Below are 56,287 nucleotides of genomic sequence, written 5' to 3' on the forward strand. Positions count from 1 at the left end.
CCACGCTGCCCTACGGCAAGTTCGCGCACGGCGTGTTCCGCAGCGCCGCGCTGCTGCGCCACAACACCGAAAAACGCCAGCCCAACCCCATAGGGCTGGGCGCGGACTGAGGCGCCCCTACAGCGCGCTCAAAGGCTGGGATCGTCGGGCAGCTGGTCGGCAGGCAGCAGACCCGCGGGGCGGCGGCCGCCCGAACGGGTATCGGGACCGCGACCGGACGGGCTGCGGCTCGTGGGGCCAGGCACTTCATAGACGCTGGCGTCGACGTGCAACATCGCCAGATCGAAGCGCTGGCCCGCGAGGTAGTCCTTCACCGACTGCAGCACGACCGGGCTGCGATGGCGCGCGGCGCTGGACTCCAGCTCGGCCAGCGTCATCCAGACCGTGCGCAGCACGCCATCATCGAGCGGGCGCTCGGGATGGTGGGTTCCCAGCTCGCCGGTGAACGCAAAGCGCACATAGGTGATGTCGGCTCCGGTGCGCGTGCGCGTGAAGCGGTTCATGTAGATGCCCACCAGCGCCTGGGGCGTGAAGCTGAAGGCGGTTTCTTCGAGCACTTCGCGCGCGCAGGCATCGATGGGGGATTCCGCGGGGTCGAGATGCCCGGCAGGCACGTTCAGCTTCAGCCCGTCGGCCGTCTCTTCTTCGACCAATAGGAATCGCCCATCTCTTTCGATGATGGCGGACACGGTGACATTGGGTTTCCAGCGATCAGGCATATCCGACATTATCGCCAGACTCGCCGTGTACGGACTATGTGTGATCCGGATCGAACACACTCTGCATATAGACCGCGTCTTCGCCATAGCTCGCAAGCCGCTGCAATTGCGCCGGATCCCGCAGTACCTGCGGCAGATAACCGTGGCGGCGCCAATAATCCTGCGTTCCCTGTACCGACACCAGCGCCGACTGCCGTATGCCGCGCTGTCGCGCGAGCGACCGCAGCGGCGCGAGCAGGCGGTCGGCCAGGCGCTGGCCCGCATGCGCGGGATGAACCGCCATATCGTGCAGATACAACACTTCGGGCGCGGCGCAGGCCTCGAAATCGCCGTGCAGGGGCGTGACCTTGCCCGCAACGGACCAGTAGGCGGCCAGATAGGCAAGCACGGCGCCGCCGCGTTCCACCACCAGCGAGCAATGGGCCGGGCTCGCGATGCGGCGCGCAAAGACGCTTTCGCTTTCGGCGTAGTCGTCGCCGTAGCAAGCCCGCTGTATCAGCATCAAGGCCGCGAGATCGGCGCGCTCCAGCGGCCGAACATGGCAGGACGGTTCGTCATTCAAAGGCGACATCGCTTCACAGGCCACAAAAGTGGTTTTCAAGGGAGGGACAAGACCGGCGATTATCCGCGTTGCGCTGCGCGCCCGCAGCCCCGGGCGCAGCGACCATACCGCGGGGCTATGACGGTATTTCAGTCAATCAATTGGACCAAGTTGTTGAGAATGAATATCATTTGAATCAATGTACCGCCAAGGAATCCGCATGACCCGTCTTCTCAAACTGTTCCACGCCAATCAACCCACGCTGTTGAAGACCGGCAGCTATTACCTGATACACATCGTGGTCGCGGCCTGCGTGGCCTATGCGGTGACGCGCAATTTCTGGGCTTCGCTGACCTTGAGCCTGCTCGAGCCCACGGTACAGGCCGTCGCCTACTTCTTCCACGAAAAGGCCTGGAACCGCGCGCAGGCGCGCAAGTCGCTGGCGCCCGCGTTAGGAGCGGCGCAATGAACGCGCGCCAGCAGACCACAGCGCGCTTGCCCGAACCGGGCTTTGCCGCCTGGGCCACGCAGCGCCTGGCGGCCTGGGCGCGCGTGAACTGACTTACTTCTTGCCGTCGAGTTCGTGCTTGCCGCCGTCGCCGCGGGCGTCGGTGATGCCGCTGGCATATCCCGCGGCCGGGCTGGAGCCGCCGTCGGGCTGGTTGTCCTCCTTGGCGCCCGCGGGCGTGATCACCGCGCGCGGCGGCACGGGCACGGCCGCCGGCAGCGACTGCGCTGCGGCAATCTGCACCGGGTAATGCGGCGTGGGCTGGGGATTGGAATCGGCGAGCAGCGGCGCGCGCGGCGCCGGCTGGTCGAACACCGGCAACTGCGCCATGGGGTGGCTGTCGGCGCCGGGCTGCGGACCGCAGCCGGCCAGGGCCGCCGCCGCCACACAGCCGGCGAAAGCAAAGGAATAAGAGCGCATCACGGGTTCCTCCATTGGACAGGGCCGGCGCGCAGCGTCATGCGCCGCGCGCCGGCCAAGTTCCCATCATGTCGCCAATCGACGGCGCGGTCTGCAGGACAAATCCGCTGCTCGCCGCGCGTGAACTCAGTCCAGCGTGATGTTGGCGTTCTTGATCACGTCGCGCCACTTGGCGACTTCCACCTTGAGGAAGTCGGCCGATGCGGCGGGCTTGAACGCCGAAGGCAGCACGCCCATGGCATCGAGCTTGGCCTTGACCACGGGGTCCGGCAGCGCCTTGGCGATCTCGGCATACAGGCGATCGACGATGGGCTGGGGCGTGCCCGCAGGCACGGCGGCCAGGAACCAGGCGTCGGCCTGGAAGCCCTTGAGGCCTTGTTCGTCCATGGTCGGCACGTCGGGCAACGACGCCAGGCGCTCGTTGTGCGCCACGGCCAGCGCGCGCAGCTTGCCGGCCTTGAGCTGGGAATCGATGGTCACGGCCGTCAGGAAGCCGAAGTCGGTTTCACCCGCGACCAGCGACACCACCGAAGGCGCGCTGCCCTTGTATGGGATATGGCTGATCTTCACCTTGGCCTGCATCGCATACAGCTCGCCGCCCAGATGGTTGGGGCCGCCCGTGCCCGACGACGGGTAGTTGAGCTTGCCCGGCTGGGCGCGCGCCGCGGCCGTGAGTTCGGCCATCGACTTGAACGGGCTTTGCGCGCCCACGGTCAGCACCAGCGGGCTGCGCGCCACCAGGCTCACGGCGGTGAAATCCTTCAACGGGTCGTAAGGCAGCTTGGTGTAGAGGCCTGGCGCCATGGCCATGCAGCCCACGTCGCCGAGCACGATGGTGTAACCGTCGGCCGGCGCCTTGGCCACCTGATCGCAGCCCAGCGTACCGTTGGCACCGGGCTTGTTCTCGACCACCACGGTGGCATTCATGTTCTCGCCCATCTTCTGCGCCAGCAGACGGCCCAGGATGTCCGTCGAGCCGCCTGCCGAATACGGCACGACCAGACGGATGGTCTTGGTCGGATAGGCCGCGGGGCTCGCTGCCTGTGCCCAGGTGCCGATCATCGCGGCGGCGGTCACGGCACCGCCCAGCACCATGCGCACGGTCGCGCGACGGGTTGCAGTGGAGGCGTAAGAAAAGCGGGAAGTGGGCAGCGACATGAATTCCTCTTAATGCGGGTTAGCGTTATTACCGGCGTGAAGCATAACGCTGTTTGATGCGTAGAAAAACGCATGAAATCGTGCGTGCCGACCCGCGTTTTGCCCCAGCTTGGTGCACCCCCTCTGTCGACTTTCTGACAGTCGCCATTTGACCTTGTCGCTGCGTCCGATCGTGTTCTGCTTTTGATAGCGCTGAGCCTACAATGAGGCCGATACGGAGTGACTCATACAACCGGGCAGGTCGGGCAACGGCATTGCCACGCAGCCAGTACAACAGGTACTGCAACCGCGGCTCGATGGTCTGGGCCACTCACATAAAAGCGATCCGCTGGCCTGCCATCGCCCGAGCTGCGGATTGGATTCACCCTCGAGCTGGAGACGCTTGATGTCCGACAATACGGTCCCCCCTACCCCCCTCGACAAACGTGCCTTGCTGCGCCGCGCAGCCCTGGAATACCACGAGTTCCCCAAGCCCGGCAAAGTGGCCATCGCGGCCACCAAGCCCATGGCCAATCAGCATGATCTGGCGCTGGCCTACTCGCCAGGCGTGGCCGCTCCCTGCGAGGAAATCGTCAAGGACCCGAACGCCGCGTTCAAGTACACCAGCCGTGGCAACCTGGTCGGCGTGATCTCCAACGGCACGGCCGTGCTGGGCCTGGGCGACATCGGTGCGCTGGCTTCCAAGCCGGTCATGGAAGGCAAGGGCGTGCTGTTCAAGAAGTTCGCCGGTGTCGACGTCTTTGACATCGAGATCGACGAAAAAGACCCGCAGAAGCTGGTCGAAGTGATCGCCGCGCTCGAACCCACGTTCGGCGCGATCAACCTTGAAGACATCAAGGCGCCCGAGTGCTTCTATGTCGAACGCGAACTGCGCAAGCGCCTGAAGATTCCGGTGTTCCATGACGACCAGCACGGCACGGCCATCACCGTGGCCGCGGCCATGATCAATGCGCTCAAGGTCGCCAACAAGAAGATCGATGAAGTGAAGCTCGTGGCTTCGGGCGCCGGCGCCGCGGCCCTGGCCTGCCTGAACCTGCTGCTCAAAGTCGGCCTGCGCCGCGAGAACGTGTTTGTGACCGATCTGGCCGGCGTGGTGTACACCGGCCGTGTCGAACTGATGGACGAAGACAAGGCTTTGTTCGCACGCGATACCGACATGCGCAAGCTGGCCGAAGTGATCGTCGGCGCCGATGTGTTCCTCGGCCTGTCGGCCGGCGGGGTGCTCAAGCCGGAGATGGTCGCAGGCATGGCCGCGCGTCCTGTCATTTTTGCGCTGGCCAACCCCAATCCGGAAATCACGCCAGAAGACGTCAAGTCCGTGCGTGATGACGTCATCATGGCGACCGGACGCACCGACTACCCGAACCAGGTCAACAACGTCCTGTGCTTCCCCTACATCTTCCGCGGCGCGCTCGATTGCGGTGCGACGACCATCACGCTGGAAATGGAAATCGCGGCCGTGCATGCGATTGCCGACCTGGCCCAGGCCGAGCAGAGCGAGGAAGTGGCCGCGGCCTATGCGGGCGAGCCGCTGGTCTTCGGCCCCGAGTACCTGATCCCCAAGCCGTTCGATCCGCGTCTGATGATGAAGATCGCGCCGGCCGTGGCCCAGGCCGCGGCCGACTCGGGCGTGGCCCAGCGTCCGATCCAGGACATGGATGCCTACCGCGAGCACCTGCAGACGTTTGTCTACGCTTCGGGCACGACCATGAAGCCGATCTTCACCGCGGCCAAGAATGCAACGCGCAAGCGCGTGGCCTATGCCGAAGGCGAGGAAGAGCGCGTGCTGCGCGCCGCGCAGATCGTGGTCGACGAGCGCGTCGCGCGTCCCACGCTGATCGGTCGCCCGGCAATCATCGCCCAGCGCATCGTGAAATTCGGCCTGCGCCTGGAGCAGGGCCGCGACTACGACGTGGTGAACGTCGAGGACGACCACCGCTACCGCGACTTCTGGCAGACCTACCACCGCATGACCGAGCGCAAGGGCATCACCGCGCCCATCGCCAAGATCGAAATGCGCCGCCGCCTGTCGCTGATCGGCGCGATGCTGCTGCACAAGGGCGAAGTCGACGGCATGATCTGCGGCACCTGGGGCCAGGTCACGCACCATCTGAACTACATCGATCAGGTGCTGGGCAAGCGTGCCGGCGTGCAGACTTTCGCCTGCATGAACGGCCTGCTGCTGCCCGACCGCCAGGTGTTCCTGGTCGACACCCATGTGAACTACGACCCCACGGCCGAGCAGCTGTGCGAGATCACCATCATGGCGGCCGAGGAAATGATGCGCTTCGGCATCAAGCCCAAGTGCGCGCTGCTGAGCCACTCGAACTTCGGCTCCAGCGACCAGCCCAGCGCGGTGAAGATGCGCGCCACGCTGGAACTGCTGCGCGTGCAGGCGCCCTGGCTTGAAGTCGATGGCGAAATGCACGGCGACGTGGCGCTCAACGGCAAGGCCCGCGCCAAGCTGATGCCGCACAGCACGCTGGTCGGCGATGCCAACCTGTTGGTGCTGCCCAACATCGACGCGGCCAACATTTCGTACAACCTGCTCAAGACCGCGGCGGGCGGCGGCATCGCCATCGGACCGGTTCTGCTCGGCGCAGCCCAGCCCGTGCATGTGCTCACGCCAAGCGCCACGGTGCGCCGTCTGGTCAACATGACGGCCCTCACGGTGGCCGACGCCAACGCGGCGCGTTAACCCGCTGCCCGGCCCGACACGGCCTGTCCCGCATGTAAGCGCCTGCCCAATTTTTGGGCAGGCGCTTGCTTTTTGGGGGGTGATGCGGCACACTAGCAGGTCGAAATTTCAGGCATAACCTGGGTTTCTGAAAGGTGTTTTTGATGCTGAAGGCTGTCGCCGCCCGTTGTTTGCAGACCGGTTTTGCGATCGTTTTAGGGACAGCCTGTGCCGTTGCGCCACTGATGGCTTCAGCGCGCGGTGCCGAGCCGTCCCCTGACCTGTCCACCATTGCGCTGTCCGATTTGCCTCCTCAGGGGCGAGCGACGCATGGGCTGATCCGCGCCGGCGGGCCTTTCCCCTATGCCAAGGACGGCAGCGTCTTTGGCAATCGCGAGCGCATCCTGCCCAGCCGCAAACGCGGCTATTACCGGGAATACACGGTCAGCACCCCGCGCTCGCAAGACCGCGGTGCACGGCGCATTGTCTGCGGCGGCGAGCCCCGGACGCCCGATGCCTGTTATTACACCCGCGACCATTACGCCAGTTTTTACTACATCATCGAATGAAGCCGCAACCGACACCCGCCGCCGTTGGCCGCGAAGGGTGCCTTGATGGCCCCTTCGTCCAGTCCTATTTTTCGCAATCGGGCGAGAGCCTGTTTGCCACCCCTGTGGACAGCCTAGTCAAAGAAAGAACCACGGAGATGGAAACGCCACTTCGTAAGAACCCCGACCTCCCATTGCGCAATGTGCGCCAGAACATCGTGCAGTCGATCCGCGCCTATCGCGTGCAAGACCTGCAGGATGCCGCGAGGGTTCTGGGCAACCATTTCCTGTACGCCAACCTGGCCCACGCCCAGACCAAACAGGACATACTGGACCTGATCGCCACCCAGTTCATCTTTCCGGCCCACTTCGGCAAGAATTTCGATGCACTCTATGACTGCCTGACCGACCCGCTGCACAAGGCCGGGCCGCAACCGGGCTTCATTCTGGTGCTCGACCAGATTCCGACCACGACCAAGTTCGACAAGGAAGTGCGCGAGCAACTGCTCGACAGCTTCCGCGATGCCGCCGACTACTGGGGCGAGCGCAAGATTGCGTTCCGCTGCTTCTACTCGTTCCTCTGATCGCGCATGGCGGCGCATAACGCGCTGCAGAATTGAAAAAGCCCCTCGCGGGGCTTTTGTGCGTTATCGGCTGCCGTCGCCTTCAGCCGGCAACGCGGCGCCCACCTCGGCCGCCAGGGCCACATACTCGTCCACCGACACTTCCTCGGCGCGGCGCTTGACGTCGAAATCGCCCGCATAGGCCTTCTCTTCGAGCCAGCGGCCCAGCGTATGGCGCAGCAGCTTGCGGCGCTGACTGAACGCCACCTGCACCATCTGCTCGAGCAGGCGTTTATCGACAGGCGCCGGCACCGCACGCGGCACCATGCGCACCACGGCGCTATTGACCTTGGGCGGCGGGTCGAAACTCTCGGGCGGCACGAACAGCACTTCCTGCATTTCATAGCGCCATTGCAGCAGCACCGACAAACGGCCATAGGCGGCCGTCGAAGGCTTGCCCACCATGCGGTCTATGACTTCCTTTTGCAGCATGAAATGCTGGTCCTGGATCAGGTCCACATACTCCAGCAGATGGAACAGGATGGGCGTGGAGATGTTGTAGGGCAGGTTGCCCACCACGCGCAGCTTCTGCGTCTGCAGCTGCTGCGCCACGGCGGCGAAATCGACCTTGAGCACATCGGACTCGATCACATCGAGATGCTGGTGCAGGCGCAGGCGAAACGCCAGGTCGCGGTCCAGTTCGATCACGGTGATGCGGCCCAGGCGCTCGACCAGCGGCTGGGTCAGGGCCATCAGGCCGGGACCGATCTCGACCATAGGGTCGCCGGCTTTGGGGTCGATCGCGTCGACAATGGCATCGATAATGCCGCCATCGGTCAGAAAGTTCTGACCGAAGCGTTTGCGGGGAATGTGTTTCAAACCTAAACCTTATTGCGGGGGATCGCGGTATTCCACGTAGGCGCGACCGCGGACTTCCTGAATCCAGGTGGCATAGGCCTTGTCCAGCTTCTGTTCGCGCACGACATTGCGCAGCGCGTCGCGCTGCTCGCGCGCGGACAGCGTCGCCTGGCGGCGCTCGATCAGCTGGATCAGGTGCACGCCGAACCGCGACACCACCGGAGCGCTGACTTCGCCCGGCTGGAGCTGGTTCAGGACTTCCTCGAATTCAGGCACATAGGCGCCAGGACCGGCCCAACCGAGGTCGCCGCCTTCCTTGGCGCTGCCGTCCTGGGAATATTCGCGCGCCAGATCTTCGAAACGCGCCTGGCCCGCCTGCACGCGGCGGCGGTAATCTGCCAGACGTTCGGCCGCCTGGCCTTCATTGAGCTGCTCCGTAGGGCGCAGCAGGATGTGGCGCGCATGGTTCTGTGTGACCACGGTGGCCATGCCCTGCTGCGAACGGTCGATCACCTTGAGCAGGTGAAAGCCCGCGCCGGAGCGCACGGGGCCGACCACGGTGTTCTTGGGCGACGACGCGACGGCGCGCGTGAACAGCTCGGGGTAGCGGTCCGCGGGACGCAGGCCCAGCACGCCGCCTTCCTTGGCCTCGGGTGCATCCGAGTATTCGCGCACCACGGCCGCGAAATCCTGGCCGGCGCTGAGCTTCTCGAGCGCTTCGCGCGCGCGCGCTTCGCGCTGGGCGACAACCGCGGGCGACGCGTTTTCGGGCACGGAGATGAACACGTGGCCCAGGTTCAGCGTCATGTTGGAGGTGTCTCCGCTGGTGCGCTGTTCCTTGAGGTACTGGTCGATATCGAGTTCGCTCACGCGCACCCGGCCGTCGACTTCGCGCTCGCGCAGGCGCTGCAGCAGCAACTGGTTGCGCAATTCGTCGCGAAAACGCTTGGCACTGATGCCATCGGCCGCGAGCCGCGACATCATCTGTTCGAGCGACAGGCTGTTCTGGCGGGCGACGTTCTGCGCGGCCTGGTCGACCGCATAGTCGTCGACCTTGATGCCGCCCTCGCGCGCGCTTTGCAGCTGCGCCTTCTCGAGGATCAGCCGCTCGAGCACTTCGCGCGCCAGCACGTTCTCGGGAGGCAGCTGCCCGCCCTGGCCCGCAATGGACTGGGCCACGCGCGCCATGCGGTCGCGCACTTCGGTATTGGTCACCGGCTCGGAATTGACCACGGCCACGATGTAATCTGCCGAGCGCACGCCGGTGTTGCCCGGCACGGCGCGGGCACTGCCGTCCAGCGCCTTTGACAGGGAGGCGGCCGGCCCGCCGGACAGGCGCAGGCCCTGGGCCTGCACGCCCACGGCGGCAAAAGTGGCCAGGCACACGAGGCCCATGGCAAAGGTGCGAGGGGTCAGGGAGGAAAGACGCATGGAGCTGTGCTTTGTTTAATCGTAATTGCTGAAGCGGCTGGGCGTGGTGCTGGTTTGACGCAAGGCCTGGTAGCGAGGGATATTGTCCTTCAAGCTCTGCAAGGGGTTGGAGCCCAGGCTCAGACGCGAGAAGCCGACGAACTCGACCTGGAACAGCAGCCGGGTATTCGAGGTGGTCACGCTGCTTTGCAGACGCTCGAGAACGACCCGACCGACCCAGCAACAGCTGTCATATTCGAAGCCGACGACAGTATCGACGAGCTTGCGATCCTGCAGACTGTAATTCAACCGGCCCACAGAGTACCAGCGCCCGCCGTTGCGACCTTTGTCCTCGGAGGCCCAAGGGTTACGGATAGGCCATTGCCAGCCCACGTCGACCTGCTCGCTGGTGCCGCGCTGCAGACGGTAGGCCGCGCTGATGGTACGGTAATTGCCCGGGCTGTAGCGCGCGCCCACGGTCGTGCGCTCGGAGTGGCCGGTTTCGCGGTTGTATTGCATGGCCGCGTCGAGCGCCCACTGCTGCGTCCAGTTGATCGAGGCGCCGAACAGGATGTCGGACAGGCGGTCGGTCGCGGGCACTTCGCCGGGCAGCGTCACGCGCTGGTCGGAAAAACGCACGCGCTGGGCCACGCCGAAGCGCGCGGACTCGGCGCCGGTGTCGGCATCGATGAAACGCGTGGTCAGGCCCAGGGTCAGCAGATTGTTGTCCGCGAGGCGGTCATGTCCGCTGTAGCTGTTGTCGCTGTAGATGGTCGCCAGGTTGAAATCGTTGAGCGCGGTGTCGTACACCGGCAGCATGTTCTGGGCGCGGTACGGCGTATAGGTGTAGAAGGCGCGCGGCTCCAGCGTCTGCAACAGGCTGCGGCCGAAAAGCTGCGTTTCGCGCTCGAACACCAGGCCGCTGTCGAGGCTCACCGTGGGCAGCGTGCGCCCGGCCGATGTCATGCCGTTGCTCAGCGGGTCTTCGAACTGGTATTGCGTCGCGTGCAGCTTGAGCTTGGGCGTGAAGAACGCGCCGGGCCACAAAACCGGGCGGCTGATTTCTGCCATCAGATAGCTGCGCTGGGCATTGGTCTGGCGGGTCAGCAGCGGATCGGCTTCGAAACGCGTGGTGTCGGCTTCGACCGTCAGGTCCAGGCCGCCGCCCAGGTTCAGCGGCGTATAGCGCCATTGCAGCTGCGGCATGCGGTCATAGGGCGGCATGATCGGCGAGGCCACGTCCTGCAGCGTCTGCCACTTGAGCGTGCGCAGCATCAGCGTCGTATCCTGGCCGCCCCAGTACAGGCTGGCATCGCTGGACAGCAGGCGCGAGTTGAGCGTCCGGTCGACGTCGCGCCGCGTGAAGTCACGCCAGTAATTGTTGTCGCTCACGCGGTTGAGGTTCATGTTCAGCCCCAGCCCGCCCCAGGGCGAGGCAATCTGGCCCTGGTGCTGCAGGCCGTAGGCCCAGCGATCACGGTCGCGCAGGCGGTCCCCGGGCATGTAATCGAGCCGCACTTTGCCTTGGTAGGTGGGCTCGAGGTAGCGAAATTCCGCGCCGACGTTCACGCCGCGCTTGGTCATCAGCGTGCTCGACAGCGTCGCGTCGCGGTTGGGCGCGAGGTTCCAGTAGTAAGGCTGGGTGTATTCGAAGCCGCTGACGTTGTCCAGGCCTATGGTCAGCGGCAGCAGGCCCGACTTGCGCTGGTCCGACAGCGGAAAGCTCACCACGGGAATCGGCAGTACCGTGACCCCCTTGAACTGCAGCTTGGCGCCACGCGCATAGCCGACCTGCTCGCCCTGATCCAGATGGATGGAGTCGGCCTTGAGCATCCAGTCGGGCTCCCAGCTGGCCTCGTTGTCGCGCTGGCAGGTGGTGTAGGTGGCGTTGCGCACGATGGAGCGTTCGCGGTCCAGGAACTCGACTTCGGACGCATCGCCATGCGCCTGCGTGGCCAGGAAGCGGTAGTTGGCATCCGTGAAGTTGCCGCGAAAGGCTTCGACTTCCAGGTCGAGGCGGCTGCCGTCGAACACATTGCCAGCGCGGTTGATGTGCACCTGGCCTTCGGCCTGCAGCCGGTCGTCGGCCACGGTGTATTCCATGCGGTTGGCACGGACAATGGTGTCGCTGCGGCGCAGTTCGGCATGGCCGTCGATCACGGCACGCACATCGGCCTGGCCCGCAATCGAGTCGCCGCGCACATAGACCGGCTGCAGCGGCCGCGCGGCCTCGGTGATTCTTTCCTGCAGCATGGGCGTGGCGCGCAGCACCGGCGCGGGCAGCGGCTCTGCGGATTCGGACTGCGCCTGGGCCTGGGCCAACGCAGGCAGACCGGCCCAGGCCAGTGCCATCCACCAGACCAGGGGACGAACGGCCGGCAGGCCAGACGACAGCTGCCGCCGGGGCAGCGGACAGGATGTGGGCACGGCGATGGATTGCTGGCGAGGAGGCACGGTGGGCGAAAAGGTGGAAAGCTGAGGGGCCAATGCCTGCACGCGGGCAAGCAGGCGAGTTTGTAGAATCCGATTATCCATGAGCCATCCCATCTCCCCCATTGCCAGCGTTGAATGGCCCAATGCCGAACGCCAAGCCGCTTTCGCCGCCTGGCTCGCGCCCCTCGTCAGTTTGCATCAGCTCCAACCCGAGAGTCTGCGCCCGGCTTCGGCCGATGCGAGCTTCCGCCGTTACCTGCGGCTGGACTGCGCCAGCGGCGCCAGCCTGATCGTGATGGACGCGCCGCCCGACAAGGAAGACTGCGCGCCTTTCGTCAAAGTCCAGGCGCTGCTCGCGGCCGCGGGCCTGACGGTGCCCGACATTCTCGCCTGGGATCAGGCCCAGGGCTTCATGCTGTTGAGCGACCTGGGTTCGCAGACGCTGATCGAACGCCTGGACCCCGCCGCGCCGCGCGACGCCGAGCCCTGGTACCGCCAGGCCACCGACCTGCTGCTGACCTGGCAGCTGGCCTCGCGCCCCGGCGTGCTGCCGGTCTATGACGAAGCCCTGCTGCGCCGCGAGCTGGCGCTGTTCCCCGACTGGTACCTGGCCAAGCACAAGGGCGTGACGCTGGTCGGCAAGCAGCAGGAAACGCTGTCGAAGGCCTTCGACGCCATCGTCGCGAACAACCTCGCCGTGCCCAGCGTCTACGTGCACCGCGACTTCATGACACGCAACCTGATGCTGCCGCAAAGCGCGGGCGGCCCGCTGGGCGTGCTCGACTTCCAGGACGCGGTCTACGGCCCCATCACCTATGACCTCGCGAGCCTGCTGCGCGACGCGTTCATCAGCTGGGACGAAGATTTCATCATCGACATCTGCGTGCGCTACTGGGAAAAGGCGCGCAAGGCCGGCCTCGTGGGCGCGACCAGCACCTCGGGCTGGGGCGACGACTTCGGCGAGTTCTACCGCGCCGTCGAGTGGATGGGCCTGCAGCGCCACTTCAAGGTGGCCGGCATCTTCGCGCGCCTGACGCTGCGCGACGGCAAGCCCAAGTACCTGGCCGACGCGCCGCGCTTCATCCATTACATCCGCTCCACGGCCGACCGTTATCGCCAGCTGGGGCCGCTGCTGAAGGTCATCGACGAGATCGAGAACATCCAGGCCGTAGAGGGCTATGCCTACGGAAGGATGTAAGCCAGTGGCAGCATTTGCTTGCTGCTATTGCCGTTCCACACATTAAAAGCGGGCGTTGGCGCCCGCTTTTCACCTGCTTCCTCATTTTTTCCCGCCCATGCCCCGTTTCCACTGCCCCATTCCGCTGCGTACCGGCGACACGCTTGAGCTGCCCGCCGGCGCCGCGCGCCATGTGCAGGTGCTGCGCCTGCAGCCCGGCGACAGCATCACCTTGTTCGAAGGCCAGGCCGGCGACGGGTTCACGGGCGGCGAATTCGACGCCACGGTGCTGCGCATGGGCCGCAGCGACGTGCAGGTGCAGGTCGGCGTGCACCGCGCGCTGGAACGCGAAACCGCGCGCGAAGTGCATCTGCTCGCCGGCATCACGGCCAACGAGCGCATGGACTGGCTGGTCGAAAAAGCCACCGAACTCGGCGCCACCAGCATCACGCCGCTGCTCGCCGAGCGCAGCGTGCTCAAGCTCAAGGGCGAGCGCGGCGACAAGAAGCGCGCGCACTGGCAGGCCGTCGCGGTCGCCGCCAGCGAGCAAAGCGGGCGCAACCGCGTTCCCGTGATCCACCCCGCGACCGACCTTGCAGGCTGGCTCGCGAGCGCGCCCGCAGCGGATGCGCCGGCCCGGTTGCTGCTGTCGCTGGGCGAAGGCACGCAGCCATTGCGTGCGGCCGCAGCCCAGCATGCACCCGAACAGAAATCCGTGGTCTTCCTGTCAGGCCCCGAAGGCGGTCTGAGCCCCCAGGAAGAAGCGCTGGCCCGCGCCAACGGCTTTGCCCCCGTCACCCTGGGCGCACGCGTGCTGCGCGCCGAGACCGCGCCGTTGGCGGCGCTGGCGACGTTGACTTTGGATTGAGGGCGCAGCCTTTGGAACTGGCGCAGCCCAGCAAGGGGGCAGCGAGCAAGGGCCGCCCCGCAGCGAGGCTGCCGTCCCCCTCCACCGAAGGTTGAGAGGGGGAAGCGACGAAGTCGCTCAGGGGGTGATTGGTAAACTCGCAATCACCTGCGCCACCGCGGCAGTGATCTTCTTCGCATACGGCACATGCAGGAACTCGTTGGGGCCGTGCGCATTGCTCTTGGGGCCCAGCACGCCGCAGACCATCATCTGCGCCTTGGGAAAGCCCTGGCTCAGCATGTTCATCAGCGGAATCGTGCCGCCCTGGCCGATATAGCCGCAGGCCGCGCCGAAATGCGCCTGGCTCGCGCTCTGCAGCGCCTGTTCGAACCAGGGGTCCATGGCCGGCGCGTTCCAGCCGCTGGCCGAGCTCAGGCCTTCCCAGGTGACCTTGGCCTTGTAGGGCGCGTTGTCTTCGAGCAAGGCCTTCATTTCCTGCACGCAGGACGCTGAGTCGACCAGCGGCGGCAGGCGCAGGCTCAGCTTGAACGCCGTATAGGGGCGCAACACATTGCCCGCGTTCTGCAGCGTGGGGAAACCTTCGGCGCCGGTCACGCTGAGCGTGGGCTCCCAGGTGCGCTTGAGCAGCGACTCGACCGGGTCGGACGTGGTCGGCAGCGCAAACGTCGTCGCGCCGCCGCAGTCGTAATGCGCCCAGGGAAAGCGCTTGGTGACTTCTTCACCCAGGATGGCCGCCGTGGCGCGCGCCTGGGCCAGCCGGTCGGCGGGCACTTCGCAGTGGAAGCTCGCGGGCAGCAGACGGCCCGTGGCGCTGTCTTCAAGACGGTCGAGCACCTGGCGCATGATGCGAAACGATGAGGGCACGGCGCCCGAGGCATCGCCCGAGTGGATGCCTTCGGTCAGGATCTCGACCTTGAGCGTGCCCGTGGCCATGCCGCGCAGGCTGGTCGTGAGCCACAGCTGGTCGTAGTTGCCCGCGCCGCTGTCGAGGCAGATCACCAGCGCGACTTCGCCCAGGCGCGGGCGCAGTGCGTCCACATAGGGCAGCAGGTCGCGCGAGCCGCTTTCCTCGCAGGTTTCGATCAGCCCGCAGATGCGCGGATGCGCCACGTTCTGGCGCTTGAGTTCCTGCACCGCGGCAATGCTCGCGTAGACCGCATAGCCGTCATCGGCGCCGCCGCGGCCGTAGAGCTTGCCGTCTTCGTACTTGGGCGTCCATGGGCCCAGATCCTTGCGCCAGCCTTCGAACTCGGGTTGCTTGTCGAGGTGGCCGTACATCAGCACCGTGCCCTGGCTCTGCGCCTGCGACTGGGTCGCGGCGACTTCGAAGAACAGCACCGGCGTGCGGCCCGGCAGGCGCACGATTTCGAGCGTCAGGCCCGCGACTTTCTGCGCCTCGACCCAGGTGGCGGCGTTGCGCAGCACGGTGTCGAGGTAGCCCTGCTGCTCCCAGTCGGGCGCGAACATCGGCGACTTGGCGGGAATCGCTATGTATTCAGTGAGCTGCCCGACGATGTCGCTGTCCCACTGGGCGCTGACACGCTCCAGTGCGAGAGCCGGATCGAGGGCGGTGGCGGGGATGCGTGCATTCATGGCTAAAGCTCCTTCGTCGGTGCCACGGAGGGCCGCGGCGATGTTCTATTGTCCTGCAGACTGCGGTTCAGGGCTTGCGTTGCATGGCGTCGATGGCGGCGCGGCCGATTGCCGGGTCATCGGTGAACACGCCATCGATGCCGGCGCGCAGGAAAGCGTCCATATCGGCGCGCGCATTGCCGCGCAGCGCGCCGTTGCCGGCCGGCGCGCTCTTGAGCTGGGCCGGCAGGAAAGCGTTTTCGGGACGCAGCGTCCAGACATGCACCAGCAGGCCCGCGGCATGCGCGTCGTGCACGAACGAGGTGGGCCGGCCATGGCCGCCATCGGTCACGGGAATCACCATGGTCTTGCTCGGCCCCACGCCCTGGGCGTAGGTGGCGATCTCGGCCAGGCCCGCGGGCGTGGCCATCTTCGCGTAGGTGGTGCGCGGCACGCCCTCGCGCGCCTGGTCGAACGGGCTGCCGTTGGGCGTCATCAACTGCACCAGCCGCACCGGCGTCTGCGCATGCAGCGCGCGCAGGTTGTCGACTTCGAACGACTGGATGAACACTGGCGCATCCGCGCGGTTGAGCCCATGTTTCGTGAGCACGTCGAGCAGCGGCTTTTCGAGCGGATGGCCGATGGACTGGAAGTAGCTCGGGTGCTTGGTCTCGATGTACAGGCCTATGGTGCGCCCCGTATGTGCGCTCTGCGTGCGCGCCAGCGCGATCATTTCCTCGAGCGTGGGCACTTCGAACTGGCCGTCGTAAGCGGCGCTCGCCGGGCGCAGCAGCGGAATGCGCTCGCGCGCGCGCAGCGTCTTGAGTTCGGCGAGCGTGAAGTCTTCGACAAACCAGCCCGTGAAGGCCTTGCCGTCAATCGTCTTGGTCGTGCGGCGCGCGGCGAATTCCGGGCGAGCAGAGACGTCGGTGGTCGCTTCCTGCAGCGTGCCGTCGGCCTTGAGAATGGCGATCGCGTTCTCGTGGCGCGACACCAGCACGCCGTCGCGCGTGATGACCAGATCGGCCTCGATCAGGTCGGCGCCGTCATCGATGGCTTTCTGATACGCCGCGAGCGTGTGCTCGGGGCGCAGCGCCGACGCGCCGCGGTGGGCGATCAGCGCGGGCTGGGGCGGCCAGCTCGCGGCGGGCGCGGGTGACGCCGGCTGGGCCTGAGCGCTGGCCGCAAGCGCCGTCCACGCCAGCGCGCTGGCCATCACCGTTTTCTTGCACGACCGCAGCAAATCCATGGTTCACCTTTCGTCAGCGCGCGCGGACACCATGCCTGCGCCTGCCGCCAGCGCCCATGCTACCGGTTAACTGTGTTCCAGGCAGAACACGGCCGTGCCGGCGCGCAGATTCGGCAGAAAGCGCACGGTGTTGCCGTCCTGCAGACCAAAAGCGTCGCGCACCTGCAGCCGGTTCTTGTGCGCCAGCACTTCGAAGTCCTTGAACGTGCCGACGCGGATATTGGGCGTGTCGTACCACTGGTAGGGCAGGCGGCGCGTGACCGGCATGCGCCCGCGCAGCACCGACAGGCGGTTGGGCCAGTGTGCGAAGTTGGGGAAGGCGACGATGCCCAGGCGGCCTATGCGCGCGGTTTCGCGCAGCATGATTTCGGCATTGCGCAGATGCTGCAGCGTGTCGATCTGCAGCACCACATCGAAGCTGTTGTCGCCGAACATCGCCAGGCCGTCTTCGAGATTGAGCTGCAGCACGTCGACGCCGCGGCGCACGCAGGCCAGCACGTTGGCGTCATCGAGCTCCACGCCGTAGCCGCTGCAGCCGCGCTCGCGCTGCAGATACGACAGCAGTCCGCCATCGCCGCAACCCAGATCCAGCACGCGTGCGCCTTCGGGCACGAGGCGGGCAATCGCCTCCATGGTCGATTTTTCGGTCATGCGATCTCCTTTGCGATGCTTTCGAAATAAGAGCGCATGACGCCCAGGTAGCGCGGGTCATCGAGCAGGAAGGCATCGTGACCATGGGGTGCGTCGATCTCTGCGTAGCTCACGCGGCGCTGGTTCTCGAGCAGCGACTTGACGATTTCGCGGCTGCGCGCGGGCGCGAAGCGCCAGTCGGTGGTGAAGCTCACCAGCAGATACTTGGCCTGGCTCGCGGCCAGCGCCTGCGTCAGGTTGCCCGCATGGGCGCGCGCCGGGTCGAAGTAGTCGAGCGCGCGCGTGATCAGCAGATAGGTGTTGGCGTCGAAATAGTCGCTGAACTTGTCGCCCTGGTAGCGCAGATAGCTTTCGATCTCGAACTCGATGTCCTGGGTGCTGTATTTCAGCTCCAGGCCGTCGCGCAGCTGGCGACCGAACTTCTGGTTCATCACGTCGTCGCTGAGATAGGTGATGTGGCCGATCATGCGCGCGATGCGCAGGCCGCGGCGCGGCACGACACCGTGGTCGTAGAAGTTGCCGCCGTGGAAGTCGGGGTCGGTGACGATGGCGCGGCGCGCGACTTCGTTGAACGCAATGTTCTCGGCGTTCAGGTTGGGCGCGCTGGCCACGACCACCGCGTGCGCCAGGCGCTCGGGGTGGCGCAGCGACCAGCACAGCGCCTGCATGCCGCCCAGGCTGCCGCCGAGCACCGCCGCGAGCCGCGTGATGCCCAGCCGGTCGAGCAGCCTTGCCTGGGCATCGACCCAGTCCTCGACCGTGACCACGGGGAAATCGGCGCCGTAGACGCGGCCGGTGTCCGGGTTCTCGTGCATGGGCCCGGTCGAGCCGAAGCACGAGCCGAGGTTGTTGACGCCGATCACGAAGAAGCGGTTGGTGTCGACCGGCTTGCCCGGGCCGATCATGTTGTCCCACCAGCCCTCGCTCTTGGGCTGGTCGGCGTAGACGCCGGCCACATGGTGCGAGGCATTGAGGGCATGGCACACCAGCACCGCGTTCGAACGCTCGGCGTTGAGCTCGCCGTAGGTTTCGTAGGCGAGGTCGTAGTGATGTATCGAGGCGCCGCCCTGCAGGGGCAGGGCATCCTCGAAATGCATGGACAAAGGAGTGGCGATGAAGGACATGAAAAAACCCGGCATCGCTAAAAACGAGGCCGGGTCGAGATGTCGTCGGACGGGTCTTTAGCTGGATTTATAAAGCGCCCGCAAGCATTGGCAAATCGGCGCGTGAAAGAACCATTATGCCAAAACGTCGACGCCTGGGGCCCACAATGCGAGCAGGCCCAGCACCAGGAAAATGCCGGCCGACACCAGATGCACGATGCGCAGCGGCACCAGGCGCGTGATGCGCTCGCCGAGCCAGACCACGGGCGCGTTGGCGAGCATCATGCCCAGCGTCGTTCCAGCAACCACCCACAGGTAGGCGTTGTACTTGGCCGCGAGCACCACGGTGGCGATCTGCGTCTTGTCGCCCATTTCGGCAAGGAAGAACGCGATCAGCGTGGTGCCGAACACGCCCCAGCGCGAGACCGTGGCAGTGTCCTCTTCGTCGAGCTTGTCGGGAATCAGCATCCAGACGGCCATGGCGATGAAGCACGCGCCCAGCACCCAGCGCAGCACCTGCGGACCCATGAAAGTCGTGACCCAGGCACCTACTGCGCCGGCCAGCGCGTGGTTGGCCAGCGTGGCGGCAAGAATGCCCAGCACGATGGGCCAGGGCTTGCGAAAACGGGCGGCAAGGACCAGCGCCAGCAGTTGCGTCTTGTCGCCCATTTCGGCGATGGCAACGATGGCGGTGGAGACAAAAAAGGCTTCCATGGGGGTTTTTCTGATGAACAGGCCGGACGACGCGAACGCATTGACTGCGCACCGACTCCGGCCATGTGGATCGGCACCCAGCCAATGGTCTCGCCCAGCAAGCAATCCGCGAAACGGCTTGCTTGAACCGCATGCACCATAGGTTGTGAGAACCCAAGTTTGTTGATGCATGCCTTCGGTGCATTGCACACCGAACGGGCTACTCCCCAAAGACAAGCCGCGATTCTAGTCAGATCGGCAGTTTCCCGCTGGATTCCGGGTAAATACCGACCCAAAAAGTGTTGTTCCCGCACCGAAATTTCAATCCAGAGCAATCTACATGGGTATATATGACTCATAATGTCCAAGCCTTTCCGCAAAGCAATGAGTAGTAGGCAGGTGCGTTTCGGTCTCTAAAGTTGTCAGGTAGTTGACTGCATAGGGCTCCATCGCGTTTTCAAGTGTTTTTTCAGGAGTCCTCCATGGGCAACAAACTTTACGTCGGCAACCTGCCGTACTCTTTCCGTGACGGCGACCTCGAGCAAGCTTTCAGCGAATTCGGCAATGTCAACAGCGCCAAGGTCATGATGGAACGTGACACCGGCCGTTCGAAGGGCTTCGGCTTTGTCGAAATGAGCAACGATGCTGAAGCACAAGCAGCAATCCAAGGCCTGCACGGCCAAAACCAAGGCGGCCGTGACCTCGTTGTCAACGAAGCCCGTCCTATGGAACCACGCCCACCCCGTAGCGGTGGCGGCTTCGGCGGCGGCGGCGGCTTCGGCGGCGGCAATGGCGGCGGCGGTTTCGGCGGTGGCCGTAGCGGCGGCGGCGGTGGCGGCTTCGGCGGCGGCCGTGGCGGTTACTAAGCACTGACTCAGGGTTTTCAATAACCCAGTGTCAAAAAAGGGCCTTTGGCCCTTTTTTTTCGTCTTTTTCATGCAAATACTCCTTTCGCCGGCTTTTTTTTTGCATTTCTTTTCCCTCATAATTTGTGATCGGTGTCCCCGATATCAGTGCAGGTGATTTGCAATGCGTGCGCAGGTTTTCTTTCATGGATCGCTGGCAACGTTGAGCACCACAGCAATTGTGTTACTTGAGGAGTTTGAGGAGTCTTTAATGGGCAACAAGCTGTATGTTGGCAATCTCCCTTATGGAGTGCGTGACAACGACCTTGAGCAGGCATTCAGCCAGTATGGTTCAGTGACGAGTGCCAAGGTAATGATGGAGCGCGACACGGGTCGCTCCAAGGGGTTTGGGTTCGTGGAAATGGGCAGCGATTCTGAAGCGCAGGCAGCAATCCAGGGCATGAACGGACAAGCACTCGGCGGTCGCAGCATCGTCGTCAACGAGGCGCGCCCGATGGAGCCACGCCCACCGCGCAGCGGTGGCTTTGGCGGCGGCGGTGGCGGCTACGGTGGTGGCGGTGGCGGCGGTGGTTATGGCGGCGGCCGTGAAGGCGGTGGCGGCTATGGCGGCGGCGGTCGTGACGGCGGTGGTGGCTACGGCGGCGGCGGTGGCGGTTATGGCGGTGGTGGTGGCGGCCGTGATGGCGGCGGCTACGGCGGCGGTGGCCGTGATGCCGGCGGTCGCAACGACGGCGGTTTCCGCAGCCCATACGGCTCGGGTCCACGTGGCGGCGGCGGTGGTGGCGGACGTGGTGGCTACGGCAATAACCACGGCGAATAATCCCCGCGCAAAACAAAAAGGCTTCACTTGAAGCCTTTTTTTACGTCTGGAGTATGTAGGTTGCGCTGGGTTACGGGTATTCACCAGTGCCGGTCAAAATGCCTGCGCCTCTCAGCCAACACCTGTAAGACAAAATCGCCAGATTCTCTTACTCCGCTGTTTTGTGCCGATGTTTGGTTTGCCGACCTTGTAACAAACGGTCAAAAACCGCGTTGGGCAACAGGCGCAACAGCTTGGCCACGATACCCATCTGCCAGGGAATGACGGCATAACTGCTTTGCCGCATGATCACGCGGAAAGCGCGCTCGGCGAAATCATCGGCGGTCAGCAGAAACGGCATTCCATAGCGGTTATCGCGCGTGAGCGGTGTGGCGACATAACCGGGCAGCAAAGTCACCACGCGCACGCCGCGCGCGCGCAATTCGCCGCGCAGGCTCTCGCAATAGCTGACCACGGCGGCCTTGCTCGCGCAGTAGGCGCCATGGCCGGGCAGGCCGCGGATCGCGGCCACGCTGGCCACGCCGACCAGCGTGCCCGAGCCCCGGGCCTGCATCGCGCGGATGAACGGGTGAAAGGTCGCGGCCATGCCGAGGTTGTTGGTCGCGAACAGCTGCGCCATGACGTCCAGGTCTTCGCGCTCGGCGGAATCTATGCCCCAGCTCACGCCCGCGTTGGCCACCACCACCTGCGGCAGGCCCTGGCGCGCGAGACACGCCATGCCGGCCTCCACGATGCTGTCGGCCACCGATACATCGGCAGCGTAGACCGCGTAGCGTGCGGCGTCCAGACCCGCGCCCGCCGCCCAGTCGCCGATCGCCTGGGTGTTGCGCGCCACGAGGGCCAGGTCATGGCCCTGGGCATAAAAGCGCGCCGCCAGCGCCTGGCCTATGCCGCTCGACGCGCCGGTGATGAACGCCAGGGGGCGCGCGGGCGCGGTCATGTTCAGCGCCCCGCGGCGGCCGCAGGCGCGGGCTGCATGACCCCGCGCACCCGGCCGTTCAGTTGCATCACCTGCTCCAGGTGGTCGTAGTCGAGGCGATCGGCCGTGAAGCGGTCCGTGCCGCGCCACAGCACCACGGGCTTGTCCGAAAGAACGCGCTCTTCATTGGTCCAGGCATGCAGGAACTCGCCTTCGAAACGCAATTCGGGCGAGCGCTTGCCGTCGGGCAACTGCATGGCTTCGCGCGTGACGCGCGCATTGCCAAACAGCTGGACTTCGGAGCCGTCGCCATTGCTCAGGCCGCGCAGCGCGGTGGCCCGGGTCTGACGGCCGTCCGGGGCCTTCGCATGGATTTGCACGCCGTCGATTTCCAGCGTGTCGGTGTCGGGGTAATGGCGCGCCATCTGGCCCTGCAGCTGGCGCGTCATGCGGCCCGCGGCGTCGAAGTTCTGCACCGAGAAGTCTTTCATGAAATAGTCGGGCTCATGCACCGGCGCACGCGCCGCCACGGAGGGCAGCGCCGACGGCGCATTGCGCACCAACCACCAGCTGGCCAGCGCCATCAGGCCCATCAGGATCACGGGCAGATAGATCGTGAAGCTTTCCCAGCCGCGACGCCATGGGGGCCGCGTCATGCGTAGCTTTCAAGCAGGCTGGCGTACCGGCCCGATGCCACCAGCAGCAGATCGCAGAACTCGCGCGCCGCGCCCTGCCCGCCCGCGCGCTGGGTCACGTAGTGGGCAGCGGCCAGGGCTTCGGCATGGGCGTTCACGGGCGCGCAGGCGATGGCCGCACGGCGCATGACGGGCAGATCGGGCCAGTCGTCGCCCATGGCCGCGGCCTGGCTCCAGTCCAGGCCCAGCGTCTGCAGGAATTCTTCGGCCGCGGGCTTCTTGTCTTCGGTGCCGAAACGCGCATGCTCTATGCCCAGATTCTTGAGCCGCAGGCGCAGCGGCGCCGAGTCGCGGCCCGTGATGACCACGGGCGTGATGCCGACTTTCTGCAGCATTTTCACGCCATGGCCGTCGAGCGTGTTGAAGCGCTTGATGACTTCACCTTCCTGGGTGAAATACAGGCCGCCGTCGGTCAGCACGCCGTCGACGTCGAAGAACACCACCTTGACCCCCTGGGCCTTGAGCAGCAACTGGGGGGCGAAGTCGAGCGCCGGGGCAAGAGCGGAATGGGACATCAGATCACCTTGGCGCGCATCAGATCGCGAATATGGACCACGCCGACGAGCTGGTCGGCGCCTTCGATCACCAGCACCGACGTGATGCCGTGCTGTTCCATGAGCCGCGCGGCATCGACAGCGAGCGCATCGGCCTGGATGGTATGGGGTTGGCGGTGCATGACTTCACCGGCCGTGGTGCTGAGCAGGTCGGCGCCCTGCTCGATGCGCCGGCGCAGGTCGCCGTCGGTGAACACGCCGCGCAGTTCGCCCTGCTCGCCGACGATGGCCGAAGCACCCAGGCCCTTGGCGCTCATTTCACGCATCAGCAGCAGAAACGAGGTATCGGCCGTGACGCGCGGCACGTCAGCGCCCGAACGCATCACGTCCGCGACGTGGGTCAGCAGCTTGCGACCCAATGCGCCGCCGGGATGGGAGCGCGCGAAATCTTCGGCCTTGAAGCCGCGCGCGTCGAGCAGCGCCACCGCGAGCGCATCGCCCATCGCGAGCTGGGCCGTGGTGCTGGCCGTGGGCGCCAGATTCAGCGGGCAGGCCTCGCGTTCGACATAGGTGTCGAGCACCCAGTCGGAATGGCGGGCCAGCGTGGAGCCGGGGTTGCCGGTCATGCCGACGACAGGCACGCCCTGGCGGCGCAGCGCGGGCAGCAGCGCCGCGATCTCGTCGCTCTCGCCGCTGTTCGACAGCGCCAGCACCAGGTCGTTTTCGGTGACCATGCCCAGATCGCCATGGCTGGCTTCACCCGGGTGCACGAAGAACGACGGCGTGCCGGTGGAGGCCAGCGTCGCGGCGATCTTGCGGCCCACATGGCCGCTCTTGCCCATGCCCATGACCACCACCCGGCCATGAATGTCGAGCACGCGCTCGACGACCTGGGCAAACACAGGCGACAGGCGGTCGGACAGGGCGAGAAGGGCCTGGGCCTCGATACCGAGGGTGTCACGCGCGAGTTGCAAGGCCTGGGGGCCGTCGAAAGGACGCGTGGATGCTGCAGCAGATTTCATGCGTGGATTTTAGGGCCTGGGCCTTATTCCGCTTGTCACGACAGGTCGGCCGCCGGCGCTCGGCGCGCGGTCTGTTTAAACTCCTGCAGCCGCCGGGCCACGCCCGGCCTTGTACAGAATACTTTCGCCATGCTTCACACCACCATCAACGATTACCTTCGGCAATACATCCGCACGGTGCCCGACTGGCCCGCGCCGGGCGTGCAGTTCCGCGACATCACGCCGCTGCTGCAGGACCCCAAGGTCTTTCGCGTGCTGATCGATGCGTTCGTGCACCGCTACATGGACCCGGCGCTGCGCCCCGATGTGGTCGCGGGCCTGGACGCGCGCGGCTTCATTCTCGGCGCGGTGGTCGCCTATGAACTCAATGTCGGTTTCGTGCCCATCCGCAAGAAAGGCAAGCTGCCGTTCACCACGGTCGAGGAAACCTACGAACTCGAATACGGCAGCGCCACCGTCGAGCTGCATGCCGATGCCGTCAAGCCCGGCGACCGCGTGCTGCTGATCGATGACCTGATCGCCACCGGCGGCACCATGATGGCCGGCAAGAAGCTGCTGGAAAAACTTGGCGCCCAGGTGATCGAAGGCGCGGCCATCGTCGATCTGCCCGAACTCGGCGGCTCCGATCGCCTGCGCGAAGGCGGGCTGTCGCTTTACACGCTGGTCGACTTCGCCGGGCATTGATCTTGCAGCTGTGACACAGCCGCAACGCGCGCCGGTTTTCTGTTCCATCCCTCTTTTGCCCCTGTCCTCCCATGCCCCTGCCTCGTGACCATGCCAAACAAGCACCGCCTCCAGGGCGTGTGTTGGCCGGCGGCGCGCGCGCCATCGGCGCGCTGCTGGGACTCGGGCTCGCGGCATTCGGCGCGCTCGCGCTGTGGAGCCAGGCGCCGGGCGGCCGGTTTGCCGCCGCCGCGCTGGCGGGCCTGTGGGTGATCTGGGTCGGCGCCTCGTGCCTGCTGGCCAGCGCCGATCCACGTTCCTGGCGCGCCTGGGGGCTGCTGGCCGCGGGCTGCCTGGTGCTGGGCCTGTGGTGGGCGGCCATCACGCCGTCGAATGATCGTGCCTGGGCCGCCGATGTGGCGCGCACATTGCGCGCCGAACGCCACGGATCGCAGGTGCTGCTGCACAACGTGCGCAATTTCGACTGGCGCAGCGATGAAGACTTCAGCGCGCGCTGGGAAACCCGGCGCTACGACCTCGACAGCCTGCGCTCGGTCGACATGGCCTTGTCGTACTGGATGGGCCCGGCGATTGCGCACACGCTGGTGTCGTTCGGCTTCGACGACGGCCGCCAACTGGTGTTCTCGGTCGAAGTGCGCAAGGAGCGCGGCGAGCAGTATTCGGCGCTGGCCGGATTCTTCAAGCGCTACGAGCTGGCGCTGGTCGCCGCCGACGAGCGCGACATCCTGGGCGTGCGCGCCCGCGTGCGCGATGAAGATGTCTATCTCTACCGCGTGCACATGTCCAAGCCCGCGATGCGCGCGCTGTTCGAGCAATACCTCGACGAGTCAGACTCGTTGCGCGAAACGCCGCGCTTCTATCAGACGCTGACCGCCAACTGCACGACCATCGTCTACTCAATGATGGAGCGCATCGTTCCCGGCCTGCCGCTGGACGCACGGCTGCTGCTGTCGGGTTATCTGCCGTCCTATGTGCAGGAAGTCGGCGGCCTGACCGCGGGCTATTCGCTGCAGGAGCTGCAGGAAAAGGGACGCATCACCGCGCGGGCGCGCCAGCTGGGGCCCAACGCCGATTTTTCCGCCGCCATCCGCCAGGGCCTGCCGGTGCAGGCACGCTGAGGTTCACTCTCCATGGTCTTTACCGCCCTGCGCGCCTGGCGCCTGGTTTCTGCGCTGTGCGCCGCCGCGCTGCTGGCGGGCTGCGCCGGCGTGCAGGTCAGTTCGCTGCAGCCGTCCGACTATCTGTCGCAGCGGCGCTCCGACATCCTCACGGCCGGCACGCTCAGCGCCGCGACGCAGGAAGCGCTGCGCGTCATCGGCCTCGAGCGCAAGCGCTGCGAGGATCTGCCGTCGCAGTGCCGTGACGACATCGCGGGCACGCCCGCACTGACCGACGACCAGCGCCTGTCCACGCTCGCCGAACTCTGGACCCAGGCCGCGCTGCAGGCCCAGCGCGCTGCGCCGGGCAGCCACGGCAGCGACGAAATCGATGCCTGGCTCGAAGCCGCGCGCCACGCCTATGCCTACCTGTTCTTTTCATCGCGCAAGCCCAGCGAGCGCATGTTCGAGGACCGCCAGACCCAGGTGCGCGACTACTACAACCATGCCGTCGAACAGGCGATCACCGGGCTGTTCCACCACAGCCAGCAGCGCCATCTCACGGCGCTCGATGCGTCGGTGCTGCCCTGGAACGGCTGGACGCTGCACACCAACCTCAGCGGCATCTGGTTGCCGCAGGACGCGCAGATGCCGCGCGAACTCATTCCGGCCTCGTCGCTGACGTTCTCGGGCCTGCGCAACATCTACCGGCGCGACGGCTTCGGCGCGGAGCTGGTCGCGGTCTTTCCCACCGACGACCCGCTGAGCGCGCGCCCGGCCGATGAGCCACTCGACACCTTGCCGGCGCGCAGCGCCGAGCAGCCGTTCCAGGAAGCGCCCTATCCCGCGCTCACGGCGCTGCTGCGCTTCGAAGGCACGACGCAGGCCGAAGTGCTCAAGACGCGCACCATTCACGTGCAGATGTACGACCCCTACCGCTACGGCAAGGTGCTGCTCGCCGGCGAACAGGTGCCGCTGGCGGCGAACTTCACTTCGGGCTACGGCCTGTGGCTCGCGCGCTCGGGCTTCTCGGTGCAGGCGCTGCGCTCGCTGCTGGGCCTGGACAACGGCTTGCATCGTCCGCAGATCTATCTGATGCAGCCCTACGACCCGGGCCGTCGCGTGGTGCTGATGCTGCACGGCCTGGCGAGCAGCCCCGAAGCCTGGATCAACGTCGCCAACGAAGTGCTGGGCGACGAGACGCTGCGCCAGAACTACCAGATCTGGCAGGTCTATTACCCGACCAATGCGCCGCTGGCGCTCAACAACCGCGCTATCCGCGACGCGCTGCAGGCCACGTTCGCGCACTTCGATCCCCAGGGCCTGTCGGCGGCGTCGCAGCACACCACGGTAATCGGCCACAGCATGGGCGGCGTGCTCGCGCGCCTGCTGGTGTCGTCCGCGGGCACGCAGGTGTGGGACCGGCTGCTGGAAGACTACCAATTGCAGCCCGGGCAGCAGGCGGCGCTGCAGCGGCGCATGGCGCCGGTGCTCAACTTCGAGCCCCTGCCGTCGATCACCGACGCGATCTTCATCGCTGCCCCGCACCGCGGCACGGCGTTTGCAAACCACCGTCTCGCACGCTGGGCCGCGAACCTGATCACGCTGCCGTTTTCCATGCTCGAGCAGGTGGGCGACGTGACGCGCGCACTGGCCCAGCTCAAGCCGCGGCCGGGCAAGCAGGGCCTGCTGCGCATTCCCAACAGCATCGACAACCTCAGCGATACGGACCCGTTCGTGCGCCTGTCATCGAACCTGCCGCTCGCGCCGCAGCTGCGCTACCACTCGATCATCGGCGACGCCGAACCCGCGCTGCCGCTGGCCGATTCGAGCGACGGTATCGTGCCCTACGCGAGCGCCCACCTGCCGGGCGCGGCGTCGGAACTGGTGATCGAGTCGGGCCACAGCGTGCAGGAGCATCCGCTGGCGATCATCGAGATTCGGCGGATTCTGCATGAGCAGTTGCAGCGCACGGGGGTTGGGGCTGGGCGTTGAGGGGCTTGAATACCAGGGCTTCGACAAGCTCAGCCCGAACGGTTTTACCGTTCGCCCTGAGCCTGTCGAAGGGTGAACGGCCTGCCCTCGAAAAATCGCCTCGCCTTATTTCCCCCAGCGCAACACCAACGGATCCAGCCGCCGCGCGATATCCAGCAACTGCCGCCGCACTTCAGGATGCATCGCGGGCCAGGGCGAACGCGGGGCGTCGCAGGCGATCACGCCGCCTGCCTGCATCAGCGCCTTGGCGGCGAGAAAGCCTGCCTGGCGGTTCTCGTGATTGATCAGCGGCAGCCAGCGCTGGTATTCGTTGAACGCCAGGTCCTTGTCGCCGTTGCGAAAGGCTTCGATGATGGGGCGAATGCCGTCGGCGAAACCGCCACCGGTCATGGAACCCGTCGCGCCGGCTTCGAGGTCGGCGAGCAGCGTGATGGCTTCCTCGCCGTCCCATGGGCCTTCGATGGCTTCGCCGCCCAGCGCGATCAGTTCGCGCAGCTTGCTCGCCGCGCCTGCGGTCTCCATCTTGAAGTAGCTGACCTGCTCGATCTCCTGCGCCATGCGCGCCAAAAACGCGGGCGGCAAGGCCGTGCCCGCCGCGGGCGCGTCCTGGATCATGATGGGAATGTCGATCGCATCGGACACACCCGCGAAGAAGCGGTGAATCTGCGCGTCGCTGAAGCGGAACGTTGCGCCGTGGTACGGCGGCATGACCATCACCATCGCCGCGCCCATATCCTGCGCACGCCGGCTGCGCGCCGCGCAGACCGCGGTGCTGGTATGCGTGGTGGTGACGATCACCGGCACGCGGCCGGCCACATGTTCGAGCACCAGGCGCGTGAGCGTTTCGCGCTCGTCGTCGGCCAGCAGGAACTGCTCGGAGAAGTTGGCCAGTATGCACAGGCCGTCGACGCCCGAGTCGATCATGAAGTCGACGCAGCGCTTCTGGCTCGCCAGATCGAGCGTGCCGTCTTCATGGAAGGTCGTGGGCACGACCGGGAAGATGCCGCGGTAGCGCGGGTTGGAAAGTCCGGGCATGGCGGGCTCCTTACTCGATGATGTCGAACTGGTCGAGGTACTCGGTCTTGAGCGTCAGGCCCAGGCCGGGAACGTCGTCGCGCAGCTGCAGGAAGCCGTTGTCGGCGATGGGCTCGCCGTCGAAGATGTACCAGAACAGCTCGTTGCCGACTTCCACGTCGAAGATCGGGAAGTACTCGGCCATGGGCGAGGCCAGCGTGCTCATCGTCAGATGGTAGTTGTGCATCTGGCCGGCGTGCGGAATGACCGGCACCGAATAGGCTTCGCACAGCGCGTTGATCTTGTGCGCGGCCGTGATGCCGCCCACGCGATTGGTGTCGTACTGCACCACGCTCACGGCCTTCTTGTCGAGCAACTGCTTGAAGCCGTAGAGGCTGAACTCATGCTCGCCGCCCGAGATCGGAATGATGTTCATCGCGTTGAGTTCGGCGTAGCCGTCGATGTCGTCGGCGATCACCGGTTCCTCCAGCCAGCGCGGCTCGTACTTCGCGAGCTTGGGCAGCATGCGCTTGGCGTACTCGAGGTTCCAGCCCATGTAGCACTCGAGCATCAGGTCGTTGTCGTAGCCGATCACTTCGCGAATGGCTTCGACCGATTTGAGGTTCTCCTTGACGCCATGCTGCAGGTGGGCCGGGCCGTAGCCGAAGCGCATCTTGAACGCGGTGAAGCCCTGGTCCATGAACTTCTGCGCTTCGTCCTGCATTTCCTTGAGGTCGCCGCGGTAGAGCTTGGAGTAGTAGCAGGGAATCTTTTCCTTGGTGCGCCCGCCCAGCAGCTTGAACACCGGCTTGTTGACGCTCTTGCCCAGGATGTCCCAGATCGCCAGATCGACGGCCGAGATCGCGGCCATGGTCACGCCCTTGCGGCCCCAGGCGTGCGTGGCGCGGTACATGCGCTGCCAGAGGTATTCGTAGTCCCAGGGGTCCTGGCCCACGACCAGCGGCGTGAGGTACTGGTCGATGATGGCCTTGGCGATCGCCGGCGCCAGCGCCACGTTACCTATGCCCACGATGCCGTCGTCGGTCTCGATCTCGACCACGGTCCACGAATGGAAGCGGAAGGTGCTCATGCTCTCGGTGTTGGAGTACACCAGATCCATGGCGTTGGAGCAGAAGTTGCCCTGGGGCGGAACGGTCTTGCCCTTCCATTGGAAAACACGGGCGCGCACGGACTTGATCTTCATACAGACCTCTTGGAAAAAATGGAGTGAAGCGGGCCGCAGCCCGGGGAATCAGGCGGCGGCCAGTGACCGCGTTGCCATGCGCGCCGAGCCCATGCGGCTGGCGATCAGCAAGGCCTGCCAGGTCGCCTCTACGCTCGCCCGGCCCTGGCCCGCGATGTCGTAGGCCGTGCCATGCGCGGGCGTGGTGATGGGAATCGGCAGGCCGCCCTGCACCGTCACGCCGCGCGAGAAGCCCAGCAACTTGATCGCGATCTGGCCCTGGTCGTGGTACATCGTGACGATGGCCTGGTACTCGCCCGCCTGGGCCTTGAGAAAGATCGTGTCGGCCGGGAACGGGCCGTGGAACGGCGCGTCGCTGGGCCAGTCGCGCGCCTGCAGCGCGCGCACCGCGGGGGCGATGATGTCGATCTCTTCGCGCCCGCAGGTGCCGCCGTCGCCGTTGTGCGGGTTGAAGCCCGCGATCGCCACCTTGGGCTGGGCAATGCCGCTGGCGCGCAGCGCGTTGTAGAGGAGTTCGGCCGCCTGGGCGATGCGCTCTTCGCTGAGATAGCTGGCCACATCCTTGAGCGGCACATGCGAGGAAATGCGCGAAGTCCACAGGTCGCCCAGCGTGTTGAACTCGCAGAAGTAGCCCTGCACGCCCAGGTATTCGGCGAAGTGGTGCAGCTCGTCTTCGTGGCGCAGTCCGCCGAGCTTCATCGCCTGCTTGTTGAGTGGCGCAAAGCAGATCGCGTCGATCGCGCCGGCCAGCGCCGCGTCCATGCACTGGTCCAGCACCTGCAGCACCGAACGCCCGCCCGCGGCGCCCACCTGGCCGGTCTGCACGTCGGCGGCGGCAATGCTGTTCACGGCCACGAAGGCCGGCAGCCGCGTGTCGGCGCGCTCGCGCGCATCGGACAGAGCGGCCAGCGGCGCCGTCGCCACCTCGACGCCGGCTGTGCGCTGGCCCTGGGCCCAGAGCCAGGGGTCGCCGATCAGCACCAGGTTGGCCTGCTGCGTGGCTTCGGGTTTGGCCAGCAGGCGGGCGATCAGTTCGGCGCCTATGCCGGCGGGGTCGCCCAGGGTCAGGGCAACGACGGGAAGGGGTGCGGTAGCCATGGCTCAGTCCAGTTTGATATTGTTCTTGCGAATGATCTCGCCGAAGCGCTGGTACTCGGCGAGGTGGAAGCTGCCGAAGTCGGGCTGGGTCATGGGCCGCAGTTCGGCGCCCACGGCCTCGAGCCGGGTCTTGGTCTCGGGCATGGCGATGACCTTGTTGACTTCGTCATGCACTTTCTGCTGCACGGCCTTGGGGGTCGCGGCCGGCATGTAGATGCCGTACCAGGCGCTGATCGCCACCGTGGGCAGACCGGCTTCGGCCATGGTCGGCACCTGGGGCAGCTGCGGGTTGCGCTGGGGCGAAGTCACGGCCAGCGCGCGCAGCTTGCCGGCCTTGATCTGGCCGATGACCGAAGGCATGGTGTCGAAGCTCATCTGCACCTGGCCGCTGACCAGATCGACCAGCGCGCCCGCGCTGCCCTTGTAGGGCACATGCGTGATGGCGATGCCGGCCGCGTCCTTGAACACTTCGGCCGCGATGTGCTGGGTGCTGCCCGTGCCGCTGCTCGCGAAGTTGATCTGGCCTGGATTCTTCTTGGCCAGGGCGACGAGTTCGGCGACGCTGTTCGCGGCCACCGAATTGCCCACGACCAGCACATTGGGCACGGAGCCGACGAAGGCCACGGGCACCAGGTCCTTGTTGTTGTCGTAGCCCAGCTTGAGCAGGTGGGGCGCGATCGCATGCGCCGTGACCACGCCCATGACCATGGTGTGTCCGTCCGTGGACTTGGCGGTCACGTCGACGGCCATGGTGTTGGAGACGCCGGGGCGGTTTTCGACCAGCACCGGCTGCTTGAGCAAGGGCGCGAGCCGGTCGGCGACGGCGCGCGCCATCGCATCGGTGCCGCCGCCGGGCGCGGAGCCGACCAGCATGCGCACCGGCCGTGTCGGCCAGTTCGCCGGATCCTGCGCCTGCGCGGCCGCGGGCAGCAGACAGGTAGCCCAGACCGCGGTGGCGGTCAGCAGATGACGTCTTTGCATCTTTGTCTCCATTTTTATAGTGGTGACTGCATCGTAGGCAAGGTATTGATAGCCGTATATTCAATGTTTTTGATAGATTGATAACCTGAGGAAATCAGGAGACAGCCATGGGTTCCATCGACAAACGCGACAACACACCGCAGTTGCTCAACCGCCTGCGCATGCGCCAGATCGCGCTGGTGCTGGCCATAGAGGAACGCCAGACGCTGCGCGCCGCGGCCGCGCAGCTGGGCCTGAGCCAGCCCGCGGCGACCAAGATGCTGCACGAGCTCGAAGATGCGCTGGGCCAGCGGCTGTTCGAGCGCGTGGGCCGGCAATTGCAGCGCAATGCCGCGGGCGACCGGGTGTTCGACTACTTCCGCGCGATGCGCGGCAGCATGGAAGCGCTCAACCGCGAGCTGGGCGAGCTGCGCCAGGGCAGCGCGGGCCGGCTGGTGGTCGGCAGCATCATGGCGGCCTCACCCGGGCGCCTGACCCGCGCCCTGCTCGACCTCAAGAAGCAGCTGCCGCTGCTCGAAATGGAAGTCGCGGTCGACACCAGCGACCGGCTGCTGACCCAGCTGCATGAAGGCGTGCTCGAAGTCGTGGTCGGGCGCATGGCCGCCGCATCGGCCGGCGAATGCGTGTTCCGGCCCATTGACGACGAAAGCCTGGCTTTCATCGTGCGCAACGACCACCCGCTGCTGGCCCTGCCCAAGGCGCGCTTCGCCGATCTGCAGCACTACGGCTGGGTGCTGCAGCCGCCGGGCAGCCCGATGCGCGCGCTGATCGAGCAGGAGTTTCGCGAGCACTGCACGCCGCTGCCGCGCGGGCTGATCGAGACCGGCTCGATTCTCACCACCATCAATCTGGTGCGCAGCTCGGACATGCTGGGCGTGATTCCGCAGACCGTGGGCGCGCTCAACGACCACTACGGAATGCTGCGCATCGTGCCTTACACGCTGCGCCACAAGCTCGAGTCCTATGGCAGCCTGGTGCGCCGCGACCGGCCGCTGAGCCGGCCCGCCGAGCTGTTCCTCGAACTGCTGCACCGCGCCGAGCCCGACGCCAGCTGACCGGCGCTCAGGCCTGCGGCGCCAGCGCCGCGCGCGCGCCCAGGCGGCTGGCAAGCCACAGTCCGATCAATGATGCCGCGCCCGTCACGACCCAGGTCGCATGCCAGCCGCCGGCCTGGGCCGCGACCCAGGCGACCAGCGGCGGCCCCAGGAACTGGCCCGTGGCCGAGCATTGCTGCACCCAGCCCATGGTCGTAGACACCGTCTGCGCGCTCGGCGCCAGGCGCACGACCAGCGAGAACAAGGTGCCCGGCACCATGCCGCCCGCGGCGGAAAACAGCAGCACGGCCGCGTAGCGCAGCAGCGGCGCCTCGCCCAGCAGCGGGCTGAAAGTCAGGAAGGCCGTCAGCGCCATGCTGCCAAAGCCCCAGAACAGCAGGCGCTGCGCGGCCAGGCCGCGCAGCAGCCAGCGTCCCGCAGCGACATTGCCGATGATGTTCATCGCGCAGACCAGCGCCGTCAGCGCGCCCGCAGCGACCGCGCCCACGCCGGCCTGGGCATAGACCGAAGGCAGAAAACCGACCACGGCCAGCCACTGGCTCGAATACATCGCGAACGCCAGCGCCACCAGCCAGGGGCCGGGGCTGGCGAGCGTCACGCGCAGGCGCTGCGCCCAGGGCTCAGGGGTAGCGCCTGCGGGGCCTGCAGGCGCCGCACCGGCATCCGGCACGCCCAGCACCAGCCAGAGCGCCATTGCCGCCGACAGCGCGCCCAGCAGCCCCCACCAGGCCTGCCAGCCCCAGGCCGCCATGAACAGCGGCCCGCACAGCAGCGCCAGCGCCGCGCCGGCCGGCATGTACGCGCCCCACAGGCCCAGGAACGACGGCAGCTGGCGTGCGGGCACCAGCTGCCGTATCAGGCTGGGCGCGGCCAGCACCACCAGCAGAAAGCCCAGGCCTTCGACGGCGCGCAGCACCAGCAAGTCAGCCGGAGCGCGCGCCCAGATGCCCGCGAGGCTGGCCACGCACAGCGTGAGCTGGCCGATCAGCATGCTGCGGCGCAGTCCCAGGCCGTCGACGGCAACGCCCAAAAGCACGCCCAGCAGCATGCCCGCGAGCTGCACCATCGACAGCAGAAAGCCGGCCTCGACCAGCGTCAGGCCCAGCGCCTGCTGCAGCACCGGAATCGCGGGCGGAATCTTGCCGATGTGCAGCGCGGCCGTGACGCCGGCCAGGATGACGGCGATCGCCGCCGCGGTGGAATGGGACTTCACGTGGCGATCAGTCCAGCGCCTGCTGTTTGGCCAGGTCCCACAGCGCCTCGGCCTTGTCCGACATCACCGCGCGCTGGCGGTACATGCGTATCTCCACCGGAATGTTGAGCGTCTGCGTGCCCGCGCCCACGAGCGCGCCGCTGGCCAGCTCGGCCTCGATCAGCGACTGCGGCAGCCAGGCGATGCCGCGGCCCTCGAGCGCCATGGTCTTGAGCAGCACCGCATGGTGGGCGGTGAAGACTTCCTGCAATTCAGACTCGGTGTTCCTGCGCCCCGCCCTGGCCATGTTGGGGCGCAGCTGGGCGCGCATGATGCGGCCCAGGCCAGAGTCCTGGCTGTAGGCCAGCATGGGCACGGGCGGCGCATTGCCGATCGCGTGCAAGGCCTTGCCGCGCGTGCCGTCGGGGTGGGGCACCGACACCGGCAGCAGCACTTCGCTGCCCAGCCGCAGCATCGGGTACTCCTGCTCGTCGAGCCGCCCCGGCACGTCCTTGTGGCCGTGGCACAGCACGAACTGCACGCGCCGCTGGAACATCAGGAATTCGCAGCTGCGCGAGCTGTCGGACATGGTCTGCAGCGCGCCTATGTGCAGCCGCGACTCTATGCCCGTGAGCCAGCGCGGAAAGAAAGTGAGCGACAGCGAGTGCGTGGCCGCGAAGCGCAGCGTCGACTCCTCCTGGTCGTGCGCGGCGCGCGCCTTGATGCGCGCGGCCTCGAGATCGCCGAGCACGCCTTCGAGCAGCGGCAGGAAACGCTGGCCCGCGGCAGTAAGCGCGGCCGGGTGGGCGCTGCGGTCGAACAGATCGACGCCCACCCACTCTTCGAGCCCGCGGATATGCCGGCTGAACGCCGGCTGGGCGATGGCGCGCGCTTCCGCGGCACGCGAGAAATTGCCGCTTTCGGCGAGGGCCATGAAGTCTTCGAGCCACTCGAAGTCAAGGTTGCGATTGCCTGGTCCCATGCGCTGCGCCCGTTGTCTCCACGAAGTGGATAGTTGTATGCATTTCTAGTATTGGCGCCGATCTGCGCTCTGGGAAATGATCACTCCGCAGACCCACAAAGCCAACGCCAGGAGACTATACATGCCATCCATCGCCAACTACAAAGGGATCATTCCCGCCATTTCCTGCCCGTTCACGCCGGACCACCGGATCGACGAACCGGCGCTGCGCAAGCTCGCATCCTGGCTCGCAGGCCACGACGGCGTGGTGGCCATCATGACCAACGGCCACACCGGCGAAGTGTTTTCCCTGACACCCGCCGAACGCGCCGAAGTCACGCGCATCGTCGCCGACGAACTCAAGGGCCGCATGCCCGTGATCTCGTCCATCGTCTGCGAAGGCCTGGCCGAAGCCGCCGAACATGCGCGCGCCGCCCAGGCCGCGGGCGCGGTGGCGCTCGACGTGATGCCGCCCCACCACTGGCTGCGCTTCGGCTTCACACCCGGCCACGCGCTGCAGTACTTCGAAGCCATCCACCAGGCCGCGCCCGAGCTGGACCTGGTGTGCCACGTCTACCCCGCATGGACCCGCGCCTCGTACTCGTCCGAGCTGCTGGCCCAGCTCGCCAAGCTGCCCTACCTGCAGGCGTTCAAGGTCGGCCAGCGCGACATGAACAAATATGCACGCGACATCCAGGCGATCCGTGAAGCCGATCCCACCAAAGCCATCCTGACCTGCCACGACGAATACCTGCTGGCCTCGATGGTCCAGGGCGTAGACGGCGCGCTGGTCGGCTTCGCCACCTTCATTCCGCAGTTGATCATCGATCTGTGGAACGCCGTCAAGGCCGGCGATCTGAAGAAGGCCATGGAAGTGCAGGCCGTCATCACGCCGCTCAAGGACGCGGTCTACGGCGGCGGCGAGCCCACGGGCGAGGCCCATGCGCGCATGAAGGGCGGCATGTATCTGGCTGGCGTGATCGACGACGCCACGGTGCGCCCACCGACCGAAGCGCCGAACGAAAAGGAGACCGCTGCCCTGCGCGCCGCCGTGGCGCAGGCCGGCCTGCTCAAGCGCTGAGAGCGATTTCGCTTGCCGTGGCGCATAGCGACGCCACGGCCATGGACTTCCTAAAAACAATGACAGGAGACAAAGACATGCAACGCAAGAATTTCATCCAGTGCGCCATAGGCGCGATCACCCTGGCCATCGCCGGCCTCGCGTCGGCCCAGGCCTATCCCACCAAGGCCGTCAAGGTCGTGATCCCGTTTCCACCGGGCGGCACGCTCGACGTGATCGGCCGCCAGCTCGCGCAAAAGCTCACCGAACAGACCGGCCAGTCGTTCATCGTGGAGAACCGCCCGGGCGGCAATGGCGTGATCGGCGGCGACGTGGTGTCCAAGGCGCCGGCCGACGGCTACACGCTGCTGTTCAACGCCTCGACCTTCACCACCGCACCCATGACCATGAAGTCCGTGCCATATGTGGTGAACCGCGACTTCGCTCCCGTGGCCCTGGTCGCCAAGGCGCCGCTGTCGGTGGCCGTGAACAAGAATCTGCCGATCACCGACATCAAGTCGCTGATCGCCTATGCGCAGACGCATCCCGGCAAGATGACCTTTGCCGTGGGCTCCATAGGCTCGGCCGGCCATCTGTCGACCGAACTGCTCAAACGCGCGGGCAATCTGAACTATCTGATCGTTCCCTACAAGGGCACGGCACCGGCCTTCCAGGACCTGATCGGCGGCCAGATCGACGGCTTCATCGACCCCATCCTGGGCTCGCTGCAGTACCACAAGAGCGGCATGCTGCGCGTGGTCGCCGTGACGTCCGCCGAGCGCGCCTCCAGCCTGCCCGATGTGCCCACCGTGGGCGAAACCATTCCCGGCTACGAGTTCTACAGCTGGTACGGCCTCTGGGGCCCGGCCAAGCTGCCGGCCGACATCGTCAAGAAGCTCAACACCGAAGTCAACAAGGCGCTGGCCGGCGACATGAAGGACAAGCTCAAGGAGCTGGGCATCCTGATCACGAGCGGCTCGGCCGAGGACTTCGTCAAGTTCCAGAAGCAGGACATGGAGCGCTCGCAGAAGATCGTCACCGAGGGGAACATCCGTGTCGAATGAAGCCCTGCCCCGGCACGCCGTCGTCACCGGCAGCAGCGGCGGCATAGGCCAGGCGATTGCCGAAGACCTGCTGGCCGCGGGCTGGCGCGTGACCGGCGTCGATCGCGCGGCGCCGGCCATCACCCACGCCGCGTTCACGCACCGGCCGCTCGATCTGACCCAGGGCGCGCAGATAGTCGCGCTGGCCGCGGGCCTCGAGAACGTCGATGCGCTGGTGCATGCGGCCGGCGTGCTGCGCGTCGCGCCGCTGGGCCAGCTCGACGCGGCCGCGGGCGCGCTGATGTGGCAGCTGCATGTCGATGCCGGCACGCGGCTGGCCGACGCACTGGTGCCGGCCATGGCCGAACGCGGCTTCGGACGCGTGGTCTTCATCGGCAGCCGCGTGGCCCAGGGCCTGCCCGGGCGCGGCCAGTACGCGGCGACCAAGGCGGCCGTGATCGCGCTGGCGCGCAGCTGGGCCGTCGAAGTCGCGCCGCGCGGCGTCACCGTCAACGTGGTCTCGCCGGGCGCGACGGCCACGCCCATGCTCAAGGACCCGGCGCGCGCCGGCAGCGCGCCGCGCATGCCGCCCATGGGCCGCCTGGTCGAACCCCGTGAAATCGCTGCGCTGGTGGGCTATCTGCTGTCGCCCGCGGCAGCGGCCATCACCGGCCAGAACCTCAACATCTGCGGCGGCTCCTCGCTGTCGCAATAGACCTCCTACCGAGAAACGCCAACATGAAAATCGTCAACATCATCGAGTCCACGCGTCCCATCAAATCGGACATCCGCAACGCCTACATCGACTTCTCCAAGATGACGCTGAGTCTCGTCGCGGTGGTGACCGACGTGATCCGCGACGGCAAGCCGGTCATTGGCTACGGCTTCAACTCCAACGGCCGCTACGGCCAGGGCGCGCTGATGCGCGACCGCTTCATTCCGCGCGTGCTCGAAGCCGACCCCGCGACGCTGGTCGACGCCAGCGGCGAGAACCTCGACCCGCACAAGATCTGGGCCTGCATGATGACCAACGAAAAGCCCGGCGGCCACGGCGAGCGCTCGGTGGCCGTGGGCACCATCGACATGGCGATCTGGGATGCCGTCGCCAAGATCGAAGGCAAGCCCCTGTTCCAGCTGCTGGCCGAACGCTACGGCACGGGCACGCCCAATCCGCGCGTCTTCGTCTACGCGGCCGGCGGCTACTACTACCCGGGCAAGGGCCTGGACAAGCTCAAGCAGGAAATGCAAAGCTATCTCGACCGCGGCTACTCGGTCGTGAAGATGAAGATCGGCGGCGCGAGCATTGCCGAAGACTGCGAACGCATCGAATCGGTGCTCAAGATCCTGGGCCCGGGCCAGCAACTGGCCGTCGATGCCAACGGCCGCTTCGATCTGCAGACCGCCGTCGATTACGGCAAGGCGCTGTCGCAATACCCGCTGTTCTGGTACGAGGAAGCCGGCGACCCGCTGGACTACGAGCTGCAGGCCAAGCTGGGCGAAGTCTACAAAGGCCCCATGGCCACGGGCGAGAACCTGTTCTCCATGCAGGATGCGCGCAACCTGATTCGCCACGGCGGCATGAACCCCGAGCGCGACTACCTGCAGTTCGACTGCGCCCTGAGCTACGGCCTGGTCGAATACCTGCGCACGCTCGACATGCTCAAGGAACACGGCTGGTCGCCCAGCCGCTGCATTCCCCACGGCGGCCACCAGATGTCGCTGGCCATCGCCGCGGGCCTGGGCCTGGGCGGCAATGAAAGCTACCCCGACCTGTTCCAGCCCTATGGCGGCTTCCCCGACGGCGTCAAGGTCGACAACGGCTATGTGACGCTGCCCGCGCTGCCGGGCATAGGCTTTGAAGGCAAGTCGGATCTGATCAGGGAAATGCTGGCGCTGACGCGCTGAGCCCTGCGGCTACTTGCCAATGCAGAAGCTGGAGAAGATCACGCCCAGCAAGTCGTCGGACGTGAACTCTCCCGTGATCGCATTGAGCGCGTTCTGCCCCAGGCGCAGCTCTTCGGCCAGCAGGTCGAGATGCGGGCCGGCGGCGCGCAGCTGGGCCATGGCCTGGTCCAAGTGCACACCCACGGCCTGCAGCGCCTCGACATGGCGCGCGCGCGCCAGGTACAGGCCTTCGGGGGCCGACTGCCAGCCCGCGACTTCGAGCAGGCGGCGGCGCAGCGCATCCAGGCCGTCGCCGGTGCGCGCCGACAGGCGCAGGCCGTCCGGCAACGACTCGGCACTCGCCGAATCGGTCTTGTTCCAGACATCGATCACCGGCACCTGGGCCGGCAGGCGCTCGGACAGTGTCGCGCGGATCGCATCGTCGCCCGCGCGGTAGTCGGCCTGGTCCTGGCGCGTGAGGTCGTGCAGGAACAGCACGGCGTCGGCCGCGGCAATCTCGTCCCAGGCGCGCGAAATGCCTATGCGCTCCACCGTGTCGTCGCTTTCGCGCAGGCCCGCGGTGTCGATGACATGCAGCGGCACGCCTTCGATCTGAATCGTCTGCTGCACCTTGTCGCGCGTCGTTCCCGCAATTTCAGTGACGATGGCGAGTTCGGCGCCCGCGAGCGCGTTGAGCAGCGAGCTCTTGCCCGCGTTGGGCTGGCCCGCGATCACCACCTTGATGCCTTCGCGCAGCAGCGCGCCCTGGTGGGCGCGCGCGAGCACGCCCGACAGCGACTGCTGCAGGCGCTCCAATTGGCCGCTCGCATCGGCCTGCTGCAGGAAGTCGATGTCCTCTTCGGGAAAGTCCAGCGTCGCTTCGACCAGCATGCGCAGCCGCACCAGCGCGTCGCGCAGCGTGTGGATCTCCTGCGAGAACGCGCCCGACAGCGAACGGCTGGCGCTGCGCGCCGCGGCTTCGGTGCTCGCATCGATCAGATCGGCAATCGCCTCGGCCTGGGCCAGATCGATCTTGTCGTTGAGAAACGCGCGCTCGGTGAACTCGCCGGGCTGGGCCAGGCGCAGTCCCGGCAAGAAGGCCTGGCCCGCGCCATCCACTTCGGCCGCGGCTTCGAGGCAGCGCGCGAGCAGCAGCTGCAGCACCACCGTGCCGCCATGGGCCTGCAGTTCGAGCACGTCTTCGCCGGTATAGCTGTGTGGGCCGGGAAAGAACAGCGCCAGGCCGTGGTCAATCGGCTGGCCCTTGGCGTCGCGCAGCGGCAGGTAGGTGGCTTCGCGGGCTTTCAGTTCGCGCCCGCACAGCCGCTGCACCAGCGGCGCCAGGCCCTTGCCGGAAACCCGCACTATGCCCACGGCGCCTCGACCGGGGGCTGTGGCAATGGCGGCAATGGGTTGGTCGTGGCGGGGGAGCATGGGAGAGTCTTTAAATATTGATGGAGAACGTCAACCGTTCGTCACGAGCGAGACGTAGTTTTGTAATGCGTTCACAAGAACCAGCCTGAGGCATAACTTCCAATCCCGTTCGTGGTGAGCCTGTCGAACCATGAACGGCCGAACCTCATGTCTTGAGCGCAGGCCGTTCATCCTTCGACAGGCTCAGGACGAACGGTTTCGGAATTGAAAGGCATGATAGCGGCACCTGAAAGCTGTGGATAACCAGTGCACAAACAACCACGGCCGCAAAAGCGGCCGTGGTTTAGAGGCTTAACCCTCTTTTCAGTGATTCATGGCACTGCACGTGCCGCATGAAACTGGCGTGCTCCAACTCAGGGGCAGCGAGCAAGGGCCGCCCCGCAGCGAGGCTGCCGTCCCCCTCCACCGAAGGTTGAGAGAGGGAAGCCGGGGCCGGCCATCCGGCGCAAGCGGCTCAGGGGGTGCTACTTAAACTTCGGCAGATTGAACTGGGGAGGCACGCCCATGCGGGTGTTGATCAGCCATTGCTGGGCGATCGACAGAATGTTGTTCGTCAGCCAGTACATCACCAGACCGGCGGGGAAGAAGAAGAACATCACGCTGAACATCAGCGGCATGATCCACATCATCTTGGCCTGCATCGGATCTGGCGGCGCGGGGTTGAGCGCGGTCTGCAGCAGCGAGCTCAGCGTCATCAGCACGGGCAGGATGAAGTACGGGTCAGGCGACGACAGGTCGGTGATCCAGCCAATCCACGGTGCGTTGCGCATTTCGACGCTCGACAGCAGCACCCAGTACAGCGCAATGAACACCGGAATCTGGATGATGATGGGCAGACATCCGCCCATGGGGTTGACCTTCTCCTCGCGGTAGATGCGCATCATCTCCTGCTGCATCTGCTGCGGCTTGTCCTTGAGGCGCTCGCGCATCTCCATGATCTTGGGGTTGATGGCCTTCATCTTCGCCATGCTGGCGTAGGCCTTGGCGTTCAACCAGTAGAACAGGATCTTCAGCACCAGCACCAGGCCGACGATGGACCAGCCCCAGTTGCCCAGCAGGCTGTGGATCTGGTCGAGCAGCCAGTACAGCGGCTTGGCCATGATGGTCAGCCAGCCATAGTCCTTGACCAGTTCCAGACCGGGTGCCAGGGCTTCGAGCGTCTTCTCGAGTTGCGGGCCGGCGAACAGCTTGGCCTCGACACTCTTGCTCTGGCCGGGTTCGACCGTGCCCAGGGGCGTGATCATGCCCACGGCATACAGGTTGTCGCTGACCTTGCGCGCAAAGATGTCGCGCTGCACGCCGTCGGCGAGCAGCCAGGCGCTGGCGAAGTAATGCTGCACCATGGCCACATAGCCATTGGTCGCGGTCTTCTCCCAGTCGGCCTTGCCCTTTTCGATGTCCTTGAACTCGACCTTCTGGTACTTTTTGGCTTCGGTGTAGACTGCGGGACCGGTGAAGGTCGAGTACATGCTCGACTCGCCCGGAGGCGCATTGCCGTCACGCACCAGCTGCACGTACAGCTGCGGGTTGACCGAAGTCGCGCCGGCGTTGACCACGTCATGGCGCACGGCGATGTCATAGGCACCGCGCTTGAGCGTATAGGTCTTGACCAGCTTCACGCCGCCCACGTCAGCCGACTCGAAGCGGATCTGCAGTTCGTCCTGGCCGTCCTGCAGGGTCGTAGGACCGGGCACCAGCTGCATCGCCGTCTTGTGGTTGGGGAAGCTGCCGCCGATCAGGCCGGACTCGGCCATGTAGACGCGCTGCGCGCTTTCGTCGAACAGCACGAAAGACTTGGTCTTGTCGGCCATGTCAGCGTACTTGCGCATTTCGGCATGCTTGAGCGTGCCGCCCAGGGTGTCGAACGTCAGCGCGAGCACGTCGGTCGTGACCTGGACGTTTTCGCGGGCCGCCGCAGGCGCTGCGGCCGCGGGCGCGCCGCCGGGAACCTGGGTGCTGTCGGCCAGCGCGGGCGTGGACGAGGGCACCGAGGACGCACCCGGACTCACGGGGGCTGCGGGCGCGGCCACCGGCACGGTCACGGGCGCGGGGAAGAAAGTGGCCTTTTTGCCGTTGTGAACTTGCCACTTGTCCCATAGCAAGACCATGGAAAAGGCAAATATCACCCACAGGATGGTGCGGCGAATGTCGTTCATGAAGACTTCTTTGAGGAAGGTTGGGTGGTCGAAGAAGAAGGCTGGCAGCAGGCAAACAGCCGGGGCGTTTGCGATGGAACCGGATCATGACCGCCATCACACCATGGATGGCAGCGCGCCAGCCGGCGCAGGGTCAAATAGCTGCCCGCGGCCGCGCCATGCTGCCCGAGGGCATCGAGCGCATAGGCGGAGCAGGTGGGCTCGAAACGACAGGCCGAGCCTATCCAGGGGCTCAAGGTCAGGCGGTAGAGCCGCACCAGGCCCATGAGCAGCCCGCGCATCATGGCGCTGTATTCCCGACTGTGGCCGCGGCCGCAGTCGTTGCCGCAGCTGTCGCTGCCGGGGCCGGAGACGGCCGCGGCGTTGCCGGCGCGGACTGGCGGCGCACGGCATAGGCGAAAAGCTGGTGCAGCTCGGCGCGAATCGCCTGCTTCAGCGGCTCGGATATCGCGCTGACGAACTGCTTGCGGTCAAAAGTGGCGCGCAGGCGCACCACATAGGCGGCGCAGGCCAGCTGCGGCGCATATTCATCGCCAAGCACATAGACCTGGCGCTGGATCGCATGGCGCGTGACGGAGCGCTTGGCCCAGCGCTTGGGCGCCATGGCCCCGAGCCAGGAAGCCGGCTCGGCTTGCGCCACGCCAAACAGGGCCTGCGGGGCTTGCACAGAATGCAAGCCGCCGGGCCCTGAAGGAGGCGTCAAAGGCACATCCTCGTCGAGTACCAAACGGTGCAAGGCGAAGTGCGGAGTACGGGAGACAATGCCTCCCGCCATCGCAGCTTGAAACTGCGGACGCGTTTTCAGCCGTTGCATACGTGGCACCTCCGAGGAGGAGCCCAAGGGGTGAACCGATGGGCAGGCGCCAAGAATGACCTTAGACAGCCAGACGCTTGCGGCCCTTGGCGCGACGTGCGTTGATGACGGCACGGCCGCCCTTGGTCTTCATGCGAACGAGGAAGCCGTGGGTACGGGCGCGACGTGTCTTGGAGGGTTGGTAAGTACGTTTCATGGTGTTGTTCCTTGAGGAGGTTCAGATTCGCACCGGGCCGGCAAAAAGCCGTCTTCCGGCAACACCCGCCAACCGCAAAAAACAGCCGGCCGGGCCATATCACCCTGAACACATTCAGGGAAACCCGCGATTATCTCCACATTCGTTCCATGTTGCAATGCCCTTTCACAAAGGAGGTTGGCCTTTTCTTTCAGCAAGAGTTGAGGACAACCACCTGATATTTTGTGGATAAGTCCTTGAAAAGCTACAATCGGTGCCCCGCAACTGTTCCTCTATCCACAACAAGACACTGACGATGACCGAGGAACCTAACAACGACGCTGGCCAAGGCCTGTGGCAGGTCTGCGTGGAGCAGCTGGGGCAAGATCTGCCCGAACAGCAGTTCAACACCTGGATCAAGCCGCTGACCGCCACGGTGGCGGAAGACTTTTCAAAGGTCACGGTACACGTGGCCAACCGCTTCAAGCTCGACTGGATTCGTGCGCAATATGCCGGGCGCATTTCAGCGATGCTCGAAGCCCTGTATGGCCAGCCCGTCACCCTGGAGTTAGCACTCGCTCACCGTGAATCGGTGACGCGCACTTACGTGCGCCCGTTTTCTGCCGACCGTGGCGGTCAGCAGGAGACCCACCAGATCACGACCAGTGCCGCCCAGGAGGAGCCTGCGGCGCCGGTGTTCCGCACGCGCCTGAACGCCGCCCTGACCTTCGACACGCTGGTCGAAGGCACGGCCAACCGCATGGCGCGCTCGGCGGCAATGCATGTCGCGGGCTCGCCCGGTCATCTGTACAACCCGCTGTTCATCTACGGCGGCGTGGGCCTGGGCAAGACCCATTTGATGCATGCTGTGGGCAATCAGCTGCTGGCAGACAAGCCCGACAGCAAAGTTCTCTACATCCATGCCGAGCAATTTGTGTCGGATGTGGTCAAAGCCTACCAACGGCGCACGTTCGACGAGTTCAAGGAACGCTACCACTCGCTCGATTTGTTGCTGATTGACGACGTACAGTTCTTCGCCAACAAGGACCGCACGCAGGAAGAATTCTTCAATGCGTTCGAAGCGCTGCTGGCCAAGAAGAGCCACATCGTGATGACCAGTGACACCTATCCCAAGGGCCTGGCCAACATCCACGAGCGCCTGGTGTCGCGCTTCGATTCGGGCCTCACGGTGGCCATAGAGCCGCCCGAGCTCGAGATGCGCGTCGCGATTTTGATCAACAAGGCCCGCGCCGAAAGCGCCGACATGCCTGAAGAAGTCGCATTTTTCGTCGCCAAGAACGTGCGCTCCAACGTGCGCGAGCTCGAAGGCGCGCTGCGCAAAATTCTGGCCTATTCGCGCTTCAATCAAAAAGAAGTGTCGATTCAGCTGGCACGCGAAGCGCTGCGCGACCTGCTGTCGATCCAGAACCGCCAGATTTCGGTGGAAAATATCCAGAAGACGGTCGCCGATTACTACAAGATCAAGGTCGCCGACATGTACAGCAAGAAGCGCCCGGCCAGCATTGCGCGGCCGCGCCAGATTGCGATGTACCTGGCCAAGGAACTGACGCAGAAAAGCCTGCCCGAAATCGGCGAGCTGTTTGGCGGCCGTGACCACACCACGGTGCTGCATGCGGTGCGCAAGATTGCCGCCGAACGCCAGCAGCTCACCGAATTGAACCAACAGCTGCACGTGCTGGAGCAAACGCTCAAAGGCTAGGGCACAACGCCCGCGCGATCCTCTCCCAGAAATGCCACGCGACAAGGCAAAATATGCGGTGGGGTGGCGCGAGGGCCCAACCCCTTGAATCGCACAGTAGCAGCGACCGTACCCCCAATTTACTAAAGGTTGACATGATCGTCCTGAAGGCAACACAAGACAAGGTTCTCGCAGTTCTGCAGTCGGTGTCCGGCATCGTCGAACGCCGTCACACACTGCCCATCCTGGCCAATGTGCTGATCCGCAAGACCGGCAACGCCCTGCAACTCACCACCAGCGATCTCGAAATCCAGATCCGCACCACCGCCGAACTCGGCGGCGACACCGGCGACTTCACGACCACCGTGGGCGCGCGCAAGCTGATCGACATTCTCAAGACCATGCCCGGCGACCAGACCGTGGCGCTGGAAACCAGCCAGAGCAAGATCATTCTCAAGGGCGGCAAGAGCCGCTTCACGCTGCAGACCCTGCCCGCGGAAGACTTCCCGCTGGTGCAGGAAGCCGCGGCGTTCGGCCCGTCGTTCAGCGTGCCGCAGAAGGTCCTCAAGGACCTGCTGGGCCAGGTGTCGTTCGCGATGGCCGTGCAGGACATCCGCTACTACCTCAACGGCATTCTGTTCGTCGCCGAAGGCAAGACGCTGAGCCTGGTCGCCACCGACGGCCACCGCCTCGCGTTCTCGAGCGCCACGCTCGACGTCGAAGTGCCCAAGCAGGAAGTGATCCTGCCGCGCAAGACCGTGCTCGAGCTGCAGCGCCTGCTGTCCGACGTGGGCGGCGACAACCAGCCCCACATCGAGATGCAGTTCGCCAACAACCAGGCGAAGTTCACGTTCGGCGGCATGGAATTCGTGACCAAGCTGGTCGAGGGCAAGTTCCCCGACTACAACCGCGTGATTCCCAAGAACCACAGCAACAGCGTGACCCTGGGCCGCGCACCGCTGCTGGCCAGCCTGCAGCGCACGGCCATCATGACCAGCGACAAGTTCAAGGGCGTGCGCCTCACGCTCGAACCCGGCACGCTGCGCGTGGCGTCGAACAACGCCGAGCAGGAAGAGGCCGTGGACGAACTCGACATCGACTACGGCGGCGACACGATTGAAATCGGCTTCAACGTGACCTACCTGATCGACGCGCTGACCAACATGGCCCAGGACATGGTGAAGATCGACCTCGCCGACGGCAACAGCTCCGCGCTGCTGACCATCCCCGGCAACGAGTTCTTCAAGTACGTCGTCATGCCGATGCGCATTTGAGCCATCTGCCCACGCAATCAATCGCGGCATAGGCCTGTTATCCACAGCCTGTGCCGCCTTTAACTACCCCACTGAATATTTTGGAAACTTCGTTTCCTCCGGATCGCAAGGCTCCCCCAATGACCGCTGACACAACGCTGCCCGAACCCCAAGGCGACTCGATCGAGCCGACCCACAAGATCGACGCCCAGCAGGCAGGCGCCAGCGAAGGCTACGGCGAAGGCGCGATCCAGATCCTCGAAGGCCTGGAAGCGGTGCGCAAGCGCCCCGGCATGTACATCGGCGATACCTCCGACGGCACGGGCCTGCACCACCTGGTCTTCGAAGTTGTGGATAACTCCATCGACGAAGCCCTGGCCGGCCATTGCGACGACATCCTCGTCACCATCCACGCCGACAACTCGCTGTCCGTCATCGACAACGGCCGCGGCATTCCCACCGGCGTGAAGATGGACGACAAGCACGAGCCCAAGCGCTCGGCGGCCGAAATCGCGCTGACCGAACTGCACGCCGGCGGCAAGTTCAACCAGAACAGCTACAAGGTATCGGGCGGCCTGCACGGCGTGGGCGTGTCCTGCGTCAACGCGCTGTCCATCTGGCTCAAGCTCACCGTGCGCCGCGAAGGCAAGGCGTACGAAATCGACTTCGCGCGCGGCTTCGTGCAGAACCGCCTGGTTGAAGAAGTCAACGGCGTCGAAGTCTCGCCCATGCGCGTCATCGGCGAAACCGACAAGCGCGGCACCAAGGTCCACTTCCTGCCCGACGTCGAGATCTTCACGCAGAACCACGAGTTCCACTACGACATCCTGGCCAAGCGCCTGCGCGAGCTGTCCTTCCTGAACAACGGCGTGCGCATCCGCCTCAAGGACGAACGCTCGGGCAAGGAAGACGACTTCTCGGGCGCCGGCGGCGTGCGCGGCTTCGTGGGCTTCATCAACGCCACCAAGAAGGTGCTGCACCCCACGGCCTTCTACGCCACGGGCACGCGCCCGGCCGAATCCTACGGCGGCATTCCCGGCACCGAGATCGGCGTCGAAGTCGCCATGCAGTGGAACGACGGCTACAGCGAGCAGGTGCTGTGCTTCACCAACAACATTCCCCAGCGTGACGGCGGCACCCACCTGACCGGCCTGCGCGCCGCGATGACGCGCGTCATCGGCAAGTACATCGAGCAGAACGAGCTGGCCAAGAAGGCCAAGGTCGAAGTCACGGGCGACGACATGCGCGAAGGCCTGTGCTGCGTGCTCAGCGTCAAGGTGCCCGAACCCAAGTTCTCGAGCCAGACCAAGGACAAGCTGGTGTCCAGCGAAGTGCGCGCCCCGGTCGAAGACATCGTCGCCAAGACGCTGTCCGACTTCCTGCAGGAACGCCCGATCGACGCCAAGATCCTCTGCGGCAAGATCATCGAAGCCGCGCGCGCGCGTGAAGCCGCGCGCAAGGCGCGTGAAATGACGCGCCGCAAGGGCGTGCTCGACGGCATGGGCCTGCCCGGCAAGCTGGCCGACTGCCAGGAAAAAGACCCGGCGCTGTGCGAAATCTACATCGTCGAGGGCGACTCCGCCGGCGGCTCCGCCAAGCAAGGCCGCGACCGTAAATTCCAGGCCATCCTGCCGCTGCGCGGCAAGATCCTGAACGTCGAGAAGGCGCGCTACGAGAAGCTGCTCGCGAGCCAGGAAATCATCACGCTGATCACGGCCCTGGGCACCGGCATCGGCAAGGCCAGCGCCGAATCGGGCAAGAGCAGCAGCGACGATTTCGATCCCGCCAAGCTGCGCTACCACCGCATCATCATCATGACCGACGCCGACGTTGACGGCGCCCACATCCGCACGCTGCTGCTGACCTTCTTCTACCGCCAGATGCCCGAGCTGGTCGAAGCCGGCCACATCTACATCGCCCAGCCGCCGCTGTACAAGGTCAAGAGCGGCAAGGAAGAGCTGTATCTGAAGGACGGTCCGGCGCTCAACAGCTACCTGCTGCGCATCGCGCTGAACAACGCCAGCGTCACAACGGGCGGCGACGCACCGCGCACGCTCGAAGGCGAGGAACTCGCCAAGCTGGCCTACATGCACCTGGCTGCCGAAACGGTGATCGAACGCCTGTCGAACTTCATGGACGCAGAAGCCCTGCGCGCCATCGCCGATGGCGTGCAGATCAAGCTCGACACCATCGAGGAAGCCCAGGCCTGCGCTCCCATCCTGGAAGCCAAGCTGCGCGAACTCACCGCCACCGGCGTGCCCGCCGAAGTGACCGGCGAAATCGACCCGCAGACCGACAACCCGGTGCTGCGCATCAGCCGCCACCACCACGGCAACATCAAGAGCTCCATCCTGACCCAGGACTTCGTGCGCAGCAGCGACTACGCAGCCCTGTCGGACGAAGCCCAGCACTTCAACGGCCTGCTGTCCGAGGGCGCCAAGGCCCTGCGCGGCGAAGGCGAAAAAGCCAAGTCGGAAAAGGTGGGCGACTTCCGCCAGGCCATGCAATGGCTTCTGTCAGAAGCCGAACGCACGACCAGCCGCCAGCGCTACAAGGGCCTGGGCGAAATGAACCCGGCCCAGCTGTGGGAAACCACGATGGACCCGAACGTCCGCAGCTTGCTGCAGGTGCAGGTCAATGACGCCATCGAGGCCGATCGCGTGTTCACGATGTTGATGGGCGACGAGGTCGAGCCGCGTCGTCACTTCATTGAGAACAATGCGTTGCGGGCGGGGAATATTGACGTTTGAGGTAGTGCCGGGATAACGTCAGAAGTGCAAAGGGTGCCAAGACAGTGAAATTGCTGGCACATCGGACAAATAAAGAGCTCGGATGGTTCCGGGCTCTTTTTTTATCCACGCTGATTGGAAATCATGACTGCTGTGCAGCGGGAGCAGTCGATCGCAACCAAATTACGGACGACGGGTTTGGAGGGTAAAGCAGTTCGTCTGCGACGAGCCTGCCGAGTCCTTTTGGCCAAGTGCACCGTGCTCTGATCGGGCTCTCCGGAGCCGCTCAACGGCTCTACGACCAGCGTCAGAGAAGCGTTGAGGGTTGTTGCCAAAGAGAGGTGGTAGGTGAGGGCACTAGAGTACCTCTCAACGCGTTGTGCAGAGCGTCCTTAACTGTGCAGGCCCAGGATTGCTTCCGCGACGCGTCGGGCTCCTGCGATGGGGTTGTTCAAGCTGATCGTCGCGGGAAGTTCCACGCGGAAGGTGAGCGACTGGACGTTTACATGCTGGTGGGCGACCACGTCATCGTGCCGCAGCACTTCGACGGCCGGGTCTGCCATGTCGTAACCCCGGACGAAGGTCACGCTAAACGGGGTCGCGAACGGAGCCTCGTTGGCCATCGTGGCATGCTCGTATCCAATACCCGACTCCGAGCCGTACATGGCTACGCGTTTAAGAAACTCGCCGACCAAGCCGCTAGCTCCGCTCGCGGTGAGTCGCGCCACGATGCTCTCCACCAGGGATGGGATCGACGAGGCAGGCACGTTGGGATCTGCCTGTCGCAGACCAATGCTTACGAGGAGCAGGCGCGATTCCCCGGGGCCGTCATCAGTGGCAGCGGCAGGCTCGATCTGGTGCACACCATGGACGGCGTGACTTGAGGTAGTGCGAGTTGTGGTCTTTATTTCGACGCCAGTGCCCTGCCACGTGAAATCCCTAGCGGATCGGCGCCAGCCATCCCAAGCCTGGACGAGCGGCGCTATGTGGACATCGTCTGCGCGGCGGCACAGAGCGTCGAGAAGGAGCAACTCCCCAACAAGTCCGAGGATGGCGTTCTCGGAGATCTCCAGACGCTTGATGGCGAGTTCGATCAAAGGCTCAGTGACGACGAATGCGCGCTCCAGATTTGCGTCAGCTTTCTCACGCAGTAATTCAGCGGCAATGAATGCACAGACCTGGTCGAAGTGTCCCAGAGCGGGTAAGAGAATTCGGTTCGCGCTCAGCGGCGGCTGGGTGTCACGGTGCCACGAGTGGTAGTGAATCGCAGACTTCACTGTGCTGGTCTGGGGCTTCAACTGGTCGCCTGCAAGGAACAGCTCCAAGTGCCCACGATTGCTCCGGGCGAGACCGACCACCTGTGCTTCGGTCAACCAGGTTATGGTTCGGTCATCTTCCGTGATACCCGCAGGGATGGCGTTGATCTGGTTGAGAACTTCTTCGTAGCTTGTCATGGAGAGCTCCTCGTGACGCTGGCCACTCCAGCACGGGTAGCGGAGAACTGCTCCGGACCTCCCGCAGGGAAGCAGACTCCAACTGCGACCGTGGGGTGCTGGTCATCCGGATGTTGATTGACGTAGAAGAGGATTTGACCGTCGGAGCCGCTGGGTCGCCACCCCGTGTGGTTGCTCGACGGCACGTCAGCGTGACGGTGGTAGTAGTCGAAGTAGACGTCGCCGCGATACTGGCCCGGGCCGGCGTTGGGGTCGCTCGCCCCCCAAGTCGTCTTGAGTTCGCCTCCGATCACCCTCTTGGTGGTGGCGCGTATGTTAAATGGGAGCAGTGCCAGCGAACCTTTGGACACGGTGGCACCATCTCCATAACGAATGCCGATCCAGAACCGCGGTCGCTCAACGTTCTTGCGCCTGAGGTCGGCGTAGGACCATAGATCGCCGGGGTGGCCGGTGACAAAAAGGCCTGTGATAGGCCGAGTGAGGCTAGCCGACCAGAGTCGAAGGTAGGCGGCGATGCCATAAGGGCAGGCACGCCGGGGCTGGTCTCCCTCACCATGCCTCACCGGCGGGTGGTAGAAAGGTGAATCCAGCAGTGGGGCAACAGCGTTTGCTCGGGCTTCGATACCGCTCCAGAAGTCCGCGTGGAACCCCTCGCTTCCCGGCCGGTAGTCGGCGAAAGAGAGGCGATCCAAGAGCTCGGCGGCATCGGTAAGTTCGAGTGGAACGTCTAGGATCCGGCCTCGCAGCACGTTGGCGACAGTGAGATCGCTGGACGGTCGGGCGAAGAGTTCCGCTACTAAATCGGCATTGGGATCCGGCTGTTGGCTGTCATTGATAACTGTTACGAAAGGGCGAGCCCCTGGAGACAGGGGACGGTTACCGACGCCCGCGATTTTTCCAGTGGCCTCGAAGTTGAAGCCCTGCAGGACGGCGGGTTCAGGGGCACCGCTCATCATGCGCTCGGTGATGGCGGTGCGAACCGCTTCGTCGACGTCGTGATAAGTACGGAAGAGGGAGAGTTGGTCGCTGGAGGCGAAGACGCGGCACAGTTCGATATAGGATCCGCGATACCCGAACCAGCGCTGCATCTGCATCTGAGTGTCGGCCAGTGGGTTGGCAGAAGAACGCTGGAACAACGCCGTGGTCATCCCTTCCAGCGTCAGTCCACGGGCCATTACGTTACCTGAGACGAAGATCGTGCTGATGTCGCGGGCGGCGCTCCACTTACCGGTTTCCGGGTCCTGGCTCGGCGCGTAGGCAGGACGGTCATCAGCGTTGGGGTCGCTATTGACCACGGCGACCCTGGTCCCCGGGATCACCTCGTCGATGAGCAGGGTTTCGATGGTCTGCCAGTCCGGGAAAACCGTCGGTGGCAGGACATCGAACTCGTCCTCGATTGCTCTGGCGGAGGCACGGTACTTGTCGAGCCATTGCGCCCATGGGGCTGGATCCGCCTGCAACTGGTCCACCAATGCCTGGGAAAGCCTAGCATCTCCCGCGTCGAGCATATCTCGAGCTGTCGCTCGATCCTGAATTCCCGCCCAGATCAGGACATCCTCAGCACCACGGAAATGGTGCTGGATTACCGCAGAAGGGTGATACAGCATCGAGTGCGGCGAAGCCACACTGGCAAAGGCTTCGTCTTTGGTGTCGAACTGCTTTGTGATCGCGGACGCTGGGCCGAGCCTGCCAGAGCGGTGCAGGCGGATGGCACCCGCTACCAGGAAAGCCCGGACGGCGTCGGCGAGGTCCTGTTGCACGGAGTTGGTGGTGGGCACGCACAGTTTGGCTGCCTCCGCGCGACGGTAGAAGACCTCACCGCCGGTATAGTAAGAACGGATCCCTGCCGCCTCGGGGTAGGTCGATGAGCGTGGGGCGTTGAGGTTGCCAGGGGCGCTTGTGTCTACTGGATGGCCGACGTCGAGCGGCGTGCGAAGAGAAAACAGGAAGTCTCGCGGCGCCAGGGGGTTGTGGCCCTCCTGAAGAAGGTTGGCTTGGGGTGTCGCTGTGTAGGCGATGTAGGTCGAGAACAGGTTGTCAGGGGAGCCTTGTGGCGGGTCCCAAAGGTTGGCAATTGCACGTGGGAGTTGCTTAAGGTTGCCATAAACCGGATCCTCGGAGACCTCGACAACCGCATCGAGGATCGAGCCATCATCAGCTTCGTCGTCGAGCACAAGCATATGCACGGGACGGTCTAGTTCGCTTGCCGCTCCAAAGATGTTTTTTCGCAGGCTTTCTCCAAGTGCCCGCAAGTGGTGCGTCTGCTTCATGGCGACCAAAACGATGGGGCGCCTCTGCGAAAGTCGCAGTTTTACGGTGGCTGGAACGAGGCCATAGATACGGTCCAAGGGTACGTTCGTCTCGGAGAGCGCGAGGGTCGCTGCGGGACAGATAATGCGCCTCGCCCGCTTCGTAGCATCGTCCAGTCCAGAGTCGAGTTGCTCTAGCACCCGGCCGTAGGTTTGTCGCCAGAGTGAAAGCCGAGTGCCTGCGAGCACGACTACGATGTCGACGCCTCGATCCATTGCCAGCGCAGAAGTGCCGAGCATCGAAGCCGTCTTGCCAGACTGGACTGAGCCCATGACCAGGCCCGTACGTGACCGACTTGCAGGCCAAGTCTGGGGGCTTGGCTCACCTGCCCCAAAGATGCCGCGTTCAAGAATGTAACGGCTGTCAGCCTCGACCGCCGCCCGGGCAGTAGAGCTCAAGCCTTGTAACTGATTGGCGTAGCGAGACCACCACGAATCGGTCGCCGACGCGGGAGGGTAGAAGTAGACGTGTTCGGTCAACGGCAATGCAACCACGGGCCTAACGTCCCTCTTCAGAAAGAATTGTGCCCATAAGAGACTCGTAGCCCGACGAGCCGAAGCGATCGCGGACAGCTTTAGAAGCCTCGCTCGGATCAAGCTTCAGAAGCGTAAGCACGCCCTTGGCAATTCGAGCAATGTAGTCCCACTGAGTCTTGGTCTGCGCGTTTTCGATCCGCCCCCAAGCGTCACTGCTCGTTGCGATCAAGATTTCGTTTGCGTTCTGATCGATCCGTTTCTCGACATCATTAGGGGACGCCGCGAGGGCGAACGCCACGCCGACCATGGAGCCGACGAGTTGAAGCTCTTGCCACTTGGCCCCCTTACCGCCGTCCATGAACTTCTCCGACCAGATCTCCGGGTGCCGAGCGTGGAGATCGAAGGCTTCGGTCAGCCATTTGAACAGGTCAGTAAGGTTCTTTCTGCTACGCAGCGGATCCTGTTTGTCGTCCTGAACCCTGGTCAAGAATTCGTCGATGTGCCGAGCGGTACTCTTGACCTTTTGGACCTTGGTGTCTAGCAGCAACACCGACAGGATCCAAGAGAGGATCTTGGTGCGGCGGTATCTGGCGCGCCCGATACCGTAGCCTTCGAAGGACGCCCCGATAGTTGTGAGCTTGGGAACCTTGGCCAACGATGGGGCAATGTCCGCCGCGTCAACGCGCGGGTCTGCATCGCCTGCCGCTACCAAGATCGCCGCGGTAAGTTCAATCTCGTGGAAGGCGGCGTTGCGAATCTCCTCGGCATTCAGGTGGACGCCTTGCTTGTTGTATAGCTTGAAAACGTCGTGGATCTGGCGCGGATCAGCCTGCGTGTAGCGGATCACCGGCACTTTGTAGGCGGTAGTCTTGGTGAACAGCTTTTCCACCGTCATCTCAGCACCTGCAACCTTGATGACATTTTTGAGGATCTGCGTGTAGTACTTGCCCTGTAGCGCCTCCAGGGCAGGGCCCTTTAGTCCACCACTATCGTTGTTACGTAACTTGAAGGGAAAAAAGTAGTCATTCTCTTTCTCAACCGTCAGGCTCTCTCGCTCCAGCGATTTCCACGCTGTCTTGAACTTCAGATAGTCCTCCTTAAAGTTCTTTAGCAGGTCTTGACCGGGATGACGTGAGTCTGCCGCCTGCACCCTTGCTAGAGCCGCTGGATGGCTGCCAACAAAGCGCAACAGCGCGGTTAGGCGCTGCTTGCCATCGACCACCTCTTGGGGATCGGACGGCCCGACCTCGCGCAAAATGATTGAGGGGAGCGGAATGCCTCTGAGCACCGATTCGATGAGAGCCTGCCGGTCGTTCGTAGTCCACACGTCGCCACGCTGGTAGGATGGCGTCAGGTTTAGATCCGACGTGGTGAGTTCGTTAATGGAGATTACATCGGCCGTTGCGGTGACAGGCTCCGTGCTGAGTTGGTCGGATACCGGTTCAGATTCCTCCCAGGCGCTCGCCCAATTACTCGTGGCAGAGGAGCGCGTTACTCCGTCGGACTCCCTCTCCTCTGCGAACGCCTTCTGCAGGCGCACCGCCAACTCAATGCGCTGGCTGAGGCGCTCCAGGGCGAGCGGCGTAAATTGGCTCGGGGACACCGAGGTATCAAGAGCCTCAGCGCTGTCAAGTTCGAGTCCGGAAACAAGCTTCGCAAGAAACGCATCGCGTCCATCATCGGTGAGCCCCTGAGGGAGGCCGAGATTGAGCCAATCCTGAACTTGGGCGAACTGTTGCATCCACGCGTCAGACGTCATGTCAACGTCGTCGCTTTGGATAGAGGAGGACGCTGCCCTGACTCCAGTTGGAGTGTCAGTTGCATCGGACAGAGTAGCAATCGCGTTGGCAATACTTTCCCACAGCGGAGTGCGCGGGTCTTCTTCGCCAAAGTCGTCGTCTTCGTGTTCGATGCCGTCGATCATGTAGTAGCTTTCAACAGTTTAGGGGCAGAGGTGTCGCTCAAGGTGGATCGGATGAACCTGTACAACAATCGTTCGGCGATCGCTTTGACGACGCGGGCGTTGACTGCGTTGCCCAGGGCCTTATACGCGTCGAGGTCGGACGCGGGCAACTGGATGCCGCCGAGACACTGAAGTTCAGCGCACTCGGCTGGAGTCATGTAGCGACGTTCACCGGTCAGGTTAGCACCGAGGATGGGCACTTGGGTCTGCGTGAAGGCTATGAGGCTTGGGGAGGTCGTGGGACGCTTAACCCGCAGCCCAGACGCACGGACCTGCAGCACGAAGTTGTCGATGTCGCGCTCTTCACCCTGTGCGTTCCACTCCATCTTCTGGAAGCTGGAGGGGAAATCTTGGGGGCGCCACCTTGCAAGCCAGGGATCAATCCAGGAGCGGTTGGCTTGGTAGAACTCACGGTTCTGCCTGATGAAAGTCCGCTTCCACTGTGGAAAATCGAAGTCGCCTGCACGGTTGGAATGGCTCGGTATCCTCGTGATTTGTTCGTCGACCGTGCCCTCGAGGGATTGGCCGAAGCTACCCTTGAAGCCCATCTGGCAAAGACCCAACAAAGGTCTGCGAGCCCAAATCCCTGGCG

51 protein-coding genes and 1 riboswitch (1 of these 52 cut by a window edge) are annotated in these 56,287 nt (G+C 64.9%); of the genes, 19 read left to right on the top strand and 32 right to left on the bottom strand.

Going from position 1 to position 56,287, the window contains the following annotated elements:
* Window positions 1-128: 128 nt before the first annotated feature.
* Window positions 129-719 (bottom strand): NUDIX hydrolase, encoded by a 591-nt coding sequence (locus tag KHY18_RS01400; protein ID WP_213293455.1) that lies wholly within the window; start codon window positions 717-719, stop codon window positions 129-131.
* A 34-nt stretch (window positions 720-753) separates the two neighbouring features.
* Complete coding sequence (locus tag KHY18_RS01405) at window positions 754-1,290, bottom strand: GNAT family N-acetyltransferase (protein ID WP_213293715.1); 537 nt, start codon at window positions 1,288-1,290, stop codon at window positions 754-756.
* A 190-nt stretch (window positions 1,291-1,480) separates the two neighbouring features.
* On the opposite strand from KHY18_RS01405, the gene KHY18_RS01410 reads away from it, so the two are divergent.
* Entirely contained in the window at window positions 1,481-1,729 is a 249-nt protein-coding gene (locus tag KHY18_RS01410; RefSeq protein WP_213293457.1) for a DUF2061 domain-containing protein, read from the top strand.
* A gap of 93 nt (window positions 1,730-1,822) precedes the next feature.
* On the opposite strand, the gene KHY18_RS01415 is transcribed toward KHY18_RS01410, so the two are convergent.
* On the bottom strand, window positions 1,823-2,188 hold the full coding sequence (locus KHY18_RS01415; protein WP_213293459.1) for a hypothetical protein: 366 nt from the start codon (window positions 2,186-2,188) through the stop codon (window positions 1,823-1,825).
* Window positions 2,189-2,314: 126 nt separating this feature from the next.
* Complete coding sequence (locus KHY18_RS01420; RefSeq protein ID WP_213293461.1) at window positions 2,315-3,346, bottom strand: Bug family tripartite tricarboxylate transporter substrate binding protein; 1,032 nt, start codon at window positions 3,344-3,346, stop codon at window positions 2,315-2,317.
* A gap of 385 nt (window positions 3,347-3,731) precedes the next feature.
* On the opposite strand from KHY18_RS01420, the gene KHY18_RS01425 reads away from it, so the two are divergent.
* The 3 genes from KHY18_RS01425 (at window position 3,732) to KHY18_RS01435 (ending at window position 7,155) form a co-directional block, all read left to right on the top strand.
* Window positions 3,732-6,044 carry an NADP-dependent malic enzyme gene (locus KHY18_RS01425; RefSeq protein WP_213293463.1) on the top strand — a complete coding sequence of 771 codons (2,313 nt, stop codon included), beginning with the start codon at window positions 3,732-3,734 and terminating at the stop codon, window positions 6,042-6,044.
* Between the two features lie 143 nt (window positions 6,045-6,187).
* On the top strand, window positions 6,188-6,592 hold the full coding sequence (locus KHY18_RS01430; RefSeq protein ID WP_213293465.1) for a guanyl-specific ribonuclease: 405 nt from the start codon (window positions 6,188-6,190) through the stop codon (window positions 6,590-6,592).
* A 137-nt stretch (window positions 6,593-6,729) separates the two neighbouring features.
* Window positions 6,730-7,155, top strand: a complete 426-nt coding sequence (locus KHY18_RS01435) for a barstar family protein (protein WP_213293467.1) — start codon at window positions 6,730-6,732, stop codon at window positions 7,153-7,155.
* Window positions 7,156-7,218: 63 nt separating this feature from the next.
* Here KHY18_RS01435 and rsmA read toward each other — a convergent pair whose 3' ends face one another.
* The 3 genes from rsmA to KHY18_RS01450 are packed head-to-tail and all read right to left on the bottom strand — an operon-like array spanning window position 7,219 to window position 11,754.
* Window positions 7,219-8,013 carry a 16S rRNA (adenine(1518)-N(6)/adenine(1519)-N(6))-dimethyltransferase RsmA gene (gene rsmA, locus KHY18_RS01440; RefSeq protein WP_213293469.1) on the bottom strand — a complete coding sequence of 265 codons (795 nt, stop codon included), beginning with the start codon at window positions 8,011-8,013 and terminating at the stop codon, window positions 7,219-7,221.
* A gap of 9 nt (window positions 8,014-8,022) precedes the next feature.
* Window positions 8,023-9,423, bottom strand: a complete 1,401-nt coding sequence (locus KHY18_RS01445) for a peptidylprolyl isomerase (RefSeq protein ID WP_213293471.1) — start codon at window positions 9,421-9,423, stop codon at window positions 8,023-8,025.
* Between the two features lie 15 nt (window positions 9,424-9,438).
* Window positions 9,439-11,754, bottom strand: a complete 2,316-nt coding sequence (locus tag KHY18_RS01450) for an LPS-assembly protein LptD (protein ID WP_213293717.1) — start codon at window positions 11,752-11,754, stop codon at window positions 9,439-9,441.
* Between the two features lie 181 nt (window positions 11,755-11,935).
* Between KHY18_RS01450 and KHY18_RS01455 the strand changes: the two genes are divergently transcribed.
* Window positions 11,936-13,033, top strand: coding sequence for an aminoglycoside phosphotransferase family protein (locus KHY18_RS01455; protein ID WP_213293472.1), 1,098 nt, complete (start codon window positions 11,936-11,938; stop codon window positions 13,031-13,033).
* Between the two features lie 97 nt (window positions 13,034-13,130).
* The gene (locus KHY18_RS01460; protein ID WP_213293473.1) at window positions 13,131-13,880 is read left to right on the top strand and encodes a 16S rRNA (uracil(1498)-N(3))-methyltransferase; all 750 of its coding nucleotides are present in this window, start codon (window positions 13,131-13,133) and stop codon (window positions 13,878-13,880) included.
* A gap of 117 nt (window positions 13,881-13,997) precedes the next feature.
* Here KHY18_RS01460 and KHY18_RS01465 read toward each other — a convergent pair whose 3' ends face one another.
* From KHY18_RS01465 to KHY18_RS01485, 5 genes are all read right to left on the bottom strand, one after another.
* Window positions 13,998-15,473: a M20 family metallopeptidase gene (locus KHY18_RS01465; RefSeq protein WP_213293474.1), complete on the bottom strand. Its 1,476-nt coding sequence runs from the start codon at window positions 15,471-15,473 to the stop codon at window positions 13,998-14,000.
* 67 nt (window positions 15,474-15,540) lie between these two features.
* Complete coding sequence (locus KHY18_RS01470; RefSeq protein WP_213293475.1) at window positions 15,541-16,701, bottom strand: glycerophosphodiester phosphodiesterase; 1,161 nt, start codon at window positions 16,699-16,701, stop codon at window positions 15,541-15,543.
* Window positions 16,702-16,767: 66 nt separating this feature from the next.
* A complete protein-coding gene (gene metW / locus KHY18_RS01475; RefSeq protein ID WP_213293476.1) occupies window positions 16,768-17,352 on the bottom strand; it encodes a methionine biosynthesis protein MetW in 585 nt (194 codons plus the stop codon).
* Window positions 17,349-18,476, bottom strand: coding sequence for a homoserine O-succinyltransferase MetX (metX, locus tag KHY18_RS01480; protein WP_213293477.1), 1,128 nt, complete (start codon window positions 18,474-18,476; stop codon window positions 17,349-17,351). Before metX ends, metW begins: the two co-directional genes overlap by 4 nt.
* 114 nt (window positions 18,477-18,590) lie before the next feature.
* A complete protein-coding gene (locus KHY18_RS01485; protein WP_213293479.1) occupies window positions 18,591-19,169 on the bottom strand; it encodes a TMEM165/GDT1 family protein in 579 nt (192 codons plus the stop codon).
* 16 nt (window positions 19,170-19,185) lie between these two features.
* A riboswitch (yybP-ykoY riboswitch) is annotated at window positions 19,186-19,389 on the bottom strand.
* 241 nt (window positions 19,390-19,630) lie between these two features.
* Between KHY18_RS01485 and rbp (KHY18_RS01490) the strand changes: the two genes are divergently transcribed.
* On the top strand, window positions 19,631-20,014 hold the full coding sequence (gene rbp, locus KHY18_RS01490) for an RNA-binding regulator (protein WP_213293480.1): 384 nt from the start codon (window positions 19,631-19,633) through the stop codon (window positions 20,012-20,014).
* Window positions 20,015-20,045: 31 nt separating this feature from the next.
* Here the strand turns inward: rbp (KHY18_RS01490) and KHY18_RS01495 are convergent, their stop codons facing one another.
* The gene (locus KHY18_RS01495) at window positions 20,046-20,201 is read right to left on the bottom strand and encodes a hypothetical protein (protein WP_213293744.1); all 156 of its coding nucleotides are present in this window, start codon (window positions 20,199-20,201) and stop codon (window positions 20,046-20,048) included.
* A 63-nt stretch (window positions 20,202-20,264) separates the two neighbouring features.
* Between KHY18_RS01495 and rbp (KHY18_RS01500) the strand changes: the two genes are divergently transcribed.
* The gene (gene rbp / locus KHY18_RS01500; protein ID WP_213293720.1) at window positions 20,265-20,834 is read left to right on the top strand and encodes an RNA-binding regulator; all 570 of its coding nucleotides are present in this window, start codon (window positions 20,265-20,267) and stop codon (window positions 20,832-20,834) included.
* Window positions 20,835-20,982: 148 nt separating this feature from the next.
* Here the strand turns inward: rbp (KHY18_RS01500) and KHY18_RS01505 are convergent, their stop codons facing one another.
* Genes KHY18_RS01505 through KHY18_RS01520 form a run of 4 tightly spaced genes read right to left on the bottom strand, consistent with a single transcriptional unit; the run spans window position 20,983 to window position 23,964 of the window.
* Window positions 20,983-21,774, bottom strand: coding sequence for an SDR family oxidoreductase (locus tag KHY18_RS01505; RefSeq protein WP_213293481.1), 792 nt, complete (start codon window positions 21,772-21,774; stop codon window positions 20,983-20,985).
* 2 nt (window positions 21,775-21,776) lie between these two features.
* Window positions 21,777-22,409 carry an LPS export ABC transporter periplasmic protein LptC gene (gene lptC / locus KHY18_RS01510; protein WP_213293498.1) on the bottom strand — a complete coding sequence of 211 codons (633 nt, stop codon included), beginning with the start codon at window positions 22,407-22,409 and terminating at the stop codon, window positions 21,777-21,779.
* A complete protein-coding gene (locus tag KHY18_RS01515) occupies window positions 22,406-22,963 on the bottom strand; it encodes a KdsC family phosphatase (RefSeq protein WP_213293500.1) in 558 nt (185 codons plus the stop codon). Before KHY18_RS01515 ends, lptC begins: the two co-directional genes overlap by 4 nt.
* Window positions 22,963-23,964 carry a KpsF/GutQ family sugar-phosphate isomerase gene (locus KHY18_RS01520; RefSeq protein ID WP_213293502.1) on the bottom strand — a complete coding sequence of 334 codons (1,002 nt, stop codon included), beginning with the start codon at window positions 23,962-23,964 and terminating at the stop codon, window positions 22,963-22,965. Before KHY18_RS01520 ends, KHY18_RS01515 begins: the two co-directional genes overlap by 1 nt.
* Before the next feature lie 129 nt (window positions 23,965-24,093).
* On the opposite strand from KHY18_RS01520, the gene KHY18_RS01525 reads away from it, so the two are divergent.
* From KHY18_RS01525 to KHY18_RS01535, 3 genes are all read left to right on the top strand, one after another.
* On the top strand, window positions 24,094-24,648 hold the full coding sequence (locus KHY18_RS01525) for an adenine phosphoribosyltransferase (protein WP_213293504.1): 555 nt from the start codon (window positions 24,094-24,096) through the stop codon (window positions 24,646-24,648).
* 71 nt (window positions 24,649-24,719) lie between these two features.
* Complete coding sequence (locus tag KHY18_RS01530) at window positions 24,720-25,766, top strand: Lnb N-terminal periplasmic domain-containing protein (RefSeq protein WP_213293506.1); 1,047 nt, start codon at window positions 24,720-24,722, stop codon at window positions 25,764-25,766.
* 12 nt (window positions 25,767-25,778) lie between these two features.
* The gene (locus tag KHY18_RS01535; protein WP_213293508.1) at window positions 25,779-27,740 is read left to right on the top strand and encodes an esterase/lipase family protein; all 1,962 of its coding nucleotides are present in this window, start codon (window positions 25,779-25,781) and stop codon (window positions 27,738-27,740) included.
* 105 nt (window positions 27,741-27,845) lie between these two features.
* Here KHY18_RS01535 and KHY18_RS01540 read toward each other — a convergent pair whose 3' ends face one another.
* From KHY18_RS01540 to KHY18_RS01555, 4 genes are read right to left on the bottom strand one after another with little or no spacing between them, the layout of a single operon-like run.
* Window positions 27,846-28,775 carry a dihydrodipicolinate synthase family protein gene (locus tag KHY18_RS01540; RefSeq protein WP_213293510.1) on the bottom strand — a complete coding sequence of 310 codons (930 nt, stop codon included), beginning with the start codon at window positions 28,773-28,775 and terminating at the stop codon, window positions 27,846-27,848.
* A gap of 10 nt (window positions 28,776-28,785) precedes the next feature.
* A complete protein-coding gene (locus tag KHY18_RS01545; RefSeq protein ID WP_213293513.1) occupies window positions 28,786-29,958 on the bottom strand; it encodes an L-rhamnonate dehydratase in 1,173 nt (390 codons plus the stop codon).
* A 48-nt stretch (window positions 29,959-30,006) separates the two neighbouring features.
* Window positions 30,007-31,056 (bottom strand): 4-hydroxythreonine-4-phosphate dehydrogenase PdxA, encoded by a 1,050-nt coding sequence (locus KHY18_RS01550; protein WP_213293516.1) that lies wholly within the window; start codon window positions 31,054-31,056, stop codon window positions 30,007-30,009.
* Between the two features lie 3 nt (window positions 31,057-31,059).
* Window positions 31,060-32,037, bottom strand: coding sequence for a Bug family tripartite tricarboxylate transporter substrate binding protein (locus KHY18_RS01555; RefSeq protein ID WP_213293519.1), 978 nt, complete (start codon window positions 32,035-32,037; stop codon window positions 31,060-31,062).
* A 107-nt stretch (window positions 32,038-32,144) separates the two neighbouring features.
* Here KHY18_RS01555 and KHY18_RS01560 point away from each other — a divergent pair, with 107 nt between their 5' ends.
* Window positions 32,145-33,092, top strand: a complete 948-nt coding sequence (locus tag KHY18_RS01560; protein ID WP_213293522.1) for a LysR family transcriptional regulator — start codon at window positions 32,145-32,147, stop codon at window positions 33,090-33,092.
* Window positions 33,093-33,099: 7 nt separating this feature from the next.
* Here KHY18_RS01560 and KHY18_RS01565 read toward each other — a convergent pair whose 3' ends face one another.
* The gene (locus KHY18_RS01565) at window positions 33,100-34,305 is read right to left on the bottom strand and encodes an MFS transporter (protein WP_213293525.1); all 1,206 of its coding nucleotides are present in this window, start codon (window positions 34,303-34,305) and stop codon (window positions 33,100-33,102) included.
* A 7-nt stretch (window positions 34,306-34,312) separates the two neighbouring features.
* Entirely contained in the window at window positions 34,313-35,266 is a 954-nt protein-coding gene (locus tag KHY18_RS01570; RefSeq protein WP_213293528.1) for a LysR family transcriptional regulator, read from the bottom strand.
* A 121-nt stretch (window positions 35,267-35,387) separates the two neighbouring features.
* On the opposite strand from KHY18_RS01570, the gene KHY18_RS01575 reads away from it, so the two are divergent.
* The 4 genes from KHY18_RS01575 to KHY18_RS01590 all read left to right on the top strand — a co-directional run bounded on the left by KHY18_RS01575 (window position 35,388) and on the right by KHY18_RS01590 (window position 39,253).
* Entirely contained in the window at window positions 35,388-36,326 is a 939-nt protein-coding gene (locus KHY18_RS01575; protein WP_213293531.1) for a dihydrodipicolinate synthase family protein, read from the top strand.
* A 77-nt stretch (window positions 36,327-36,403) separates the two neighbouring features.
* Window positions 36,404-37,369, top strand: a complete 966-nt coding sequence (locus tag KHY18_RS01580; RefSeq protein ID WP_213293534.1) for a Bug family tripartite tricarboxylate transporter substrate binding protein — start codon at window positions 36,404-36,406, stop codon at window positions 37,367-37,369.
* Window positions 37,359-38,063 (top strand): SDR family NAD(P)-dependent oxidoreductase, encoded by a 705-nt coding sequence (locus tag KHY18_RS01585; protein ID WP_213293538.1) that lies wholly within the window; start codon window positions 37,359-37,361, stop codon window positions 38,061-38,063. The genes KHY18_RS01580 and KHY18_RS01585 overlap by 11 nt, the downstream gene beginning before the upstream one ends.
* 23 nt (window positions 38,064-38,086) lie before the next feature.
* The gene (locus tag KHY18_RS01590) at window positions 38,087-39,253 is read left to right on the top strand and encodes a mandelate racemase/muconate lactonizing enzyme family protein (protein ID WP_213293540.1); all 1,167 of its coding nucleotides are present in this window, start codon (window positions 38,087-38,089) and stop codon (window positions 39,251-39,253) included.
* Between the two features lie 9 nt (window positions 39,254-39,262).
* On the opposite strand, the gene mnmE is transcribed toward KHY18_RS01590, so the two are convergent.
* From mnmE to rpmH, 5 genes are all read right to left on the bottom strand, one after another.
* Complete coding sequence (gene mnmE, locus KHY18_RS01595) at window positions 39,263-40,666, bottom strand: tRNA uridine-5-carboxymethylaminomethyl(34) synthesis GTPase MnmE (protein ID WP_213293542.1); 1,404 nt, start codon at window positions 40,664-40,666, stop codon at window positions 39,263-39,265.
* 464 nt (window positions 40,667-41,130) lie between these two features.
* On the bottom strand, window positions 41,131-42,822 hold the full coding sequence (gene yidC, locus KHY18_RS01600) for a membrane protein insertase YidC (RefSeq protein WP_213293544.1): 1,692 nt from the start codon (window positions 42,820-42,822) through the stop codon (window positions 41,131-41,133).
* Window positions 42,819-43,106 (bottom strand): membrane protein insertion efficiency factor YidD, encoded by a 288-nt coding sequence (gene yidD / locus KHY18_RS01605; protein WP_213293546.1) that lies wholly within the window; start codon window positions 43,104-43,106, stop codon window positions 42,819-42,821. Before yidD ends, yidC begins: the two co-directional genes overlap by 4 nt.
* Window positions 43,103-43,636 carry a ribonuclease P protein component gene (locus KHY18_RS01610; RefSeq protein ID WP_213293723.1) on the bottom strand — a complete coding sequence of 178 codons (534 nt, stop codon included), beginning with the start codon at window positions 43,634-43,636 and terminating at the stop codon, window positions 43,103-43,105. The genes yidD and KHY18_RS01610 overlap by 4 nt, the downstream gene beginning before the upstream one ends.
* Window positions 43,637-43,697: 61 nt before the next feature.
* Window positions 43,698-43,832, bottom strand: coding sequence for a 50S ribosomal protein L34 (gene rpmH, locus KHY18_RS01615; protein WP_012207856.1), 135 nt, complete (start codon window positions 43,830-43,832; stop codon window positions 43,698-43,700).
* Between the two features lie 295 nt (window positions 43,833-44,127).
* On the opposite strand from rpmH, the gene dnaA reads away from it, so the two are divergent.
* The 3 genes from dnaA (at window position 44,128) to gyrB (ending at window position 49,513) form a co-directional block, all read left to right on the top strand.
* Complete coding sequence (gene dnaA, locus KHY18_RS01620; protein WP_213293548.1) at window positions 44,128-45,531, top strand: chromosomal replication initiator protein DnaA; 1,404 nt, start codon at window positions 44,128-44,130, stop codon at window positions 45,529-45,531.
* A gap of 134 nt (window positions 45,532-45,665) precedes the next feature.
* Window positions 45,666-46,784 (top strand): DNA polymerase III subunit beta, encoded by a 1,119-nt coding sequence (dnaN, locus tag KHY18_RS01625; RefSeq protein WP_213293550.1) that lies wholly within the window; start codon window positions 45,666-45,668, stop codon window positions 46,782-46,784.
* 119 nt (window positions 46,785-46,903) lie between these two features.
* Window positions 46,904-49,513, top strand: a complete 2,610-nt coding sequence (gene gyrB, locus KHY18_RS01630) for a DNA topoisomerase (ATP-hydrolyzing) subunit B (protein WP_213293552.1) — start codon at window positions 46,904-46,906, stop codon at window positions 49,511-49,513.
* A 371-nt stretch (window positions 49,514-49,884) separates the two neighbouring features.
* Here the strand turns inward: gyrB and KHY18_RS01635 are convergent, their stop codons facing one another.
* From KHY18_RS01635 to KHY18_RS01650, 4 genes are all read right to left on the bottom strand, one after another.
* Entirely contained in the window at window positions 49,885-50,946 is a 1,062-nt protein-coding gene (locus KHY18_RS01635; RefSeq protein ID WP_213293554.1) for a PD-(D/E)XK motif protein, read from the bottom strand.
* Entirely contained in the window at window positions 50,943-53,216 is a 2,274-nt protein-coding gene (locus tag KHY18_RS01640) for a Z1 domain-containing protein (protein WP_249728835.1), read from the bottom strand. The genes KHY18_RS01635 and KHY18_RS01640 overlap by 4 nt, the downstream gene beginning before the upstream one ends.
* Window positions 53,217-53,754: 538 nt before the next feature.
* On the bottom strand, window positions 53,755-55,656 hold the full coding sequence (locus tag KHY18_RS01645; protein ID WP_213293556.1) for a GmrSD restriction endonuclease domain-containing protein: 1,902 nt from the start codon (window positions 55,654-55,656) through the stop codon (window positions 53,755-53,757).
* Window positions 55,653-56,287, bottom strand: partial view of a DNA cytosine methyltransferase gene (locus KHY18_RS01650; RefSeq protein WP_349630228.1) — the final stretch only. Its footprint extends 754 nt past the window's final position; only the last 635 of its 1,389 coding nucleotides appear in the window; its start codon lies beyond the right edge, outside the window — the gene reads right to left on this strand; it ends in the stop codon at window positions 55,653-55,655. The genes KHY18_RS01645 and KHY18_RS01650 overlap by 4 nt, the downstream gene beginning before the upstream one ends.

The organism is Acidovorax sp. CCYZU-2555 (genome assembly GCF_018413525.1).
GTDB lineage: Bacteria > Pseudomonadota > Gammaproteobacteria > Burkholderiales > Burkholderiaceae_C > Comamonas.

Coding starts and splice junctions, on each gene's coding strand:
- KHY18_RS01400 (WP_213293455.1), bottom strand. CDS start 719: ATGCCTGATCGCTGGAAACCCAATGTCACCGTGTCCGCCATCATCGAA.
- KHY18_RS01405 (WP_213293715.1), bottom strand. CDS start 1,290: ATGTCGCCTTTGAATGACGAACCGTCCTGCCATGTTCGGCCGCTGGAG.
- KHY18_RS01410 (WP_213293457.1), top strand. CDS start 1,481: ATGACCCGTCTTCTCAAACTGTTCCACGCCAATCAACCCACGCTGTTG.
- KHY18_RS01415 (WP_213293459.1), bottom strand. CDS start 2,188: ATGCGCTCTTATTCCTTTGCTTTCGCCGGCTGTGTGGCGGCGGCGGCC.
- KHY18_RS01420 (WP_213293461.1), bottom strand. CDS start 3,346: ATGTCGCTGCCCACTTCCCGCTTTTCTTACGCCTCCACTGCAACCCGT.
- KHY18_RS01425 (WP_213293463.1), top strand. CDS start 3,732: ATGTCCGACAATACGGTCCCCCCTACCCCCCTCGACAAACGTGCCTTG.
- KHY18_RS01430 (WP_213293465.1), top strand. CDS start 6,188: ATGCTGAAGGCTGTCGCCGCCCGTTGTTTGCAGACCGGTTTTGCGATC.
- KHY18_RS01435 (WP_213293467.1), top strand. CDS start 6,730: ATGGAAACGCCACTTCGTAAGAACCCCGACCTCCCATTGCGCAATGTG.
- KHY18_RS01445 (WP_213293471.1), bottom strand. CDS start 9,423: ATGCGTCTTTCCTCCCTGACCCCTCGCACCTTTGCCATGGGCCTCGTG.
- KHY18_RS01450 (WP_213293717.1), bottom strand. CDS start 11,754: ATGGCACTGGCCTGGGCCGGTCTGCCTGCGTTGGCCCAGGCCCAGGCG.
- KHY18_RS01455 (WP_213293472.1), top strand. CDS start 11,936: ATGAGCCATCCCATCTCCCCCATTGCCAGCGTTGAATGGCCCAATGCC.
- KHY18_RS01460 (WP_213293473.1), top strand. CDS start 13,131: ATGCCCCGTTTCCACTGCCCCATTCCGCTGCGTACCGGCGACACGCTT.
- KHY18_RS01465 (WP_213293474.1), bottom strand. CDS start 15,473: ATGAATGCACGCATCCCCGCCACCGCCCTCGATCCGGCTCTCGCACTG.
- KHY18_RS01470 (WP_213293475.1), bottom strand. CDS start 16,701: ATGGATTTGCTGCGGTCGTGCAAGAAAACGGTGATGGCCAGCGCGCTG.
- metW (WP_213293476.1), bottom strand. CDS start 17,352: ATGACCGAAAAATCGACCATGGAGGCGATTGCCCGCCTCGTGCCCGAA.
- metX (WP_213293477.1), bottom strand. CDS start 18,476: ATGTCCTTCATCGCCACTCCTTTGTCCATGCATTTCGAGGATGCCCTG.
- KHY18_RS01485 (WP_213293479.1), bottom strand. CDS start 19,169: ATGGAAGCCTTTTTTGTCTCCACCGCCATCGTTGCCATCGCCGAAATG.
- rbp (WP_213293480.1), top strand. CDS start 19,631: ATGGGCAACAAACTTTACGTCGGCAACCTGCCGTACTCTTTCCGTGAC.
- KHY18_RS01495 (WP_213293744.1), bottom strand. CDS start 20,201: ATGAAAGAAAACCTGCGCACGCATTGCAAATCACCTGCACTGATATCG.
- rbp (WP_213293720.1), top strand. CDS start 20,265: ATGGGCAACAAGCTGTATGTTGGCAATCTCCCTTATGGAGTGCGTGAC.
- KHY18_RS01505 (WP_213293481.1), bottom strand. CDS start 21,774: ATGACCGCGCCCGCGCGCCCCCTGGCGTTCATCACCGGCGCGTCGAGC.
- lptC (WP_213293498.1), bottom strand. CDS start 22,409: ATGACGCGGCCCCCATGGCGTCGCGGCTGGGAAAGCTTCACGATCTAT.
- KHY18_RS01515 (WP_213293500.1), bottom strand. CDS start 22,963: ATGTCCCATTCCGCTCTTGCCCCGGCGCTCGACTTCGCCCCCCAGTTG.
- KHY18_RS01520 (WP_213293502.1), bottom strand. CDS start 23,964: ATGAAATCTGCTGCAGCATCCACGCGTCCTTTCGACGGCCCCCAGGCC.
- KHY18_RS01525 (WP_213293504.1), top strand. CDS start 24,094: ATGCTTCACACCACCATCAACGATTACCTTCGGCAATACATCCGCACG.
- KHY18_RS01530 (WP_213293506.1), top strand. CDS start 24,720: ATGCCCCTGCCTCGTGACCATGCCAAACAAGCACCGCCTCCAGGGCGT.
- KHY18_RS01535 (WP_213293508.1), top strand. CDS start 25,779: ATGGTCTTTACCGCCCTGCGCGCCTGGCGCCTGGTTTCTGCGCTGTGC.
- KHY18_RS01540 (WP_213293510.1), bottom strand. CDS start 28,775: ATGCCCGGACTTTCCAACCCGCGCTACCGCGGCATCTTCCCGGTCGTG.
- KHY18_RS01545 (WP_213293513.1), bottom strand. CDS start 29,958: ATGAAGATCAAGTCCGTGCGCGCCCGTGTTTTCCAATGGAAGGGCAAG.
- KHY18_RS01550 (WP_213293516.1), bottom strand. CDS start 31,056: ATGGCTACCGCACCCCTTCCCGTCGTTGCCCTGACCCTGGGCGACCCC.
- KHY18_RS01555 (WP_213293519.1), bottom strand. CDS start 32,037: ATGCAAAGACGTCATCTGCTGACCGCCACCGCGGTCTGGGCTACCTGT.
- KHY18_RS01560 (WP_213293522.1), top strand. CDS start 32,145: ATGGGTTCCATCGACAAACGCGACAACACACCGCAGTTGCTCAACCGC.
- KHY18_RS01570 (WP_213293528.1), bottom strand. CDS start 35,266: ATGGGACCAGGCAATCGCAACCTTGACTTCGAGTGGCTCGAAGACTTC.
- KHY18_RS01575 (WP_213293531.1), top strand. CDS start 35,388: ATGCCATCCATCGCCAACTACAAAGGGATCATTCCCGCCATTTCCTGC.
- KHY18_RS01580 (WP_213293534.1), top strand. CDS start 36,404: ATGCAACGCAAGAATTTCATCCAGTGCGCCATAGGCGCGATCACCCTG.
- KHY18_RS01590 (WP_213293540.1), top strand. CDS start 38,087: ATGAAAATCGTCAACATCATCGAGTCCACGCGTCCCATCAAATCGGAC.
- mnmE (WP_213293542.1), bottom strand. CDS start 40,666: ATGCTCCCCCGCCACGACCAACCCATTGCCGCCATTGCCACAGCCCCC.
- yidC (WP_213293544.1), bottom strand. CDS start 42,822: ATGAACGACATTCGCCGCACCATCCTGTGGGTGATATTTGCCTTTTCC.
- yidD (WP_213293546.1), bottom strand. CDS start 43,106: ATGATGCGCGGGCTGCTCATGGGCCTGGTGCGGCTCTACCGCCTGACC.
- KHY18_RS01610 (WP_213293723.1), bottom strand. CDS start 43,636: ATGCAACGGCTGAAAACGCGTCCGCAGTTTCAAGCTGCGATGGCGGGA.
- rpmH (WP_012207856.1), bottom strand. CDS start 43,832: ATGAAACGTACTTACCAACCCTCCAAGACACGTCGCGCCCGTACCCAC.
- dnaA (WP_213293548.1), top strand. CDS start 44,128: ATGACCGAGGAACCTAACAACGACGCTGGCCAAGGCCTGTGGCAGGTC.
- dnaN (WP_213293550.1), top strand. CDS start 45,666: ATGATCGTCCTGAAGGCAACACAAGACAAGGTTCTCGCAGTTCTGCAG.
- gyrB (WP_213293552.1), top strand. CDS start 46,904: ATGACCGCTGACACAACGCTGCCCGAACCCCAAGGCGACTCGATCGAG.
- KHY18_RS01635 (WP_213293554.1), bottom strand. CDS start 50,946: ATGACAAGCTACGAAGAAGTTCTCAACCAGATCAACGCCATCCCTGCG.
- KHY18_RS01640 (WP_249728835.1), bottom strand. CDS start 53,216: ATGAAGCAGACGCACCACTTGCGGGCACTTGGAGAAAGCCTGCGAAAA.
- KHY18_RS01645 (WP_213293556.1), bottom strand. CDS start 55,656: ATGATCGACGGCATCGAACACGAAGACGACGACTTTGGCGAAGAAGAC.